The sequence below is a fragment of the Oxalobacteraceae bacterium OTU3CAMAD1 genome (assembly GCA_024123915.1).
GTDB lineage: Bacteria > Pseudomonadota > Gammaproteobacteria > Burkholderiales > Burkholderiaceae_D > Rugamonas.
Genome location: CP099650.1, coordinates 5,872,530 through 5,930,200 on the forward strand (window position 1 = coordinate 5,872,530; position 57,671 = coordinate 5,930,200).

The following is a 57,671-nucleotide window of genomic DNA, read 5'->3' on the forward strand; positions in this document are numbered from 1 at the left end:
CTTGGTGGAGGATGACGGGATCGAACCGACGACCCCCTGCTTGCAAAGCAGGTGCTCTCCCAGCTGAGCTAATCCCCCTGAGATTTACTACTAGGGCAGAAACTGGTAGGGCTGGTTGGACTCGAACCAACGACCCCCGCGTTATCAACACGGTGCTCTAACCAGCTGAGCTACAGCCCCAAATGCTGTTCTTTGATATTTACAGTCGATAAGTGTGAACGCTTGATGAGTGAGTTATTGCTAACTCGTGCGACTCTAGAAAGGAGGTGATCCAGCCGCACCTTCCGATACGGCTACCTTGTTACGACTTCACCCCAGTCACGAATCCTACCGTGGTAAGCGCCCTCCTTGCGGTTAAGCTACCTACTTCTGGTAAAACCCGCTCCCATGGTGTGACGGGCGGTGTGTACAAGACCCGGGAACGTATTCACCGCGACATGCTGATCCGCGATTACTAGCGATTCCAACTTCATGCAGTCGAGTTGCAGACTACAATCCGGACTACGATACACTTTCTGCGATTAGCTCCCCCTCGCGGGTTGGCGGCGCTCTGTATGTACCATTGTATGACGTGTGAAGCCCTACCCATAAGGGCCATGAGGACTTGACGTCATCCCCACCTTCCTCCGGTTTGTCACCGGCAGTCTCATTAGAGTGCCCTTTCGTAGCAACTAATGACAAGGGTTGCGCTCGTTGCGGGACTTAACCCAACATCTCACGACACGAGCTGACGACAGCCATGCAGCACCTGTGTGATGGTTCCCTTTCGGGCACTCCCAAATCTCTCCGGGATTCCATCCATGTCAAGGGTAGGTAAGGTTTTTCGCGTTGCATCGAATTAATCCACATCATCCACCGCTTGTGCGGGTCCCCGTCAATTCCTTTGAGTTTTAATCTTGCGACCGTACTCCCCAGGCGGTCTACTTCACGCGTTAGCTGCGTTACCAAGTCAATTAAGACCCGACAACTAGTAGACATCGTTTAGGGCGTGGACTACCAGGGTATCTAATCCTGTTTGCTCCCCACGCTTTCGTGCATGAGCGTCAGTTTTGACCCAGGGGGCTGCCTTCGCCATCGGTGTTCCTCCACATATCTACGCATTTCACTGCTACACGTGGAATTCTACCCCCCTCTGCCAAACTCTAGCCTTGCAGTCTCCATTGCCATTCCCAGGTTGAGCCCGGGGATTTCACAACAGACTTACAAAACCGCCTGCGCACGCTTTACGCCCAGTAATTCCGATTAACGCTTGCACCCTACGTATTACCGCGGCTGCTGGCACGTAGTTAGCCGGTGCTTATTCTTCAGGTACCGTCATTAGGCCTCTGTATTAGAAAGACCCGTTTCTTCCCTGACAAAAGAGCTTTACAACCCGAAGGCCTTCTTCACTCACGCGGCATTGCTGGATCAGGCTTGCGCCCATTGTCCAAAATTCCCCACTGCTGCCTCCCGTAGGAGTCTGGACCGTGTCTCAGTTCCAGTGTGGCTGGTCGTCCTCTCAGACCAGCTACTGATCGATGCCTTGGTAGGCTTTTACCCTACCAACTAGCTAATCAGATATCGGCCGCTCCAGGAGCATGAGGTCTTGCGATCCCCCACTTTCATCCTTAGATCGTATGCGGTATTAGCGTAACTTTCGCTACGTTATCCCCCACTCCAGGGTACGTTCCGATATATTACTCACCCGTTCGCCACTCGCCGCCAGGTTGCCCCGCGCTGCCGTTCGACTTGCATGTGTAAGGCATGCCGCCAGCGTTCAATCTGAGCCAGGATCAAACTCTTCAGTTTAATCTCTGTTACTTTTGCCGTTTTACCGGCTCTCTTATTGCTAAGAGGTCGCTCACTCAAAATACTGACAGGCCACTACTTTCGTAGCGCCTATTTCATTACTTCTTGTGAACATTTGATATTTTAAGTATCGCGGAACTCGGTTACCCTTGCTCCGCGTGCACTTTCATCAAACGTCCACACTTATCGACTGTTAATTTTTAAAGAACTTTGTTTGGTACTGCTTGGCACTGCGTCGCTAACAAATCGTTTTGTCTGTCAGCGAAGAAGGAAGAGTATGAATCGTTTAGACCGTTTCGTCAACCTTCTTTTTTGCCCCGCCTCACGCTGCAACACCTTGTTTTGTGTGCACCGTTTTGCGAGGAGGCGAACTATAGCAAAGCCCCTCCGGGCTTGGCAAGAACTTTCTTCACGCCATCAGCTAGTACTGCGATTAACAACGCTCCCGCCCCTATTCCCATCAACAAACGATGATCGCCGCCGCTCTGCGCGAACAGGTAGGAATAGGCATACCCGGACAGCGCCTGGAACAGGGCGAACACCGTAGTGGCCCGACTCCATACCGCGCTCTGGGCGTGCGCATCGCCCGGCAATATCTGATGCACGCGGCCCAGCACGATCGGCACAATACCCGGCGGGAAGGAACCGACCACCACGGTAGCGGCAATCAGCACCACGTGATTGGTCGAAAACATCATCAACGCGATGACGCCCGCCTGCATGACCAACGCCAACTGCGCGGTGCGTGTTGGACCGATGCGGTCAGTCATGGCCCCATACATCATCGGACCGGCGATCGCGCCGATGCCGTAGGCGATCCAGAACAAGGCCGCCGTGTGCGTCCCCCACCCCAAACCGCGCGCGACGTAATCGACCAGAAACACCATCAACGGAACGAGACCGATCGCCATCAGGGCATATTGCACATAGAGCACGTTCAGATCGAGACGCGCGCCTGCTTTGGGCGCCGCAGACTGCGCGCCGGCAGCGGCGACATGGCCTTGCGACGCGTGCGGCCAGCAGAACCAGCTCGCGATACTCAGCACCAGCGCCAGCGTGCCCAGGCCCAGCCAAGTCTCCCGCAGCCCGACGCCCAGCAACATCGGCACCACTGTGCCTGAGGCGGCGATGCCGACACCGACGCCCAGAAAGATCGCCCCGCTTGCCATTCCCCTGCGCTCGACCGGCACATGCGGTAACACGGTAGAAGCGACCAGCACCATGATGATACCGCCCGAGACACCCGACAACAGGCGCCAGACAAAGAACCAGCTCACCGACAAGGGGAACGCGCAGGCAAAGAATGCGAGGGACGCCAACATCATCATGATGCGCAGCGTTGCGCGCGCCGTCAGCCGCGCGGCCAGCGGACGCCCCACCAGCGCGCCCACCAAATAACCGACCAGGTTGGCCGCGCCCAGGTAGACCACGTCTTGCGCGGCGAACCAGTGCGCCTCGATCAATGGCGGGATCAACGGCGTGTAGCCGAAGCGCGCCAGACCGATACCGACCAGGCTGGCGCAAAGGCCGGCGAATATGGCGCGCGCAGCGGCGCCCTTGTCTGTTGCGATACTCATCAACGATCCCTTTAATGGCTCATCATGTTTGACAGCATAGTCAAACTTGACACCACTGTCAAGAATGCCGATAATCCGATCCATGGCAGGCATAAAACAATTTAATGAAGAAGAAACGCTGGAGTGCGCGATGCACGTTTTCTGGCGGCGCGGCTATGCATCGACGTCGATGCAGGATCTCGCGCAGGCCACCGGCGTGCTGCGCGGCTCGCTCTACAACGCCTATGGCGACAAGCAATCGATCTTCCTACTGGCGTTCGCGCGTTATAAGCAGCGCTATCTGGCGGCGGTGCGCCAACAGATGACCGCGGACGATCCTGTGATCGCGCTGCGCAATTTCTTTGCCTACGTCATCGCCTCGATGTCGGAGCCGATCCCGCCGCATGGAGACACGCCCTCCTCGTCCACGCGAGGCTGCCTGACGACCAAGATCGCCACCGACGAGACAGCAATGGATGACGCCGTACGCCAGGCGCTGCGCGACATGCTGGAAGGACTGGCCGAGGTGCTGGAAGAACGGCTGTCGGCACCGGACGCTGTGGCACGCCTGAATCTGTCGCCAACGGAAGCTTCCCGCCTGCTGGTCACGTTCACTCGCGGCAATGTGGTGATGGAACGCATCTACCATGCGCCCGAAGAACTGCAGGCGACGGCCGACACGCTGCTAAAAATATTGTTCAGGCCGTAGCGTCACGACCTCCTCAGCAATTGTTGATGACGACGTCGATCCGCTTGTGCACGTCCTCGCCGAAGGCCAGGAATTCACGCATTTCCTCCGGCCGTGAGACGTCCAGCGCGAACCACTCCGCCGAGCCGCCGGCGTTGCGGATCTCCGTCACCAGTGCGTGCAGCTTGGCGGAGCGGCGCGCGCCGAGCACCACGTGATGGCCTTCGCCGGCGAGCTGGCGCGCCGTGGCAGGACCGCTGCCCCGGCTGGCGCCGGCAATCAGAATCACCTTTCGCTTGGTGTGTGCAACAGCAGTCATGATGCGGTCCTTTCAATGGCAATAAAACCAGCATGCATCATACGAACATCCGGCTTTGCTGCGAATGCACATGTCTATGTGTTTCTTGCCTAATCCTATACATCGACGATAGCCCCGTAGCCATCGCGGCCGCTTTGATGGATCATTCCTATTCGCCACCGTATTTTTGGAAGGACTTGAATTGGAACGGATGATCGCGCTGCACACCAGCCTGGCCAAGCACGACGGCTACACCGAGACGGCGCTCGAAGACGTGCGCCTGACCCGCGCCACGCAAAGCGTGACGAAGGCGCCGGCCATGTCCGACCCCTGCATCGCCATCGTGCTACAAGGCCGCAAGCGCGCCCACTTCGGCGACGACGTGCTGCAGTTCGACGCCGAGCACTACCTGGTGGTCGCCATCCCCACGCCATTCATCAGCGCCACCGAGGCGTCGGTCGAGGAACCGTTCATGGGCCTGGTCATCCGCGTCGATCGCACCACGCTGGCCGACCTGATGTTCGCCATCGACCAGACCGCCAACGAGGTGCCGGCCATGCCCAAGGGGATGATGACCACGCGGATGGACGAGCGCCTGCGCGGAACCGTGCTGCGCCTGCTGGAGGCGCTGAGCTGCCCGCTGGAGGCGCGCGTGCTCGGGCCGGCCATCGTGCGCGAAATCTGCTTCCGCGTGCTGATGGGCGAGCAAGGGGCGGCGATGCGCGCCGCGCTGACCAGCCAGGGCCAGTTCGGCCGTATCGCCAAGGCGCTGCGCCGCATCCACGCCGATTGCGCGGCCGACATGGACGTCGGCATGCTGGCTGCCGAGGCCAGCATGAGCGTACCGGCCTTCCACGTGCACTTCAAATCGGTGACGCACTGTTCGCCGATCCAGTATCTGAAATCGGCGCGGCTGCACCAGGCGCGGCTGCTGATGGCGCGCAGCGACATGACGGCGCAGGCGGCATCGGCCCAGGTGGGCTACGAAAGCCCGTCACAGTTCAGCCGCGAGTTCAAGCGCTACTTTGGGCGCAGTCCCGGCGAGGAGGCCGAGGCGGTGCGCCGCATGCTGGCGCCCCAGCCGGCGGAAACGGCAAGGTTGCCGTAAAGATAATTTAAGCGTAGGATGCAGGGCGGATGCATTGCAAATAAATCAATGCCGCCACTTCCAGTCCCAACCTTAAGGAACTTTATGCGACTCTTGATTATCGCGGCGGCCGCGTTCGCCATTGCCGGCCCATCGTTTGCGGCCCCGTTCGAACCTGGCGTTTATCTCGGCGTCTCCGGCGGACGCGCGTCGGTCTCGTCCCAATACGCGGACAACAGCAGCGACTTTTCAGTCGGCGGCGCGATCGGCTACCAGTACACCCCCAACTTCGGCTTCGACGTCTACACACGCGGCCTGAGCCTCAATCCGTTCCGTGGCATGTACACCGAGGCAGGTTACTATCCGGATCGCACCTTTGGCATCGCCGTCCAGGGCACGGTACCGCTCAACGAGCGCTTAAGCCTGTTCGGCCGCGCCGGCGTCGGCCGTACCTCGATGCACGCCACCCGCAGCGATATGCCCGACCGCGACGAGACCGATCCGATGGTCGGCGTCGGCATCAGCTACGCCTTCAACCGCCACTGGTCGATCGGCGCGGACGTTAGCTATCTGACCAAAACGGAAGTCTCGCTGTATTCGTTCGGCGCGCGCTTCAATTTCTAGGCGCAACCGCGCACGATCCACTCGCTCAGGCTGTCGAGCGCTTCCCACGGCTCGCGGCCGTGGGGACGCAGCAGGAAATAACCGCGCCGCGTGCTCAGCGCCGGCGCCGGCAGCGTGACCAGCTGACCGTCCCGCACCAACTCATCGACCAACGGACGCCAGCCCAGCGCCACGCCGTGCCCGGCGATCGCCGCCTGGATCAACAACGGGTAATTGCCCAGGGTGAGGCTCGGAATATCGCCGCCGTCGGGCAGCCCCTGCAGCCGCGCCCAGTCCTGCCAGGTCATCCAGCGGTTTTGGCCGCCCCCACCCAAATGCAGCAACGGCAAGCGCAGCACGTCGGCGGACGCGCCGCCCGCTTGCGCATGCCGCTCCAGCCAGGCCGGCGCGCAGACCGGCACCACCAGCTCCGGCAAGATCTGCCGCGCATCGCAGCCGGGCCATTGGCCGTCGCCGAACGAGATCGCCAGATCCACCGCCTCGCCACGGATGTCGAACGCGTTTTGCGAAGTGACGATGCGCACGTCGAGCTCGGGTCGCAACTCCTGAAACGCCGCCAGACGCGGCATCAGCCAGAACTGCGCGAAGGCGAAATCGGTCGCCACCGTCACCACTTGCCGGGTGCGCCGCGCGCGCAGCTTGTCGACGGCCACATGGATCGCCGCCAGATGATCGCGCACCGCCTCGTGCAAGGTGACACCGTCGGCCGTCAACGTCACGCCGCGATGGGCGCGCTTGAACAGGGGCGTGCCCAAATCCTTTTCCAGCGCGGCGATGCGCTGGCTGACGGCCGGCTGGCTGGTGCCGAATTCCTCCGCCACCAGCGTGAAGTTCAGGTGCCGCACCGCCGATTCGAAGAACACCAAACTGTGCAGCGGGACGCCTTGATGTGGATTAGCCATAAATTTTTCTTATGTTCCGATAATTTATTCTGCCCTCAAGACGCTGAATTTGCAAAGGAATTCTCAAATTCATACATAAGCGCGGTTTATATTATCCGAATATGAATATGCAAATTGATACGTTCATAATTTTCGGCCGGCATCGCAGAATGCGTGCATCGAACCATTTACGCAGATGCCCCTTATGCAGCCTTCCCAGCCCGCTTTACAACCGAATATCCTGATCCTGATGGCCGACCAACTGACCGCGCGTGCCTTGGCTGCATACGGTAATTCGGTCACCTCGACGCCGCAGATCGACGCCCTCGCCGCCGCCGGCGTGGTCTTCGATTCGGCCTATTGCAATTCGCCGCTGTGCGCGCCGTCACGCTATGCGCTGATGACCGGCACCCTGCCGTCGGCCAACGGCGGCTACGACAACGCCGCCGCACTGTCCTCCGAGGCGGTGACGTTCGCCCATTACCTGCGCCACGCCGGCTACCGCACCATCCTCTCGGGCAAGATGCACTTTTGCGGCGCCGACCAGTTGCACGGCTTCGAGGAACGCCTGACGACCGACATCTATCCCGCCGACTTCGGCTGGACGCCGGACTGGACGCAACCGGACGCGCGCCCGGACTGGTATCACAACATGTCGTCGGTGATCGACGCCGGCCACTGCGCGCGCAGCAACCAGCTCGATTTCGACGACGAGGTCGTGTTCGCCGCGCGCCAGAAACTGTTCGACCTCGCCCGCGATCCCGACCGCAGACCGTTCTGCATGACGGTGGCGATGACGCACCCGCACGACCCCTACGCCATCTGCTCGCCGTACTGGGAGCAATACGGCGATGACGAGATCGACATGCCGCGCGTGCCCGAGGCGCCGGCCGGCGAGGACCCGCATTCGCGCCGCCTGCGCGCCGTGATCGGCCTGGACCAGACGCCGGTCACGCTGGAGCAGACGCGCCGCGCGCGCCGCGCCTACTACGGCGCCATCTCGTATGTCGACGAGCAAATCGGCGTGCTGCTGCGCGCGCTGCGCGAATCTGGCCAAGCCGACGACACCGTCATCATTGTCACCTCCGACCACGGCGACATGCTGGGCGAACGCGGCCTCTGGTACAAGATGAACTTCTTCGAACCGGCCAGCCGCGTGCCGCTGATTGTCCATGCGCCGCAACGGTTCCAGCCGCATCGCGTGGCCGAGTCGGTGTCGCTGGTCGATCTGCTGCCGACCTTGCTCGACCTGGCACGCGATGGCGCGACGCCGCCGGCGGGTGCGGCATTCCCGCTCGACATCGCCGGTCGCAGCCTGCTGCCGCACCTGAACCAACGCGGCGGCCACGACGGCGTAGTGGCCGAGTATCTGGCCGAGGGCGCGCTGGCGCCCATCGTCATGCTGCGCCGGGGCGCCTGGAAATTCATCCACTCGCCGGCCGATCCCGACCAGCTCTACCACCTCGGCGACGATCCCGACGAGTTGCACAACCTGGCATCGAACCCGGCCAGCGCCGACGTGCTGGCCGGGTTCCGCGCCGACACCGTGCGGCGCTGGGACTTGCCGGCGCTGCACGGCCAAGTGCTGGCCAGCCAGGCGCGCCGGCGCTTTATCGGCGCCGCCAACGCGCTCGGCGTCCATCACGCGTGGGATTACGAGCCGCCGCGCGACGCCAGCAAACGCTACATCCGCAACCATCTCGACCTCGACGCGCTGGAAGCCAGGGCGCGCCTGTCCGCCCGACCAGGAGCCGACGCATGAATTACGCATCCCCACAGAACCGTCTTCATACGGCGCACCGCTCCATTCGCCGCGCCGCCACCACGCTGGCCGCGCTGGCCGCCGCCGCCGTCATGATCGCCGCGATCGCCGACACCGCCCGCGCCGCCGAACCCGAATCCTGCCGCGCTGTACGCATGGCCGATCCCGGCTGGACCGACATCGGCGCCGCCAATGCGCTGGCCGGCATCGTCCTCGAAGCGCTCGGCTACGAACAAAAGGTGCTGCCGCTGTCGGTGCCGATCACCTACGCAGGCTTGCAAAAAGGCCAGATCGACGTCTTCCTCGGCAACTGGATGCCGGCCCAGCGTCAGCTGGTCGACCCGCTACTGAAGGCCGGCACCATCGACTTCCTGCACGCCAACCTGCCGGGCGCCAAGTTCACGCTGGCCGTGCCGGACTACGTGGCGCGCGCCGGCGTGCGCACCTTCAGCGACCTGGCCAAACACGCCGACAAGTTCGACCGCAAAATCTATGGCATCGAATCGGGCGCGCCGGCCAATCAATCCATCAAGAAAATGCTGGCTGCCCAAAGCTACGGCCTCGCCGGTTGGACCCTGGTCGAGTCGAGCGAACAAGGCATGCTGAGCCAAGTGGCCCGCAAAGGCCGCAACGCCGAATGGATCGTGTTCCTCGCCTGGGAACCGCACCAGATGAACAATACCTACAAGCTAGTCTACCTCGACGGCGACGACCTGTATTTCGGACCGAAATTCGGCAGCGCCAGCGTCAACACTGTGGCGCGCCGTGGCTACCGCGCGGCCTGCCCCAACGTCGGCCGGCTGTTCGCCCAGATCGAATTCAGCGCGCCGCTCGAACACGCCATCATGGCCGATATGCTCGACAAGAAGCAGCCTGCGCGGACCGCCGCCCTGCGCCAATTGCGCGCCCGGCCCGAGCTGGTGAACGCCTGGCTGGCGGGCGTCACCACCCGCGCCGGCGGCGACGCCGCGTCCGCCGTGCGCGCCCGCCTGGCCCAGCCTTGATTTCCCCATCTCTTCATCCACTACCGCCGGAGCCACCGATGCGACACGCACTGCGATTCAAACCCCTTCACCTTCTCGTGTTGCAGGCGCTGGCCTGCTCCGCCCAAGCCTACGCGGCGGCCGACCCGGCCCCGATCGCCGCCACCACCGATACGCCGATCGAAACCGTGTTCGTGCAGGGACAAGGCCGCCAGGTACAAAACATCACGCGCAAGGATCTGGCCGAGGCCATCCCCGGCACCAGTCCGCTCAAGACGTTGGAGAAGTTACCGGGCGTATCGTTCCAGTCTGCCGATCCATTCGGCGCCTACGAGTGGTCGGCGCACATCTCCATCCGTGGCTTCAGCCAGAACCAGCTGGGGTTCACCCTGGACGACATTCCGCTCGGCGACATGAGCTACCGCAACCACAACGGCCTGCACATCAGCCGCGCCATCTCGTCCGAAAATGTCGGCAACGTTACGGTGTCGCAAGGCACGGGCGCGCTCGGCACGGCGTCGACCAGCAATCTGGGCGGCACCGTCAGCTTCACCACGCGCGGGCCGACCGACGTTGCCGGCGCCACCTTGGCGCAAACGCTGGGCAGCGACAGCACGTCGCGCACTTTCGTCCGCTACGACACCGGCCTGCTGCCGACCGACACCAAAGCCTACTTGTCGCTGACGCGCCAGCGCGCCGAAAAATGGAAAGGCGACGGCGGCCAGGACCAGAACCAGTTCAATTCCAAGGTCGTGCAAAAACTGGGCGCCAGCCAGTTGAGCGCCTTCTTCAATTACTCCGAGCGCGACGAGACCGACTACCAGGACTTGTCGTTCGACAGCGTGCGCCGGCTCGGCTACAAATGGGACAACTACGCGCCCGACTGGCAGCGCGCGGTCGCGGCCGCACAGGGCGTCTATAGCGGCGGCGTCAACAATCTCGACGATGCCTATTACCTGGGGCGCGGCTTGCGCAACGACTGGCTCGGCGGCGTCGCGCTGGAGTGGAATCCAAGCGATACCTTGCGCTTGAAAACCACTGTCTACGATCACCGCAACCACGGCGAAAGCCATTGGTACACGCCATACACGCCGTCGTCGGCCATCGTGCCGATCTCGGTGCGGGCGCAAACCTACGCCATCGACCGCACCGGCGTGGTCAGCGATTTGACGTGGGAGGTGGGCAATCACACCCTTACGGCTGGCGTCTGGGGCGAGCGCAGCGTGCACCGCTGGTCGCGCGCCTTCTTCGCCGTCAATGGTCCCGAAAGCACCGACCACTTCCTCGACAATCCGTTCTCGACGGTGATCGCCCAGCGCTTCGTCAGCAAGACCACGCAGCTGTATTTGCAGGACAGTTTCGCGGTGCTGGACGACAAGCTCAAGCTCAGCTACGGCTTCAAGAGCACCAAGGCGCGCATCGACGGCGACAATCAGATCGGCGGGCGCGCCGGCGGCAAGCTGGAGGCGTCGAAAAAATTCCTGCCGCAGGCCGGCCTGACCTATGCGTTGACCGACCGCGAGGAATTGTTCTCGTCGTGGGCCAAAAACATGAACGCCTACCAGGCAGGCGCCGACGGTCCGTTCTCGCAGACGCAAGCGGCATTCGACCTGAGCGCCGGCAAAGTCAAGCCGCAGACCTCCACCACGGTCGACCTCGGCGTGCGCTCGCGACGCGGTCCGCTGCAGGCGTCGCTGGCGCTGTACGCGGCCGACTTCAAGAACCGGCAGTTGAATGTGGCGACCTGCACCGGCATCGTCGGTTGCCCGACCACCTTGGCCAACGTGGGCAAGGTAGAGACCAAGGGACTGGAAGCGGCGCTGGACTGGAAGATCGCGCGTGAATGGGCCTGGTTCAATTCCTTCACCTACAACGACTCCACCTACAAGCAGGCGCCGGTGTACTACGAGGGCGCCACACCAATCAACGTCAACGGCAAGCGCGTCGTCGACGCGCCGAAAGTGCTGTTCAACACCGAAGTGTCATATGAACACGCCGGCTGGTTCGCGCGCGCCGACGCCAAATATACGGGAAAACGCTACTACACCTATCTCAACGACAGCCCGGTGCCGTCGTTCTGGCTGGCAAACCTGAGCGGGGGCTACAAGCTCGGCAACATCGGGCCGTTCAAGAGCGCGTCGCTGCAGTTGAACGTGACCAATGTGTTCGACAAGCGCTACTTCGCCACCATCGGCACCAATGGCTTCGCCAGCAGCGACCCGTCGGGCGGTTTCGCCACCATGCTGGCCGGAGCTCCGCGCGCCGCCTTCCTGACCCTGAACGGCAAGCTGTAAACGCCACCTTCGAGAAAGCATGCCATGTCCAACGTTAAAGTCTCACTGCGCAATGTCTGCAAGGTGTTCGAGTCGAGTCCCGCGGCCGCGCTTGACGATGTCTCGCTCGACATTGCCGAAGGTGGCATCTGCGTGCTGATGGGATTGTCGGGTTCGGGTAAGTCGACCTTGCTGCGCACCATCAACGGCCTGGCGCCGCCGTCGAGCGGCCAGGTGCTGATCGACGGCGTCGACCTGAACCGCCTGGCGCCGCGCCAGTTGCAGCAACTGCGGCGCGAGACGATGGGCATGGTGTTCCAGTCGTCCGCGCTGTTTCCGCATCGAAGTGTGATCGACAACGCCGCCTTTGGCCTGGAGATCGCCGGTGTCGGACGGGCGGAGCGGCACCGGCGCGCGTCGGCCATGCTGGAACAGGTCGGGCTGCTGGCGCATGCGCAACAGTACCCTCATCAGCTGTCCGGCGGCATGCGCCAGCGGGTCGGCCTGGCGCGCGCGCTGGCGGTGGACCCGGCGCTGCTGCTGATGGACGAGGCGTTCTCCGCGCTCGATCCGCTCAAGCGCCGCGAAATGCAGGAGTTGCTGCTGGCCTTGCAGCGCGAGCGGCGTCGCACCATTGTGTTTGTGTCGCACGACATCGATGAAGCGTTGCATCTTGGCGACCAGATCGCCCTGCTGCGTGGTGGCCGCCTGGTTCAGCAAGGTACCTCGCGTGAACTGTTGAGCAATCCGGTCAACGACCACGTGCGCGAATTCTTCCACAGCGCCGATACGTCCAGCCATTTGCTCGCGACCGACCTGATCGATCACGAAGCGGTGGCCACGCCGGCGCCCGAGCAGCCCAGCGTCGCCGCCGATGCGAGGCTGAGCGAATTGATACCGCGACTGACTGCTTATCAGATGCCATTGACCGTGCGCGACGCCAGCGGTGTGGCGTTGGGGCTGATCACCGCCGCCAGCGCGCTGCGCATCATCTCGCGCGCCAGCGCACGGGGCTGACATGTTCGAACAACTCCATCAATATTTGCCGCTGGGAGACGCGGTCAACGGGGTCGTCCGAATGCTGATCGATCACAACGGCGGCCTGTTCGACAGCGCCGGGCGCGTCATCGAAGGTTTGGCCGGTGTTATTGAAAATGTGCTGCAACTGGCGCCAGCGTGGGTGGTGATTACCTTTGCCGTGTTCGTTGGCTGGCGTCGCCTCTCGTGGCGCTTCGCGGTGTTTGCAGGATTGTCCTTGTTGCTGATCGCGGTGCTGGGCTATTGGCCGCAGATGATCGTCACCTTGGGACTGACCTTGTCGGCCACGTTGATCAGCCTGGCGTTGGGCGTACCGCTTGGAATTTTAGCGGCCAGGAACCGGCATGTGCACGCGGTGCTACGCCCGGTGCTGGATTTCATGCAGACCATGCCGGCCTTTGTTTATCTGATCCCGGCGGTGATGCTGTTCGGCCTCGGCCGCGTTCCGGGCATCATCGCTACCGTGATTTTCGCGATGCCGCCGGCGGTGCGGCTGACGACCATCGGGATTTTGCAGGTGGATAAGGAGCAGCTGGAAGCCGGGCAGGCGTTTGGCGCCAGCGGGTGGCAGTTGCTGTTCAAGGTGCAGTTGCCGCTGGCTTTGCCGGCGCTGATGGGCGGCATCAATCAGACCATCATGATGGCCTTGTCGATGGTGATCGTCACGTCGATGGTCGGCGCCGGCGGATTGGGTGGAGAGGTATTAAGCAGCATCCAGCAACTGGACGTGGGATTGGGTTTTGAAAGCGGCTTATGCGTGGTGTTGTTGGCCATCATATTGGACCGCATCACACAGAGTTTTGGCGAACGGTCATGAAGAACCACGGCGCTTGATGTACTGCGGAAAGACGTAGGGCGGATTAGGCGGGACGCCGTAATCGGCCATCTATGAGCCGGTGGCAGCGCTGACATGGCCGATTACGCTTCGCTAATCCGCCCTACGTGTCTCCACAGTATCATTGAGGTTTCGTCCGAACGAAAAAAAGCCCCGACCAGATCACTGGAAGGGGCTTTTTAATATAACTAGCCTGACGATAACCTACTTTCACACTGGTTGCAGCACTATCATCGGCGCAGAGTTGTTTCACGGTCCTGTTCGGGATGGGAAGGGGTGGGACCAACTTGCTATGGTCATCAGGCATTGACTTGTACGAGCCGCGTTCTTGTGAACGTTGCTCAGAATCTGGAGAAGTAAGTAAATGGGGTAATGAAGTTGTGTATCAACGAACGTTTCAACGCACTTCTTATTCAACCATAACCTGCTAAGGTTATAGGGACAAGCCGTACGGGCAATTAGTATCAGTTAGCTTAATGCATTACTGCACTTCCACACCTGACCTATCAACGTCCTGGTCTCGAACGACCCTTCAAAGAGCTCAAGGCTCTGGGAAATCTCATCTTAAGGCAAGTTTCCCGCTTAGATGCTTTCAGCGGTTATCTCTTCCAGACTTAGCTACCCGGCAATGCCACTGGCGTGACAACCGGTACACCAGAGGTCTGTCCACTCCGGTCCTCTCGTACTAGGAGCAGCCCCCTTCAAATTTCCAACGCCCACGGCAGATAGGGACCAAACTGTCTCACGACGTTTTAAACCCAGCTCACGTACCACTTTAAATGGCGAACAGCCATACCCTTGGGACCGGCTACAGCCCCAGGATGTGATGAGCCGACATCGAGGTGCCAAACTCCCCCGTCGATATGAACTCTTGGGAGGAATCAGCCTGTTATCCCCAGAGTACCTTTTATCCGTTGAGCGATGGCCCTTCCATACAGAACCACCGGATCACTATGTCCTACTTTCGTACCTGCTCGACTTGTCAGTCTCGCAGTTAAGCACGCTTATGCCATTGCACTATTAGCACGATGTCCGACCGTACCTAGCGTACCTTCGAACTCCTCCGTTACACTTTAGGAGGAGACCGCCCCAGTCAAACTGCCTACCATGCACTGTCCCCGACCCGGATAACGGGCCAAGGTTAGAACCTCAAATGAACCAGGGTGGTATTTCAAGGTTGGCTCCACGAGAACTGGCGTCCCCGCTTCAAAGCCTCCCACCTATCCTACACAGATTGATTCAAAGTCCAATGCAAAGCTACAGTAAAGGTTCATGGGGTCTTTCCGTCTAGCCGCGGGTAGATTGCATCATCACAAACACTTCAACTTCGCTGAGTCTCGGGAGGAGACAGTGTGGCCATCGTTACGCCATTCGTGCAGGTCGGAACTTACCCGACAAGGAATTTCGCTACCTTAGGACCGTTATAGTTACGGCCGCCGTTTACTGGGACTTCAATCAAGAGCTTGCACCCCATCATTTAATCTTCCAGCACCGGGCAGGCGTCACACCCTATACGTCCACTTTCGTGTTTGCAGAGTGCTGTGTTTTTATTAAACAGTCGCAGCCACCAGTTTATTGCAACCCGTTCACCCTACTGAAGTAAATCAGCCAAGCTACAAGGGCGTACCTTTTCCCGAAGTTACGGTACCAATTTGCCGAGTTCCTTCTCCCGAGTTCTCTCAAGCGCCTTAGAATACTCATCTCGCCCACCTGTGTCGGTTTGCGGTACGGTCTCGTATGACTGAAGCTTAGAGGCTTTTCTTGGAACCACTTCCGATTGCTTCGAGACCTAAGTCTCTCGTCCCGCTCCCTTGAATTACGCGCCCGGATTTGCCTAAGCGCCTTCTATGAAGCAGCAACCAACTATTCCAACAGTTGGACAACCTTCCGCGATCCGTCCCCCCATCGCATCATACGACGGTGCAGGAATATTAACCTGCTTCCCATCAGCTACGCATCTCTGCCTCGCCTTAGGGGCCGACTCACCCTGCTCCGATGAACGTTGAACAGGAAACCTTGGGCTTACGGCGTGGGGGCTTTTCACCCCCATTATCGCTACTCATGTCAGCATTCGCACTTCTGATACCTCCAGCATCCTTTACAAGACACCTTCGCAGGCTTACAGAACGCTCTCCTACCATATGCTTACGCATATCCGCAGCTTCGGTGACTGGCTTAGCCCCGTTACATCTTCCGCGCAGGACGACTCGATCAGTGAGCTATTACGCTTTCTTTAAATGATGGCTGCTTCTAAGCCAACATCCTGACTGTTTTAGCCTTCCCACTTCGTTTTCCACTTAGCCAATCTTTGGGACCTTAGCTGGCGGTCTGGGTTGTTTCCCTCTTGACGCCGGACGTTAGCACCCGACGTCTGTCTCCCAAGCTCGCACTCATCGGTATTCGGAGTTTGCAATGGTTTGGTAAGTCGCGATGACCCCCTAGCCATAACAGTGCTCTACCCCCGATGGTGATACTTGAGGCACTACCTAAATAGTTTTCGGAGAGAACCAGCTATTTCCAAGTTTGTTTAGCCTTTCACCCCTACCCACAGCTCATCCCCTAATTTTTCAACATTAGTGGGTTCGGACCTCCAGTGCGTGTTACCGCACCTTCATCCTGGCCATGAGTAGATCACTTGGTTTCGGGTCTACACCCAGCGACTATCGCCCTGTTCGGACTCGATTTCTCTACGGCTTCCCTATATGGTTAACCTTGCCACTGAATGTAAGTCGCTGACCCATTATACAAAAGGTACGCAGTCACGGAACAAGTCCGCTCCTACTGTTTGTATGCACACGGTTTCAGGATCTATTTCACTCCCCTCCCGGGGTTCTTTTCGCCTTTCCCTCACGGTACTGGTTCACTATCGGTCGATTACGAGTATTTAGCCTTGGAGGATGGTCCCCCCATATTCAGACAGGATTTCTCGTGTCCCGCCCTACTTGTCGCACGCTTAGTTCCACACATCGCATTTCACATACGGGGCTATCACCCGCTATGGCTCCTATTTCCAGAGGATTCTGTTATGCGTCATGCTAAAACGTGCAGGCTCTTCCCATTTCGCTCGCCACTACTTTGGGAATCTCGGTTGATTTATTTTCCTGCAGCTACTTAGATGTTTCAGTTCGCCGCGTTCGCTTTGCATACCTATGTATTCAGTATGCAATGACCTAAAAGGCCGGGTTTCCCCATTCGGAAATCTGCGGATCAAAGCTTGTTTGCTAGCTCCCCGCAGCTTATCGCAAGCTACTACGTCCTTCATCGCCTGTAATCGCCAAGGCATCCACCATGTGCACTTATTCACTTGTCCCTATAACGTTAGCCCCTGCGCCGCTGACCGCGCGTCTACAAGGAGCGTTTATAGGAATAAGAAGTACTACGTTGTTGCGTTTGTTGATACATACAATCATTACCCATCGCACCCACCTGTCGGTGTTTGCGATCAATAAAAATTTACTTACTTCTTCCAGATTGTTAAAGAACGTACAGCACTTGATCTCTAAAAGATCAAATCTAAAGGCTTACCCTTACATTTGAACTCTTGGTGGAGGATGACGGGATCGAACCGACGACCCCCTGCTTGCAAAGCAGGTGCTCTCCCAGCTGAGCTAATCCCCCTGAGATTTACTACTAGGGTAAAACTGGTAGGGCTGGTTGGACTCGAACCAACGACCCCCGCGTTATCAACACGGTGCTCTAACCAGCTGAGCTACAGCCCCAAATGCTGTTCTTTGAATTTACAGTCGATAAGTGTGAACGCTTGATGAGTGAGTTATTGCTAACTCGTGCGACTCTAGAAAGGAGGTGATCCAGCCGCACCTTCCGATACGGCTACCTTGTTACGACTTCACCCCAGTCACGAATCCTACCGTGGTAAGCGCCCTCCTTGCGGTTAAGCTACCTACTTCTGGTAAAACCCGCTCCCATGGTGTGACGGGCGGTGTGTACAAGACCCGGGAACGTATTCACCGCGACATGCTGATCCGCGATTACTAGCGATTCCAACTTCATGCAGTCGAGTTGCAGACTACAATCCGGACTACGATACACTTTCTGCGATTAGCTCCCCCTCGCGGGTTGGCGGCGCTCTGTATGTACCATTGTATGACGTGTGAAGCCCTACCCATAAGGGCCATGAGGACTTGACGTCATCCCCACCTTCCTCCGGTTTGTCACCGGCAGTCTCATTAGAGTGCCCTTTCGTAGCAACTAATGACAAGGGTTGCGCTCGTTGCGGGACTTAACCCAACATCTCACGACACGAGCTGACGACAGCCATGCAGCACCTGTGTGATGGTTCCCTTTCGGGCACTCCCAAATCTCTCCGGGATTCCATCCATGTCAAGGGTAGGTAAGGTTTTTCGCGTTGCATCGAATTAATCCACATCATCCACCGCTTGTGCGGGTCCCCGTCAATTCCTTTGAGTTTTAATCTTGCGACCGTACTCCCCAGGCGGTCTACTTCACGCGTTAGCTGCGTTACCAAGTCAATTAAGACCCGACAACTAGTAGACATCGTTTAGGGCGTGGACTACCAGGGTATCTAATCCTGTTTGCTCCCCACGCTTTCGTGCATGAGCGTCAGTTTTGACCCAGGGGGCTGCCTTCGCCATCGGTGTTCCTCCACATATCTACGCATTTCACTGCTACACGTGGAATTCTACCCCCCTCTGCCAAACTCTAGCCTTGCAGTCTCCATTGCCATTCCCAGGTTGAGCCCGGGGATTTCACAACAGACTTACAAAACCGCCTGCGCACGCTTTACGCCCAGTAATTCCGATTAACGCTTGCACCCTACGTATTACCGCGGCTGCTGGCACGTAGTTAGCCGGTGCTTATTCTTCAGGTACCGTCATTAGGCCTCTGTATTAGAAAGACCCGTTTCTTCCCTGACAAAAGAGCTTTACAACCCGAAGGCCTTCTTCACTCACGCGGCATTGCTGGATCAGGCTTGCGCCCATTGTCCAAAATTCCCCACTGCTGCCTCCCGTAGGAGTCTGGACCGTGTCTCAGTTCCAGTGTGGCTGGTCGTCCTCTCAGACCAGCTACTGATCGATGCCTTGGTAGGCTTTTACCCTACCAACTAGCTAATCAGATATCGGCCGCTCCAGGAGCATGAGGTCTTGCGATCCCCCACTTTCATCCTTAGATCGTATGCGGTATTAGCGTAACTTTCGCTACGTTATCCCCCACTCCAGGGTACGTTCCGATATATTACTCACCCGTTCGCCACTCGCCGCCAGGTTGCCCCGCGCTGCCGTTCGACTTGCATGTGTAAGGCATGCCGCCAGCGTTCAATCTGAGCCAGGATCAAACTCTTCAGTTTAATCTCTGTTACTTTTGCCGTTTTACCGGCACTCTTATTACTAAGAGGTCGCTCACTCAAAATACTGACAGGCCACTACTTTCGTAGCGCCTATTTCATTACTTCTTGTGAACATTTGATATTTTAAGTATCGCGAAACTCGGTTGCCCTTGTTCCGCGTGCACTTTCATCAAACGTCCACACTTATCGACTGTTAATTTTTAAAGAACTTTGTTTGGTGCTGCTTGCACGCTTGACAAATCGTTTTGTTCGTCAGCGCAGAAGAAAGAGTATGAAGCGTTTCGCTTATTTCGTCAACCCCTCAAACCACTTCTTCTTTCGCTCGTTTCACTCTGCAACACCTTGTTTTGTGTGCGTCGTTTTGCGAGGAGGCGAACTATATCAAAGCGCCCACCGGCTTGGCAAGACCTATTTTCTGTTCCCCTCCCCGCGCCGTCCAATCCCTATTTCTTGCAGACTGTCGCATGGGCATGGCGTACAGCCGCCATCACCGTTACAGTTGCACCGTCACAAAACTCGTTACACTTGCCCAGTACTCAAGAGTGAAAGCCTTACATGTTTCCTATGCCTAAAACGCAAGACACCCTGAAGACCGCCGCCGCCGGGCTGCATCGCGGCTTCGACGCGACCGCCACATGGGTGACTCAGCTGTCGTGGTGGAAGTTCCTGGTGTTCGCAGTGTTGATGCTGATTGCCGGCTCCATTCTTCAGGACGAGCTATTTTCGTCGAGCCCGGTTCAGGAGGAAGTGGTACGCAGCGACAAAAAACGCAAAGGCGCCGACACCAATATCGTGATCGACGACAGCGGCATTCGGTTCAACATGCGCGGCAAGCGTAATAAGGATGCGGAAAAGGCCGAAAGCAGTGTCGACGAAAATGGCGTTCCGCGCGCCGAGCCAGCAGAACCAGCGCCGCCGGCCGAGCCGGCGGCGCCAGAAGCACCCGCCGAGCCGGCCGAGCCAGCCGCTGCCCACAACAAGGGCGGCAAGGCCGACAAAACCATCACCCCGGCCGTCCCCGCCCTGCCCACCCTGCCTGGCGAGGAGGTCCACATCGATTTGCCGCCGCAAATCGGCGAAGAATTGTCCAACGCTATTGAAGAGGCGGTCGACGACGCGGCCGAGCAGAAAGTCGCCCGCTACCACGGCCAGGCGTCGACCTGGTTCCGCAGCTTCATCACCTTGCTGGTGCTGGCCCTATTCGGCATCAAGGCACTCATGGGCAGCAAAAAACGCGCCGAAGCGGAAACCCAGACCGCCAACGCGGCGGTCGAGCGCGAATCCATGCAGCGCCAGCTGAGCGAGGCGAAGATGCAGATGATGCAGGCGCAGGTCGAACCGCACTTTTTGTTCAACACCTTGGCCTCGGTCGAGCACCTTATAGAGACCGACCCGCCGCGCGCCTCCGCCATGCAGCGCAGCCTGATCAAATACCTGCGCGCGGTGCTGCCGCAAATGCGCGACAACGCGCTGATCACCAACCTCGGCCGCGAAGCCGACATGGTCGTGGCCTATCTGAATTTGCTCAAAATGCGCATGGAAGAGCGCCTGACGGTCGACTTCGACATCCCCGACGGCCTGCGCACCGCCGCGTTCCCGCCGATGATGCTGCAATCGATGGTGGAAAACGCCATCAAGCACGGCCTCGAAGCCAAGCCGCAAGGCGGCACGCTCAAAGTGCGCGCCGACGTGGCCCACAATAAACTGCGCGTCATCGTCAGCGACGACGGCCTCGGCTTTGGCGCGGTGCCCAGCGACGGCACGGGGCTGGGCCTGATGACCATCCGCGAACGCCTGAAACTACTGCACGGCGATCAGGGCCAGCTGCTGATCGCGGCCAACAGCCCGAGCGGCGTCATCGCCACGATCGAGGTGCCGTATCAGCTGGCCAATAAAGAACCCAAACACGAGCCGAAGTAAAAGCCGAACGAAGAGCGATTGATTATTGCGCCGATTCGTTGAATAATTGACCAAATAATCACTCACACCTAATAACTGAAAACCACTCATGCCTACAGCAATCATTGCCGATGACGAACGTTTGATGCGCGATCAATTGCGCATGCGCCTGGGCCAAGTCTGGCCCGAACTGGACATTATCGGCGAAGCCAAGAACGGCGACGAGGCGATCGAGCTGGTCGACCAGCTCAAGCCGGACTTCACGTTTCTCGATATTCGCATGCCGGGCAAGACCGGCATGGAGGCGGCCACCGTCATCGGCAACAAAAGCCATATCGTCTTCGTAACGGCCTACGATGCCTACGCGGTGGAGGCGTTCGAGCGCGGCGCTGTCGATTACGTCCTCAAACCGCCCGAGCCGGAGCGCTTGCAGATCACCGTCGACCGCCTCAAGACACGCCTGAGCAAACCGGCGGCGGACGTCAACGCCAGCGTGACCGCGATGCTGTCGCAACTGGCGGAGAAAATCACCGCGCCGAAACCAGCGTATCTGCAATGGATTCAGGCCAGCATCGGCCAGGACCTGCGCATGATTCCGGTCGAGGAAATCCTGTTCTTCCGCTCCGACGAAAAGTACACCTGCGTGCAGACCGAGCGCTACGAGGCGCTGATCCGCAAGCCGGTACGCGACCTGGCGGAGGAACTCGATCCCGCGCTGTTCTGGCAAATCCACCGCGCCACCCTGGTCAATGTTAACGCCATCGAAGGCGTAACGCGCGACATCCGTGGCCGTCATCTCGTTATGATTAAAGGTAAGTCGGACAAGCTTGAAGTAAGCCGCAGTTTCCTGCATTTGTTCAAGCAAATGTGACGACGATCCGTGGATGCCGGGGCCCGGCGTCCACTTGAGACAAGTCAACAGGATTGAGTAGAGATTGCGATACTGTACCCGTTGCAGCCGCCCTCTTCGGCTGAGGGATGCCGCATGAAAATGCCCGGCCAAGCCAGATCGTTATTCAAGCTGCCCGTGATCAGTATCGGCGCAGCCTTGTTCGCCCGCCTGTCGTGGCGCATGGGCTGGTTGTGCTCCAGCGCCAACTCCGCCGCGCACAAGCGCAGCCGGGGCATCATCCAGCATGCCAGCGACGCCATCATCATCACCGACGAGCATCAGCACATCCTGCAAGCCAATCCGTCGGCCGCCGCCATGTTCGGCACCACCGTGCAATCGATGGAGGGCGTACCGCTACAGCAATTCATTCCGCGCGACCAGCGCCAGACCGGCGGCACCTCGTCCACCCACTACTTCGGCTCGACCGGCATCCGCCTGCGCATGAAAGGCCGGCGCGCCAGCGACTACGCGGTCACCGGCATGAAAGCCAACGGCCAGCACTTCCCGCTCGAGGGATCGATCTCCTCCCTGTCGGAAAACGGCCACCAGATCTACACCATCATCCTGCGCGACATCACCGAACGCAAGCAAGTGCAGGAGCAGCTCGAGCAATCGTATTCGCAATTGCGCGAACTGTCGGCGGCGCTGCAAACGATACGGGAGGAGGAACGCAAGCACATCGCCCGCGAGCTGCACGACGATCTCGGCCAACTACTGGCCACGTTGCGGGTCGACCTGGCGCTGCTGCAGCAGAAGTCGGGCGGCGATCCGGCCGCGCGCAAGCTGCAGGCGGGCATGGACGATCTGCTGATGTCGGCCATCACATCGCTGCGGCGCATCGCCAGCAATCTGCGGCCGCGCGCGCTCGACGAGGGAGGTTTGTATTTTGCGCTGGAAAGCCTGCGCCAGGAATTCGTGTCGCGCTACGGCATCTCCTGCCGGTTGCACGCGAATGAAGAGGATTTGATACTCGATGACGCCTACAGCACGGCCATCTTCCGCATTGCGCAGGAAGCGCTGACCAACATCACGCGCCACGCGGAGGCGCAAAACGTCGAGCTGACCTTGCGGCGTTCGGAATCGTCGCTGCAAATTTCTATCCACGACGACGGTCGCGGCATCGCCGAACAGGACATGGACAAGGCGTCGTCCTTTGGCCTGATCGGGATGCGCGAACGGGTCTGGGCACTGCACGGCGACATTTCCATCCTCAGCGACAGCGGCACCCGGATCATCATCCGGCTACCGCTGCGGTCCCAGGAAAGCGCCGTCGATCCTGCTTAGAACGAGTGACGCACGCCAACGTTGAAGGCTTTGTCGCCCGTACCGGCTTCGTTGTTGTTACCCACGGTGTAGCCGGCGCCGTTCTTGTTCTTGATCTTGGCGTAGGCGATGTAAGCACCGGTACGCTTCGACAACGCGTGCAGGTAACCCACGGCCCACTGATCGGCATCCTGGTTAAAGTTGGTCTTGTCGTTCTTGCGGATCGCCGAGGCCATGATGGTGCCGCTGCCGACCGGCACTTGCACGCCGACCAGGATGTCGTTGCTTTCCAGGCTGGCGCGTGGTGCGACGGCGTAGCCGTAGGCGTTGGCCACAGGCAGCGCGGCGCTGTTGACGCCTTTGTTGTCGCCGTAGGCGAAGTAAGCCTTGACCACCTTGAAGTCGTAGTTGATCGCGAACAGGGTGTTGCGGCCCGAGTCGCGGTTCACGGCAGGGGTGGTGCCGACGGCGACGGTGTCGTTGTTACGGTTGTTGTACACCAGGCGTGCGTTCAGCGCGGCCTGCGAGAAGTTCAGGCCCAGGCCGAACTGACGGCCGGCTTCGCTGCTGCCGGCCTGCTCGCCCAGCGCGTACAGCGCTTCGGCGCTGAAACCGGACATGACAGGCGTGGCGTAGACGACGGCGTTGCTGACGCGGGTGTTGGCGCCGGCGGTCGGGAACAAGTTCTTGATCGAACCGGCATAGCCGGCGCCGAACGGGTCGGCCACTTGGCTCATGGCGTTGTACAGCATCGTGTACTGGCGACCCAGGGTCAGCGTGCCGGCTTCCTTGCTGCGCAGACCGACGAATGCCTGGCGATTGAACAGCGCGCTGTTGGTGTTGTCCAGGGTGCCGTCATCGACTTTCAGGCCGGTCTCGATCTGGAAGATGGCCGACAGGCCGTTGCCCAGATCTTCGGTGCCGCGGAAACCCAGACGGGACTGGCTGCCGATACCGCTGGTGACTTTGGTCACGCTGCCGGCCGCGCCACCGCGCTCGCTGACGATACCGGCATCGACGATACCGTAGATCGTTACGTTCGATTGAGCTTGCGCCTGCGCTGCGAAACCGCCGATGATCATTGCTGCCAGAGTAAGTTTTTTCACTTGATGTTCTCTACTGAAGGTTGAAAGAAAGCTGCACGGGGCGAATCATGCCTATCAATTACTTCAACAATGTGACAACACCAATTTGTTGTAAATCAACATCAGTCGTGAAAAAAAAGGTAACGCGGCAACGCCGCGTTCAGACCAAACTTACTTCAGCTTGCAGCTCAACAGGTAGTAGTACTGCAGCCGCTCGATGCGGATCTGCTTGGCCGACGCCGCGAAACGCTTGCGCAAGGTGCTGTCGGTCAGGTAGTTGTGCATCACCTCGTAGCGCTGGCCGTCGTCGGCCGTCAGGATCTGGAAGGTGTTGCCTTCCAGGTCGGTGCGGGCGAACACCATGGTGTCGCCATCGACATACGACTCGTCGAGCAGCACCAGCATCACGTCCTTGCCCAGCTTGGCGCGCAAGGTCTTGAGGTATTTTTCCTGGTCCTCGCGCTTGACGTGGGTCCACAGCCCGGCGGCGAAAACCGCGGTGTACTTGCCTTCCAGGTCGTCCGGCAGGTTGAACGCGTCCATCACGCCGAAGGTCACGACGTCCTCGTCCAGGCCGCGCGTCTCGGCCAGCGCGATCATTTCCGGCAGCAGATCGGTGGCGTGCACGGACTCGGCCACCTCGGCGATCAAATCGGTCCAATAGGCGGTGCCGCAGGCGAGCTCCAGCACCTTGTGGCCCTGGAACAGCTCGGCGACCATTTCCTGCAGGTCGTCCAGGTCGTCGAAGCGCTCTTCGCGCGCGTAGACCTGGTCATAGTTGTCGGCATTGACGGCATAGAATTGTGCCAACTGATTGGTAATCATGGTAGTGCTTTCTAGTTACAGTTCGTAGTGCTCTTTTTCACCGCTCATGGCCTGTTCGATCAACTTGCGGTTGAGCGTCGGGGCCAGCAGTTCAATAAAGGTATATATATAGCTGCGCAAATAGGCGCCCTGCTTGACCGCCACCCGCGACACATTCATGCCGAACAGGTGGCCGACAGGGATGGCGCGCAGGTTCTTGTCGCGCTCGGCGTCATAGGCCATGCCCGCTATGATACCAATCCCCATGCCCAACTCCACATAGGTCTTGATCACATCGGCGTCTATGGCTTCCAGCAACACGTCCAGCTTCAGCCCGCGCAGGGAAAACGCGTGGTCTATCTTGCTGCGGCCGGCGAAGGCGCCATCGTACGTGATGATGGGGAATGCGGCAATTTCTTCCAGGGTCACCTGCTTCGATTTAAGCAAAGGATGGTCCGGCGCCACCACCACCACATGCTCCCATTGATAACACGGCAACGTTATCAGTCCGGTAATTCCGGCGATGGATTCGGTGGCGATGGCCAGGTCGGCCTGGTCGCGCTGGACCATTTCGGCGATCTGCTGCGGGTTGCCTTGCAATAAAGACAAGCGCACTTTCGGAAACTTCAGCATGAAGGCCTGCACCACCTTCGGCAGGGTGTAGCGCGCCTGGGTGTGCGTGGTGGCAATGGTGAAGCTGCCGCTGTCCTGGGCCGCGTATTCCTTGCCGATGCGCTTGAGGCTGTCGATTTCCTGCATAATCAACTCCACCGACTCCAACACCAGCCGTCCCGGCTCGGTCAAGCCCCGTATACGCTTGCCGTGGCGGGTGAAGATATCGACGCCGAGCTCCTCCTCCAGCTCGATAATCGCCTTCGACACGCCGGGCTGGGAGGTAAACAGGGCCTTGGCGGCGTCGGTCAGGTTGTAGTTCTGGCGTACGGCCTCGCGCACGAAGCGCAGTTGGTGAAGGTTCATCTAGTCTTGGCCCATCTTAAAATTATTAGCGTCCATGCTTATGCCCAATCCTTATATAAGCAAATAAAGACTAAGTCGTTTGGAATAAAGACGAAGTTTATTACTATTAGCGCTAGTGTGGGGATTCTAGCAAGCTACTATCTAGGAAGAATATGTATCAATACGACCAATACGACCATCTTATCGTGCGTGAACGCATCGCACAGTACCGCGACCAGGTACGGCGCCGCCTCTCCGATGAGCTGACCGAAGCCGAATTCGTGCCGCTGCGCCTGCAGAACGGCCTGTACATGCAACGTCACGCCTACATGCTGCGCATCGCCGTGCCATACGGCTTGTTGTCGTCCAAGCAAATGCGCATGTTCGCCCACATCGCCCGCAAGTACGACCGCGGCTATGGCCACTTCACCACCCGCCAGAACATCCAGTTTAACTGGATCGAGCTGGAACAGACCCCGGACATCCTGAGCGACCTGGCCTCGGTGGAGATGCACGCCATCCAGACCTCGGGCAACTGCATCCGCAACACCACGTCCGATCCGTACGCCGGCGTCGCCGCCGACGAGATCATCGATCCGCGTCCGTACGCCGAGGTGCTGCGCCAGTGGTCGACCTTCCACCCCGAATTCATCGCCCTGCCACGCAAGTTCAAGGTCGCCATCAACGGCGCCGTCGAAGACCGCGCCGCGATCGCCGTGCACGACATCGGCCTGACCGTGGTGCGCAACGACGCCGGCGAGATCGGCTTCAAGTTCATGGCCGGCGGCGGCATGGGCCGCACCCCGATCCTGGGCAGCGTGATCCGCGACTTCCTGCCGTGGCAGCACCTGCTGACCTACACCGAAGCCGTGATGCGCGTGTATAACCAGTACGGCCGCCGCGACAACAAGTACAAGGCCCGCATCAAGATCCTGCTCAAGGCCATCGGCGTCGAGGAGTTCACCCGCCAGGTCGAAGCCGAATGGGTCGACCTCAAGGATGGTCCGGAAACCCTGACCGCCGAAGAGATGCAGCGCGTAATCGACTACTTCCAGCCGCCTGCGTACAAGCAGCTGGACGACAGCGACGTCACCGCCGCACCCGAGGCGGCCGGCAACAAGGCCTTCGCCAACTGGGTCAACCGCAACGTCAAGCCGCACAAGCAGCCCGGCTACGCGGCCGTGGTGCTGTCGCTGAAAAAGACCGGCGTGCCGCCGGGCGACGCCACCGCCGAGCAGATCGACTTCATGGCCGACCTGTCGGACAAGTACAGCTTCGGCGAACTGCGCGTCACGCACGAGCAGAACATCGTGCTGGCCGACGTCGAGCAGTCGCAGTTGTTCACCCTGTGGCAGCAAGTGAAGGCCAAAGGCCTGGCGACGCCGAACATCGGCCTGCTGACCGACATGATCTGCTGCCCTGGCGGCGACTTCTGCTCGCTGGCCAACGCCAAGTCGATCCCGATCGCCGCCGCCATCGCCGAGCGCTTCGACGACATCGACTACCAGCACGACATCGGCGAGATCGAGCTCAATATCTCCGGCTGCATCAACGCCTGCGGCCACCACCACGTCGGCAGCATCGGCGTGCTCGGTGTCGACAAGGACGGCAGCGAATGGTATCAGGTGTCGATCGGCGGCTCGCAGGGCAACCATTCGGCCATCGGCAAGATCATCGGACCATCGTTCTCCGCGCTGCAAATGCCGGAAGTGATCGCCCGCCTGCTGCAGGTCTATGTGCGCGAGCGCTTCGAGGACGAATCGTTTGCCGCCTGCGCGCAGCGCCTCGGCGTCGCGCCGTTCAAGGAATTTGTATACGCCACGCCGATCGCCGAAAAGTCGGGTCGCCTGGTAGGAGAGGATGAATATGTCTGACGCTGTTGCTGAAAATCTGAAAAATCTGATCATCAAGGGCCGTGAAGTCGTCGAGGACGACTGGCAGGTGCTGCGCCTGGCCGAACCGGTCGAAGGCGCGCCGGCGGTCGATCCGGCCACCATCGCCGTCCCCGAGGGCAAAGTGATCGTGCCGCAAAGCCTGTGGCTGGTGCAGCGCGAGCTGCTGGCCGCGCGCGCCGCCGCCGGCGAGATCGGCGTCTGGATCGCCAGCGACGAACGTCCGGAAGCGATCAAGGACGACCTGTCGAAGCTCGCCGTCATCGCCGTCGATTTCCCGAAATTCACCGACGGCCGCGGCTACTCGATCGCCTACAACCTGCGCATCCGCCTGGGCTGGAGCGGTGAACTGCGCGCCATCGGCGACGTGCTGCGCGACCAGCTGTTCCAGATGCAGCGCGTCGGCTTCAACGCCTACGCCACGCGCCCGGACCGCAGCATCCACGACGCGCTCAAAGGCTTGTCCGATTTCTCGGAGACCTACCAGGCGTCGGTGGACCAGAAGCTGCCGCTGTATCGCCGCCACGCGCGTACTTCCGGCGCGACCGCCAACAACGACGGCGCTGGCATCTGATTGGAGTTTGAATGAGTGACCTGAGCAAGCTGATTGCCGACAGCAGCGCCACGCTGTCGCGCATCGCCAGCGAATTTTCCCCGGCGGTCTTCGCCTCCAGCCTGGCGGCCGAAGACATGGTGCTGACCGATTTGATCCTGAAATCCAAACTGGATATCGGCATCTTCTCGCTCGAAACCGGCCGTCTGCATCCGGAAACGCTGGCGATGCTCGACAAGGTGAAAGCGCATTACGACGGCTACGAGATCGCCCTGTACAAGCCGCAGACCGAAGCGGTCGACGCCTACGTCGCGCAAAATGGCCTCAACGCCTTCTACGACAGCGTCGAGATGCGCCGCGAGTGCTGCCGCATCCGCAAGGTCGAGCCGCTGGGCCGCGCCCTGGCCGGCAAGAAGGCCTGGGTGACCGGCCAGCGCCGCGCGCAATCGGCCACCCGCGCCGAGCTGCATGTGCAGGAGGACGACCCGGCGCACGGCATGACCAAGTTTAATCCGCTGGCCGATTGGTCGGAGGAAGACGTCTGGAACTACATCCGCGACAACGGCGTGCCGTACAACGCGCTGCACGACCAGGGCTATCCGTCGATCGGCTGCGCTCCGTGCACCCGCGCGGTGGAACCGGGCGAGGATGTGCGCGCCGGCCGCTGGTGGTGGGAAAACCCGGACTCCAAGGAATGCGGCCTGCATATGGTCGATGGTAAGCTCATACGTATTAAATCCGTGGCAGCTGAAGAAGACTTCATGCGCACCACAAAAACAATAGGCTAGTCCAATGAACGCTTTAGTTGAAAACAACGTACACGACGTGCTCCTGAATGCGCGCCACCTCGACGCCCTCGAATCGGAAGCGATCCACATCCTGCGCGAAGTGGCGGCCGAATGCAGCAACCCTGCCCTGCTGTTCTCGGGCGGTAAGGACTCGGTGGTCTTGCTGCGTTTGGCGGAGAAGGCTTTCCGCCCCGGTAAATTCCCGTTCCCGCTGGTGCACGTCGACACCGGCCACAATTTCGCCGAGGTGATCACCTTCCGCGACAAGCGCGTGGCCGAACTGGGCGAGCGCCTGATCGTCGGCTCGGTCGAGGACTCGATCAAAAAAGGCACGGTACGCCTGCGTAATCCGCAAACCGATTCGCGCAACGCCGCGCAAGCGGTCACCCTGCTCGAGACGATCGCCGAACATGGCTTCGACGCCTGCATCGGCGGCGCCCGCCGCGACGAGGAAAAGGCCCGCGCCAAGGAGCGCATCTTCTCCTTCCGCGACGAATTCGGCCAGTGGGACCCGAAATCGCAGCGTCCGGAATTGTGGGACCTGTATAACACCCGCGTGCACCCGGGCGAAAACATGCGCGTGTTCCCGATCTCGAATTGGACCGAACTCGATGTGTGGCAGTACATCGCCCGCGAAAAACTGGAACTGCCGCCGATCTACTTCGCCCACGAGCGCCAGGTCATTCCGCGCAACGGCCTGCTGGTGCCGCTGACCGACCTGACCCCGCCGCGCGAAGGCGAGACCGTCGAAACCCAGGTGGTGCGCTTCCGCACCGTGGGCGACATCTCCTGCACCTGCCCGGTGTCGTCGGACGCTGCGACGGTCGAGGCGATCATCGCCGAAACGGCCATCACCCAGATCACCGAACGCGGCGCCACCCGGATGGACGACCAGACCTCCGAGGCTTCGATGGAAAAACGTAAAAAAGCAGGATACTTCTGATGAACGCTAGCACCAACCAAGTAGAAACCCAGACCGAGCGCGGACTTTTACGCTTCATCACCGCCGGTTCCGTCGACGACGGCAAATCCACGCTGATCGGCCGCCTGCTGTTCGACAGCAAAGGGATCTTCGCCGACCAGCTGGACGCGATGTCGCGCTCCAAGCACAAGCGCACCGTCGGCGACGCCGTCGACCTGTCGCTGCTGACCGACGGCCTGGAAGCCGAACGCGAACAAGGCATCACCATCGACGTGGCCTACCGCTACTTCGCCACGCCGAAGCGCAAGTTCATCATCGCCGACACGCCGGGCCACGAACAGTACACCCGCAACATGGTGACGGGCGCCTCGACCGCCGATGCCGTCATCATCCTGATCGACGTCTCGAAAGTGAAGCTGCGCGAGGACGGCGGCGTCGATCTGCTGATCCAGACCAAGCGCCACTCGACCATCGCCCACCTGCTGCAGATCGAGCACGTGGTCGTCGCCGTCAACAAGATGGACCTGGTGAACTACGACCAGGCGATCTACGACCGCATCGTCAAGGCTTACGGCGAATTCGCCGCCACCCTGGGCCTGAAGGACATCACACCGATTCCGCTGTCGGCCCTGAGCGGCGACAACGTCGTCGACGCCAGCGAAAAACTGAGCTGGTACAAAGGCCCTACCCTGATCGAGCTGCTCGAATCGCTGTCGGTCTACGATGAATCGCACAACGCGCCGTTCCGCTTCCCGGTGCAGCTGGTGGCGCGCCACAACGGCCACGAAGCCAACGACTTCCGCGGCTACATGGGCCGCATCGAGGCGGGCAAGGTCAGCGTCGGCGACAAGCTGGTGGTGCAGCCGTCCGGCCAGAGCGCCACCGTCAAGGACATCGTCACCCTGGAAGGCTCGCACCAGTCGGCGGTGGTCGGCCAGTCGATCACCTTGCTGCTGAACGAGTACCTGGACATCTCGCGCGGCGACCTGCTGGCCAATGTCGAACAGCCTGCGACCCTGCTCAAGACCTTGAAGGCGGACGTCTGCTGGATGTCCGACGAGCCGCTCGACCAGCGCCGCAAGTACTGGATCAAGCACGGCACCAAGCAGACCTCGGCCAAGATCACCGGCATCGACTCGCTGTTGGACATCAACACCCAGCAGCGCCACGCCGCCGATGGCCTGAAGCTGAACGACATCGCCCGCATCGGCCTGACCGTCCAGCAGCCGCTGGCGGCCGACGCCTATGCCGACATCCGTGCCACCGGCGCCTTTATTCTGATCGACGAAGTGACCCACCAGACCGTCGCGGCGGGTATGATTCGCCTTTCGGAATAAAACGGTAATCAACGGTATGGCAATGGCATCTTTCGGAAAAGTCTATTTGATCGGCGCCGGCCCCGGCGCCCAGGACCTGATCACCATGCGCGGCGCGCGCCTGCTGGCGCAAGCCGACGTCGTACTGCACGACGCGCTGGTGACCCCGGAGATGCTGGAGCTGTGCCCGCAGGCCGAAAAAATCTCGGTCGGCAAACGCAGCGGCCAGCGCTCGACCGCGCAGCAGGTCATCAACCAACAGTTGGTCGAGAACGCCCAGCGCCATGCGCTGGTGGTGCGCCTCAAGGGCGGCGACCCGATGCTGTTCGGCCGCGCCGACGAGGAGCTGCGCGCGTTGGAGGAAGCCGGCATCGAAGTTGAAATCGTCCCTGGCATCACCACCGCCGTCGCCGCCGCCGCCGCCAGCAAGCAACCGCTGACCAAACGCGGCGTGGCCCGCAGCGTGGCCTTTTTCACCTCGTCGACGGCGCCGGACGAAGCACACCACGACGCCATCCCCGACACCGACACCCTGGTGCAGTACATGGGCGGGCGCGAAGCCATCGCCACCGCCGAACGCCTGCTGGCGCACGGCCACCGTCCGGACACCCCGGTCGTCGTCATCGAAAACTGCAGCCGTCCGGACCAGCGCATCCGCCGCCTGACCATCGCCGCGCTGGCCCTGGGGCTGGGCGAAGCCCACGGTCCGGTGCTGGTGATGCTGGGCGACGCCATGCAAAGCCGCTCGCATCAACGCCTCGAAGCGGAGATCAGCGGCGCAATAGACCGCCAGCTCGGCGCCTGATTCCCCGAAATCCGTAATAGAATGTCCATTCATCTCATAAGAGGTAGCAATGGATAATGTTCACGAAGTTCTGGAGCGCGCCTGGGGCGCCCATTCCGCCGGCGAGTTCGACGCCGCCCTGAAGGACTATATCTGGCTGTTCGACGCCACCTCCGTGCGCGATACGGAAGTGGCGCCGCTGCGGCTGTCCTATGTGCTGAGCGCCTGGGCCAAGCTGGCCGAGGAACACCTGCCGGCGCGGCAAGCGCTGGTCGAACTGCGCCAACGCCTCACGGACCGCCTGCTGGCCGACGGCGGCGACGCCATCCTCTTCAACGACATCCGCGCCATCAACGACAAACTGGGTGACTTGCAAAACACCTGGCTGCTGTTCAAGCAACTGCCGGCGGCGCTGGCGGCGGAATGCGCCAACTCGGCGCTGACGTCGATGATGGCCTGCGGCGATTACGCGCTGGCGCGCAGCTACCTGCCGGAGCCGGAAAAACACCTGGCGGCCTACGCGGGGGAAGTCAACGCCCACGTCGCCCAGCTACAGCTGCTCACCGACGAAGGCATGTCCGACCTGCTGGCCACCGTCTACAACTACATGGCCGAAGTGCGCCTGCTGCTCGAACTGCTGGCTGGCTGCGGCGAAGTCGACGCGGCGGACGCCATGCGTCGCCAGGCGATCGGCCTGATCGTCTCGCCGGAAGCGCGCGCCTGCATCGAGGCCGAATTCGCAGCCCCCGGCACCACCCTCGACGCCATGGTCGAACTACAGAATTCAACGGTAGCCTGATAGTGAAACGAATTGTGCAAATAAACAGCATCACAACCCCGCTCCTGCTTTCCCTGCTGTTTTCCCTGCTGCCGGCCGCCGGCGCGCTGGCCGCCCCCTCGATACCGACCTACGACTTCAAGGTCGTGCGCAGCTACCCGCACGACCCTCAGGCGTTCACCCAGGGCCTGCTGTACCGCGACGGTTTTCTCTACGAGAGCACGGGCCTGAACGGCAAATCGTCGATCCGCAAGGTGAATCTGGAGACCGGCAAGGTCCTGCAAAGCAAGGACATCCCGCCGCAGTACTTCGGCGAAGGCCTGACCGCCTGGAAGGACACGCTGGTCAGCATCACCTGGCAAACGCAGACCGGCTTCGTATTCGACCTCGCCACCTTCGACCTGCGCAACCAGTTCGCCTATCCGGGCGAGGGCTGGGGCCTGGCGCAAAACGGCAAGGAACTGGTGCTCAGCGACGGCAGCGCAACCCTGCGCTTCCTCGACCCCAAGACCTTCCTCGAAGTGCGCCGCGTGAAAGTGACGGCCGACGGCATCGCGGTCGACCAGATCAACGAGCTGGAAGTGGTGGGCGACGAGATCTTCGCCAACATCTGGCACACCAACACGATCGCCCGCATCGATCAGAACACCGGCAAGATCGTCGGCTGGATCGATTTGGGCAAGCTGTACCCGGAGGCCGGCAAAGGTCTCAACACCGAAAACGTCTTGAACGGCATCGCCTGGGACGCCGACAAAAAACGCCTGTTCGTTACCGGCAAACTGTGGCCCAAGCTTTACGAGATCAAGCTGGTGCCGAGGAAGTAGGCAGACCCGCACGGCCACCCGGGGTCGTACCCCGTACGGGGTACGACCCCTAAGCGGTGACGCATGCGTATCGCTAAAAGGTGGTTGGGTTTGACGTCAAGGCGCCAGCGAAGCGACGCAGTAGTCGGAAAGCGCGTTGAGCACCGCCGCGTTCTCGCCGGCCGCTTCGACCACGTTGATGGTGGTTTGCGGATAATCGATGCGCAATTGATCGACCATCAGCGGCAGGTCGCGCAGCACATGACCGCCCTGCCCCAGGAACACCGGCACCACCGTGATATGCGTGATGCCGCCGGCCGTCAGCGCCGCCACCTGCTCCGGCAGACGCGGCTCCATCAACTCCAGGAACGCCAACGATACCGGGACATCCGGCGTGCGCGCCTGCGTCAGGTCGCGCAGGCGCGCGAACGGCGCCGCCCACGACGCGGCGCGGGCGCCGTGCGCGAAAAGAACCAGGGCTTGTTTGTTCACTTTACTGCTCATCTAATGTCGCTCCACCCACCACAACGCGCCTAGCGCCAGCAGCAGGAAAATTAAACTCGGGGCGATCGCCGTCAGTGCCGCCGGCCAGGTGCTCAACAAACCAAGGTGCGAGAACAAGGTGTTGACCAGCAGGTAGCTGACGCCGATCATGATGCCGACGAAAATCTTGAGACTGACGCCGCCGCTGCGGGTATGCAGGTAGCCGAACGGCAGCGCCAACGCCATCAGCACGAAGATCGCCAGCGGATCGAACAGTTTTTTCCAGAACGCGATCTTGAAGCGCTCCGTCTCCTGCTTGTTCTCCTGCAGGTGGCGGGTGTACAGCGCCAGCTCGCTGGCCGACATGCGTTCCGGGTCGGAGCGCGACACCGACAGGATGCGCGGCGTGATCTCGGACAGCAGCTCCTTGGTCGCGCTGGTGCGCGTCTCGATCATGCTGCTGCCCTGCTCATAGTTGTTCGCCAGATTAGCCTGGCTGCCCGGCTTGAGCAGCGCCGGATTGGTGAAGATGTTTTCCTTCACGTCCGACAGCAGCCACTTGTTCGTGCCCTGGTAGGTGCCGCTCTTGGCCACCGTGATGGAGCGCAGGCGGAAGTTGTTATCGAACTCGTACAGCTTGACGTCGACCAGTTTGCCGTCCGGGCGCACCTCGCGCACGTTGAAGAAACGCGAACCGATCACCTCCCCGGTCATGCCTTCGGACTTGACGATGTCCTTGGTCCACAGGCCGGAACGGAACTCGGTCGAAATCGTCGTGCCGCGTCCACTGAGTTTGATTTTTTCGGCCAGCGGCGCGGTGCGCGGCGTGATCAACTCACCGAAGATGAAGGTGATAATCACCAGCACGACACCGATCTTGGCCAGCATCCACGCCACCATGCCGGTGGTCATGCTGGAGGCGCGCATGATGGTGAACTCGGACGTCGACGCGAACTGCGCCATCGTATAGATGGTGCCGATCAGCGCCGCCAGCGGCATCACCTCGTACACATGGCCCGGCAGCTTGACGGCCACGAACAGCAGCACATACTGGATCGCGTAGCCGTTCTTGCCGACGCGCGGCAGTTCGCCGGTCAGGTCCATGAACGCTTGCAGCGCCAGGAAGGCGACCAGCACGAAGGCCACCGCCTGGAAGATGGTGACCGCGAAGTAGCGTTGCAGGATCTTCATGGCGCCACCGCCTTCTTGTTAGCCCCATTGGCGCTACGCGAACGCTTCATCGCGGCCAGCAGCGCCAGCGGGTGGTAACGGTGATTCAGATTGAGCCTCCATGCGAACAGGCCGAGTACCGTCAACGCCGCCATCAGGTGCAGCGGCCACCAGGACAGCGCGAACGAGAACTTGCCCAGCCTGACGCTACCCTCGACCAGCTTGACCGCGTTGGTGTACGAGAAGAAGATCAGCAGCGCGATAATCAGGTTGGCCGAACTGCCGGCGCGCGGATTGACGAATCCCAGCGGGATCGCCAGCAGCACCAGCACCAGGCAGGTCAGCGGCGAGGCGATCCGCCATAGCAGCTCGGCGCGGCCGGAGTTGGTGGTATCGGTGAGCAGCTCCATTGTCGGCACGGCGTCGGTGTCGCGCTCGGAGTCGAGGTCCTGGGATTGGCTGGTCACGCGCATGCTGTAGGTGTCGAACTCCATGGTCTGGAAGTCGGACTGTCCCGGCATGCCCTGGTAGCGGCGGCCGTTCTTGAGCACCAGATAGCGCTCGCCTTTCGGTCCATTGCTGATCACGCCCTCGCGCGCGACGATGACCGCCGTGCCGTTTTTATCGACCGTGTTGACGAACACGTTCTGCACCACCGAGGTGTCGCCGGCGACACCTTCGACAAAGAAGATGCGGTTGGCCGACGACGATTCGCGGAATTGGCCGGGCGAGACCTTTTGCAGGTCTTCGCGCTTGGCGAAGCGCTCGATGTACTCCGCGCTCTTTTCCTTGGCCCACGGCGCGGCGACGAAGCTCAGGCCCGCCGTCAGCAGCACCATCGGCAGGCCGAAGGTCAGCACCGGCGCGATCCAGCGGGTCAGGCTCAAGCCGGAGGCGAACCACACGACCATCTCGGAATCGCGGTAGCTGCGCGTGACCACCATCAGCACCGAAATAAAGCTGGTGAGGATGAGGATAGTTGGCAGATAATTCACCGTTGCGAAAAGGATCAGCGCGACGACGTCGCTGGAGGCGACCTTGCCGCCGGCGGCCTTGCCGAGGATGCCGATCAAGGTCCAGGTAACGCAAACGCTGAACAGAATCGTGAAGCTGGCGAAGGCGGTGCTGGCCATTTCACGTCGTAGGGTGCGTTGAAAGATCATTCGAAAGTTATAATTCGGTAGTTAAGGGCTCGTCACAGGGCCACAAGTTAATAACAGCCCGGCCAATCAGGCCAAGGGGCTGGCAATTCGTACACGACACGGAGAATCAAATGGACTTTAGCATAAAAGCATTCGACACAAAAAACACCATCAACTCGGCCAAAACGGGCGTCGTCGCCGTGGCGGTGTTCGAGAATAAAAAGCTGTCGCAAGCTGCCAAAGCACTGGACGGTTCCGGTGACATCACGGCCGCGCTCAAGTCCGGCGACATCAGCGGCAAAGCCGGCACCACGTTGCTGCTGCGCGGCGTCAAGGGCGCCAGCGCCGAGCGCGTGCTGCTGGTCGGCCTGGGCAGCGACGACGCCGTTAGCGAGAAAAGCTTCGCCAGCGGCGTTTCCGCGGCCTTGAAGGCTTTCTCGGCCCTGGGCACGAGCGACGCTATTATCGCACTGCCGATGACCGAAGTGAAAGAGCGCGACGTCAATTGGGCGATCCGCTGCGTGGTGCAGAGCGCCCACGAGGCGGCGTTCCGCACCGACGGCCAGAAAAGCAAGAAGGACCCGGCACCGGCCGGCGTCAAGAAGATCGCCCTGGCGGTGCCGAACACCCCTGCCACCAAGCTGGCGCTGGCCCAAGCCGTGTCCATTGCCAACGGCATGGACCTGACCAAGGAACTGGGCAACCTGTCGGCCAACGTCTGCACCCCAACGTATCTCGCCAACACCGCCAAGAAGCTGGCCAAGGACTACAAGTTCGACGTCGAGATCCTGGACCGCAAACAGCTCGAAGCGCTGAAGATGAACAGCTTCCTGTCGGTCACCAACGGCAGCGAGCAGCCGCCGAAGTTCATCATCCTCAAGCACATGGGCGGCAAGTCCAAGGACGCGCCGGTGGTATTGGTCGGCAAGGGGATCACCTTCGACACCGGCGGCATCTCGCTCAAGCCGGGTCCCGGCATGGACGAAATGAAGTACGACATGGGCGGCGCCGCCTCGGTGCTGGGCACCTTCCGCGCCATCGGCGAGATGGACCTGAAACTGAACGTGATCGGCGTGATCGCCAGCTGCGAGAACATGCCGTCGGGCCGCGCCACCAAGCCGGGCGACATCGTCACCTCGATGAACGGCTTGACCATCGAGATCCTCAACACCGACGCCGAAGGCCGCCTGGTGCTGTGCGACGCGCTGACCTACGCGGAGCGCTTCAACCCGGCCGCGGTGATCGACATCGCCACCCTGACGGGCGCCTGCATCGTGGCGCTGGGTCACCACAAGAGCGGTTTGTTCACGCGCGACGACGACGTCCATAACAAGCTGGCCGACGAGATCATGGCCGCCGGCAAAGCCTCGAGCGACACCGCGTGGCGCCTGCCGATCGGCGAGGAGTACAACGAGCAGCTGAAGTCCAACTTCGCGGACCTGGCCAACATCGGCACGCCGGGCGGCGCGTCGTGCACGGCGGCGGCGTTCCTGGAGAACTTCACGCGCAAGTACACGTGGGCGCACCTGGACATCGCCGGCACCGCATGGAAATCGGGCGGCGCGAAAGGCGCGACCGGCCGTCCGGTGCCGCTGCTGTCGAACTTCCTGATCAACCGCGCCGGTTCGTAAGCGCAAAAACACAAAGGGCGGATAGTCGGGGCTTGCCCCGGCTATCCGCCCTTCGTCGTTCAGCATTCATCTTCGGCGCCGGCCAACCTCAATACAAGGTCACCCCTGCCGCCGGCGGCGGTCCCTCATCCCTGCCCTCGGCCGGACGCATCACCACCGTCAGGACCGACGGATAATCGTAGCCGGCGCCGGTATTGCGGTCGATGACATAGCCGACACCCGCCGTCAATATCACATTGCCCCACAAATTGCCGTTGACCTTGGGGGCGACCTTCTCGTAGGCCCAGGCCGCGCCCTCCTTCTGGCAATCGATGCGCAGCGGGGCCGCGCTCTTGCGCAGGGTTACGCGGGCCGGCGTGGTGACGAACCATTTGCCGACATCGTTATACAACACGCAGCCAACGCCGCCGATCTCGCGGTGATCGAGCACGGTCTGCACCAGCACATTCTGTTGGGTCGATTCAGTCAGGGACGCGCAGCCGGCGCTAGCCAGCATAGCCAGCAGCGCGGTGCACGCGGCGACGGGGCGGAGAAACATAGTCTGCCTCTAAAGTAGATACAGACACAGTGTAGCAAGCCGGGCGCGGATTGATTCGCTCAATCAAGAGGCGTAAAGCGTTGCACTTTTACGCCATCGACCTCGATGAGTTGAAAAAAAACGTCTTTCGGCCGCGCCCAAATGGACCCGTCGGGCGCGCGGTAAACAATCATGGTGCTCAGGTCGGACTCCAGGGTGGCCTCGCACACCAACTCGTAGAGGCCGCCCTTGTAATGCCGGAAGCGTGTCATCAGGTCAGGCGTTTTGACGAACCTGCGCCGACTTGGCCACACGTTCCTCGACTTTGCCCTGCTCCTGCTCCTGCTGCTTCTTCTTCAAGCCCTGCACCACTTTCAGGATGTCATCCATGCCGCGCTCGCCACCGAGGGTGGAGAAAGCGTCGAGCACTTCGTTCAACACCTGATTGCGGACGGCGGCTTCGTCGGAATTGATAACCGGTGGACGTTGCAGCGCCTCCGCTGCGCGCTTTTCGGCGGCGGCTGCCTCCTTTTGCGCGGCGGTCTTGCGACCGCCCGGCGTTTTGCCATGTTCCAGTGCCGCTTGCCAGATCACCCAGCGGCGCTGCGTTTCAAAGACCAGATACTCTTCTGGCTTATCTTCACGGCGGCGAACGATATGTCCGTCGCGCTGTGCCCATGCCTCAAATGCAGTTCGCATTTCAATTCCTTTGTAAATGCGCTACGCGCAATTCACTGTTAAAACTACAAGTTATTTCCGTATGGTATCACTTATTGCGGCATCACAATGAATAATATACACGGCTCTTGCTATTTTGTGGTTGCTGATAGGAAACACTAGTTTTCCACTAATTTTGTATCAGTATATTTCTCTTTTACCATTCTGTCTCCTACTGAAGTACAATTTTGACAACTATGAGACAAAAGTAGCAATTCTTTTTTTATTTCACACTTTTTGCAACATTTTATGCCTTACCACCACACTTGCGAAGTTCTATTTCATGTTTTTTTATAAAACACGACAAATAGACAAGCTCATCTGTTAAATCAAGTTACGGTAAGATGCGTTTCATAGGCGTATCGCCTTCACCAAACCCGCAAGGACACTGATCTCCCGATGAAACTAGCCACATGGAATGTTAACTCACTGAACGTAAGACTGCCGCACGTTATGAATTGGCTTGCGGAAAATCCAACAGACGTGCTCTGTTTGCAAGAAACAAAATTAACCGATGACAAGTTTCCGGCTAGTATTATTGAAGCCGCAGGCTATCATGTTGTGTACAGCGGGCAAAAAACTTACAACGGCGTCGCCATTATTTCCAGGCTGCCGATCGCCGACGTCGTCAAAAACAACCCGCTCCTCGATGATCCCCAGCAACGTATCCTCGCTGCAACCATCGACGGTGTGCGCGTCGTCTGCGCCTACGTGCCGAACGGCCAGAGCGTTGGCTCCGAGAAATACGAATACAAAATGGGCTGGCTCTCGGCCTTCCACGACTGGATCAAGCAAGAGGCCGCCCTGCACCCGCAACTGGCCGTCGTCGGCGACTACAACATCGCCCCCGAAGACCGCGACGTCCACGATCCGGCCGCCTGGGAAGGCATGGTGCACGTTTCCGAAAAGGAACGCGCCGCCCTCACCCGCCTGCTCGACATCGGCCTCACCGATTCCTACCGCCTGTTCGAACAGCCCGAAAAATCGTTCAGCTGGTGGGACTACCGGGGCCTCGGCTTCCGGCTCAACAAAGGCCTGCGCATCGACCACATCCTGCTGTCGCCGGCGCTGGTCGCACGCTGCAGCGCCTGCGTCATCGACCGCGCGCCGCGCAAGCTGGAGCAGCCGTCCGACCACGCGCCGGTGATCGCCACGCTCGACTAACCCACCTACCCGGCCGCGATCGGGGGCCGCGGCAGCAGCAGCTGCGCGGTCGCATGCGGCACCGGCGGCGAGAACAGATAGCCTTGCGCGAACTGGCAGCCGTTGCGCTGCAGGAGCGCGTACTGCCCCTCCGTCTCCACCCCCTCCGCCACCACCGACAACTGCAGGCTGTCCGACAGCGCGATGATCGCCGCCACGATGGCGCGGTCCTCGGCGCTGTCCTCCAGGTCCTTGATGAAGGCGCGGTCGATCTTGATCTTCTTGACCGGGAAGCGCTTCAGGTAGGCCAGGCTGGAATAGCCGGTGCCGAAATCGTCGATCGACAGGCGGATGCCCATCGCGTTGATCTGCCCCAGGATATCCAGCGTGTGCTCTCCATGCTGCATCAGCGCCGTCTCGGTGATCTCGAACTCCAGCAGCAACGGATCGATGCCCGTCTCGTCGAGGATGCGCCGTATCGATTCGACCAGCCCCCGATGCATGAACTGACGCGGCGACAGGTTTACCGCCAGCGGCACCGGGACCAGGCCTTCGCGCTGCCACGTCATGCACTGCACGCATGCCTGGCGTATCACCCATTCCCCCACCGGCACGATCAAACCGTTTTCCTCGATCAGCGGAATGAAGCTGTCCGGCATCACCAGCTCCGCGTCGTCTCGGCGCCAGCGCAGCAGCACCTCCATCGCATGCAGCCTGCGCGTGCCGATATCCATGATCGGCTGGAAGTGCAAGATGAATTCGTCCAGCGCCAGCGCGCTGCGCAGGCTCGATTCAAGCTCGAAGTGGCGCGCCGCCGACTGGTTCATCGCCTCTTTAAAATACTGGTAGTTGTTTCTGCCGCTCGCCTTGGCGTGATACATGGCGGCATCGGCGTGGCGCATCAAGGTCGCCACGTCGGCGCCGTCGTTCGGATACACGCAGATGCCGATAGACGGCGTGATGTGCAGGTTGCGGCCCTCCAGCGGGAAGCCCTCGGATAGCGCCAGGATGATCTTCTCGGCCACCTGGCTGGCCTCGTCCACGCTGGCGATGCCCGGCACCAGCACCACGAACTCGTCGCCGCCCAAACGGGCCACGGTGTCGCTGGCGCGCACCGCGCGGCACAAGCGGCTCGCCACCTCCTTCAGCAACTGGTCGCCGGTCATGTGGCCCAGCGAGTCGTTGATGGTCTTGAAGCGGTCAAGGTCGATGAACATCACCGCCAACTGACGCTGCGAACGCTGCGCCGCCAGCATGGCGCGGTCCAGCCGGTCCGACAGCAACGCGCGGTTGGGCAAGCCGGTCAGGCTGTCGTGGTAGGCCATGTGATGCACGCGCGCCTCGGCCTGGCGGCGCTCGACGATCTCGCCTTGCAGCAGCGCGTTGGCGCCCGCCAGTTCGGCCGTGCGTTCGAGCACGCGCACCTCCAGCTCGTCGCGTGCGCGGCTGACCGCTTCGGCCGCCTCGCGCCGCGCGGTGATGTCGTCCACCAGCCACACCGAGCGTCCGCCGGGCTGCGCCAGGTCGAACGGCCGGCCCGATAGCCGCGCCCAGAACCGGCTGCCGTCCTTGCGCACCAGTTGATACTCGGCGACGTTGACGCGGCCGGTGCGGAAGTCCTGCGCCGTCGCCGCGCGCGCCTCCCGCCACGCCGACTGGTCGGCATAAAAAGCCTGCACGCTGAGGTGGTTCATTTCGCCCGGCGCGTAGCCGAACAATTCCTCCATCTTGGTATTGCAGCGCAGATTGAGCCCCTGTTCCACCACCGAGATGCCCAACACCGCGCTGTCGAGGATGGCCTGGTTCTCCAGCAGCGCGTTGCGCAGCGCCTCCTCGGCGCGTTTTTGCTCGGTGCGGTCCTCGATCACCCAGATCGTGCCCTGGCCCGGATCGGCCGGATTGACCACGTAGCCGATCAGCTGCGCCCACAGGCGCGTGTCGTCGGCGCGGCGCATTTCTATCTCGGTCTGGAAAGGCTTCGCCGCCGACAAATAGGGATAGGCCTCGGCGCCCAGCCGCTCGTAGGCTTCCTGCGACGGATACAGCGCCCGACCGGGAACCCCCAGGCCGGTGTCGCCGGGATAGCCGAACATGTCGCCGAAGCCCCGGTTGTAGCGCGTGATGATGCGGTTCTTGGTGAACAGGATGCTCATCGAGGCGTTGGTCATGATCGCCTCCACTTCCATCTGCGTCTGGCGCGTGGTGGTCACGTCCTCGATGATCCAGATGGCGCCGCCCTCGGTGTTTACTTCATTCATCGCGTTGGCGCGCACGCGGCACCAGATCAAGACGCCGTCCTTGCGCTTGAATTCGAACGCGGGGCTTTCGTACGGCTTGCCGTTGTCGAGCTGCGCCCGCGCCTCCACAGCGAAGGCCTGATACCTTTCGTGCGACGGGAACATGTCCGACGCCGGCATGCCGACCATGTCCTCGACGGTGTAGCCGAACATCTCCGCCATGCGCCGGTTGCAGTTGCGGACGATCTGGCCTTTACTAAACAGGATGCCGATGGACGCGTTGTCCAGGATGGCCTTTTGCTCGATCAGCGCGCGGCGCAGCTTTTCCTCGTCGATGCGATGCTCGTTGATGTCTTCGACGATCCACACCGTGCCTTCGCTGGTGTGGATCGTATCGATGGCGCGGCCGAACAGGCGGGCCCAGAATGTGCTGCCGTCCTTGCGCCGCAACACCAGTTCCGTCTTGAACGGCAAGCCCTGCGCCAGCGGCGGCCCGGCCTCGCGTCCCAGTTTGAGAAAGTCCTCCTCGCTCGGATAGACGGTCACGCTGGGCGCGCCCTCCAACTCCTCGCGGCTGTAGCCCAGCATCTCGGCGCAGCGGATATTACATTCGGCGATGCGGCCATCCTTGCCGAACAGGATGCCGACGGCGGCGTTCTCCAGGATGGCCTGCTGTTCGAGCAGCGTTTTACGCAACGCGCGCTGCGAGCGCTGAACGTCGCTGATATCGTGGAACACGATGGTGCCGCCATCTGTATCGGCGCCGGCCGGCAGTGGTTTGGTCCAGACCTGTACGGCGATGTATTTGCCGCTGGCGGTGGCGAGGCAACTGTCCCAGCGCTGCGCCGTCTCCGCGCTGGTCTCCCCTTTGTTCAGGCGCGCCACGCTGGCCGCGCGCAGATGGCGCGCGAACAGGCTTTCCACGGTTTGGCCGGAGGGATCTGATTCGAGCAAGGAGATCAACTCCGCGTTCGCCGCCAACACCAGTCCCTCGGCGCTGTAAGCGCACGCGGGAACGCCGATCAGCGCCAAGGCGCCAGCGACGAAATCAAGATGGGATGAAACGCGATTCATGAACACCAGGGGCACCCGAAAGAAATGCCGCCTTGATCGTTACATATCGGCAGCATTGTTGGCAGATGATAAACCACATTGGTATCATTAGCCATCCGCGTGCTGATTTCGCGTTCTTAAATACGACACTGCGACGACACTGCGACGACACTGCGCGGGGGTGGTGCGACGACACGCGGCCAAGCCGCGCACCGACTCGCATCATGCCAGCTTCACGCAGCGGGCACCCTCACCCAGCCCTCCATCAGCACGCGCGCGCTGCGGCTCATGACCGCCTTCGTCACGCGCCACTCGCCGTTTTGGTGTGTCGCCTGCGCGCCGACGCGCAAGGTGCCCGATGGATGACCGAAGCGCACCGCCTCCAGCGCTCCGCCGCCAGCCGCCAGGTTGACCAGCGTACCGGGAATGGCGGCGGCGGTGCCGATCGCCACGGCGGCGGTGCCCATCATCGCGTGATGCAGCTTGCCCATCGAGAGCGCGCGCACCAACAGATCGATATCGCCGGCGCCGATCCGTTTGCCGCTGGAGGCAATGTACGTCGCCGGCTTCGCTACGAACGCCACCTTCGGCGTGTGCTGGCGCTGCGCCGCCTCGTCGAGATGCTTGATGAGGCCCATGCGCAGCGCGCCGTGCGCGCGTATGGTCTCGAACATCGCCAGCGCCGCCACGTCGCCATTGATCGCGTCCTGGAGTTCAATACCGGTATAGCCGATGGCGTCCGCGTCGACGAAAATGGTCGGGATGCCGGCGTTGATCATGGTCGCCTTCAGTGTGCCGATGCCCGGCACCTCCAGATCGTCGATCAGCCGGCCGGTCGGGAACATCGAGCCTCCCGCGCCCTCTTCGTCCGCCGCCGGGTCCATGAATTCAAGCTGCACTTCGGCCGCCGGGAAGGTGACGCCGTCAAGTTCGAAGTCGCCGGTTTCCTGCACTTCGCCGTTGATCATCGGTACATGGGCGATGATGGTCTTGCCGATATTGGCCTGCCACACGCGCACCACGGCCATGCCGTCTTGCGGAACGCGCGCCGGGTCCAGCAGGCCGGCGCTGATGGCGAACGCGCCGACGGCGGCCGACAGGTTGCCGCAATTGCCGCTCCAGTCGACAAACGCCTTGTCGATGGAGACCTGGCCGAACAAATAATCAATATCGTGATCGGGTCTGTCGCTTTTCGACACGATCACCGTCTTGCTGGTGCTGGAGGTGCCGGCGCCCATGCCGTCGATCTGCTTGCCGTAGGGGTCGGGACTGCCGATCACGCGCAGCAGCAGCGCGTCGCGCGCGGCGCCCGGCGTTCGCGCCGCTTCGGGCAAATCGCCGAGCCGGAAGAAAACGCCCTTGCTGGTACCGCCGCGCATATACACGGCGGGGATCTTGATTTGCGGCGGGTGGATGGTGTGGTTTGTCATGGTCACGCAGCCTTCACGGATTCAAGGAAATCCTGGGCGAAGCGCTGCAGCACGCCGCCCGCCTCGTAGATCGACACTTCCTCCGCCGTATCCAGACGGCAGATCACCGGCACCTCCACCTGCGCGCCGCTGAGGCGATTGATCACGAGGGTCAAGGTCGAACGCGGCGTGCGCGCGCCGATCACGTCATAGGTTTCGGTGCCGTCCAGCGCCAACGTCAAGCGGTTCACGCCGGGCATGAACTCCAGCGGCAGCACGCCCATGCCGACCAGATTGGTGCGGTGGATGCGCTCGAAGCCCTCGGCCACGATCGCCTCCACGCCGGCCAGCCGCACGCCCTTCGCCGCCCAGTCGCGCGACGAGCCCTGGCCGTAGTCGGCGCCGGCGATGACGATCAGCGGCTGCTTGCGCTCCATATAGGTCTCGATGGCTTCCCACATGCGCGTGACGCGGCCTTCCGGCTCGATGCGGGCCAGCGAACCGGCCATCACCTTCCCGTCATGCCCGCGCACCATCTCGTTCTTCAGTGTCGGATTGGCGAAGGTCGCGCGCTGCGCGGTCAAGTGGTCGCCACGGTGCGTGGCGTAGGAGTTGAAGTCCTCCTCCGGCAGGCCCATTTTCGCCAGGTACTCGCCGGCGGCGCTATCGAGCATGATGGCGTTCGACGGCGACAGATGGTCGGTGGTGATGTTATCGCCCAGCAGCGCCAGCGGACGCATGCCCTTCAGCGGACGGGCGCCGGCCAGCGCGCCTTCCCAGTATGGCGGGCGACGGATATACGTGGTCTGCGGACGCCAATCGTACAGCGGGCTCACTTTCAGGCCATCGTCCTCCTGCTTGGCGAACATCGGGATGTAGACCTTGCGGAACTGCTCCGGCTTGACGCTGGCGGCGACGATGCGGTCGATCTCCTCGTCCGAGGGCCAGATGTCCTTCAAAGTGACCGGCTGGCCATTGGCGTCGTGGCCCAGCACATCCTTCTCGATATCGAAGCGGATGGTGCCGGCGATCGCGTACGCCACCACCAGCGGCGGCGACGCCAGGAAGGCCTGCTTCGCATACGGGTGGATGCGGCCGTCGAAATTGCGGTTGCCCGACAAAACGGCGGTGGCGTACAGGTCGCGCTCCACCACTTCCTTTTGTATGACCGGATCGAGCGCGCCGGACATGCCGTTGCACGACGTGCAGGCGTAGGCGACCACGCCGAAGCCCAGCTTCTCCAGCTCCGGCATCAGCCCCGCCTCCTCCAGATACAAGGTGACGGTCTTGGAGCCGGGAGCGAGCGAACTTTTCACCCATGGCTTGCGGGTCAGGCCGCGCGCGTTCGCGTTGCGCGCCAGCAGACCGGCGGCGATCATATTGCGCGGGTTGTTGGTGTTGGTGCAGCTGGTGATGGCGGCGATGATGCAGGCGCCGTCCGGCATCATGCCCGGTTCGTTCTCCACCACGCCGCTGATGCCGCGCGCGGCCAGTTCCGACGTCGGCACGCGGCTGTGCGGATTCGACGGACCGGCGATATTACGCACCACCGACGACAGGTCGAACGTCAATACGCGCTCGTATTCGGCGGTTTTCAGCGCATCGGCCCACAGGCCGGTTTCCTTCGCGTACAGCTCGACCAGTTTGACCAGTTCATCATCGCGGCCGGTCAGCTTCAGGTACTTGATGGTTTGCTCGTCGATGTAGAACATCGCGGCGGTGGAGCCGTACTCCGGCGCCATATTGGAGATGGTCGCGCGGTCGCCCAATGTCAGGTGGGCGGCGCCCTCGCCGAAGAACTCCAGGTACGACGACACGACCTTTTCCTTGCGCAGGAATTCGGTCAATGCCAGCACCGTATCGGTGGCGGTGATGCCTTCTTGCGGCTTGCCGGTCAGCTCGACGCCGATGATGTCGGGCAACCGCATCCAAGACGCCCGGCCCAGCATCACGCTCTCCGCTTCCAGTCCGCCGACGCCGATGGCGATGACGCCCAGCGCATCGACCATCGGCGTGTGCGAATCGGTGCCGACCAGCGTGTCGGGGAAGGCCACGCCGTCCACGGTTTGGATCACCGGCGACATGCGCTCCAGATTGATCTGGTGCAGGATGCCGTTCCCCGGCGGGATAACGTCGACGTTCTTGAACGCTTTTTTGGTCCAGTTGATGAAATCGAAGCGGTCCTCGTTGCGGCGGTCCTCGATCACGCGGTTCTTGTCGAAGGCATCGGGATCGAAGCCGCCGCATTCGACGGCCAGCGAATGGTCGACCACCAATTGGGTCGGCACCACCGGATTGACCAGCGCGGGATCGCCGCCTTGCAAAGAGATGGCGTCGCGCAGGCCGGCCAGGTCGACCAGCGCGGTCTGGCCGAGAATGTCGTGGCACACCACGCGCGCAGGGAACCACGGGAAATCCAGGTCGCGGCGGCGTTCGATGAACTGGCCGAGCGAGGCGTTCAAGGTCGCCGGATCGCAGCGGCGCACCAGATTCTCGGCCAGCACGCGGGATGTGTAAGGCAGTTTGGCCCAAGCGCCTGGCTGGATCGCGTCGACGGCGGCTCGCGCGTCGAAGTAGTCCAGCTGGGTGCCCGGCAAAGGTTTGCGGAATAAGGTATTCATTTATTTCCTGTCCTTGATCGGCACGAATTGCAGATCTTCCGGGCCGACGTAGTTCGCGCTCGGGCGAATGATCTTGTTGTCGATGCGCTGCTCGATGATATGCGCGGCCCAACCGGAAGTACGCGAGATGACGAACAACGGTGTAAACATCGCCGTCGGCACTCCCATCATGTGGTATGACACGGCCGAGAACCAGTCCAGGTTCGGGAACATCTTCTTGACTTCCCACATCACGGTCTCCAGGCGTTCGGCGATATCGAACATCTTCATCGAACCGCCCTCGCGCGACAGCTTGCGCGCCACCTCCTTGATGACGACATTGCGCGGATCGGAGATCGTGTACACCGGATGGCCGAAGCCGATCACCACTTCCTTGTTGGCGACCCGGTTGCGGATGTCCGCTTCCGCTTCATCCGGATTCTCGTAGCGCTTCTGGATCTCGAACGCGAACTCATTGGCGCCGCCGTGTTTCGGGCCGCGCAGCGCGCCGATCGCGCCGGTGACGGCCGAGTGGATGTCCGACCCCGTGCCGGCGATGACGCGCCCGGCGAAGGTCGACGCGTTGAATTCGTGTTCCGCATACAGGATCAGCGACGTGTGCATCGCCTGCACCCAGCTGTCGGACGGCTTGAAGCCGTGCAGCAGATGCAGGAAGTGGCCGCCGATGGAATCGTCGTCGGTTTCCACGTCGATGCGCTTGCCATTGTGGCTGAAGTGATACCAGTACAGCAGCATCGAACCGAAGGACGCCATCAGGCGGTCGGCGATATCGCGCGCGCCCGGCACGTTGTGGTCGTCCTTCTCCGGCAGCACGCAACCCAGCACCGAGACGCCGGTGCGCATCACGTCCATCGGGTGCGCCGACGCCGGCAGCGCCTCCAGCGCCGACTTCAGCGCCTGCGGCAAGCCGCGCAGGGAGCGCAGCTTGGCCTTGTAGCCGCGCAGCTCGGCCTCGTTGGGCAGTTTTCCGTGCACCAGCAGATAGGCGATTTCCTCGAACTCGCAGGAGTTGGCCACATCCAGGATGTCGTAGCCACGGTAATGCAGGTCGTTGCCGGTTTTGCCGACGGAGCACAGCCCCGTGTTACCGGCGGTGACGCCCGACAGCGCAACGGATTTTTTTGGTTTGAAAGTGGTTTCGGTCATGTCTGGTCTCCTGTTATTTTTTCTGTGTCCCGTTTTGAGCGGAATTTTGGGCCGCAAACAGGGCGTCGAGCTTTTGCTCGAAGCTGTGATAGTTGATGCGCTCATACAGCTCGGCGCGGGTCTGCATGGTATCGACGACATTCTGCTGGGTGCCGTCGCGGCGGATCGCGCCGTAGACGTTTTCGGCGGCCTTGTTCATGGCGCGGAAAGCCGACAGCGGATACAACACCAGGCCGACATCGGCGCCGCGCAATTCGTCCACGGTGAACAGCGGCGTCGAACCGAATTCGGTGATGTTGGCCAGCACCGGCACCTTGACGGCGGCGGCGAACTGTTTGTACATATCGAGGCTGATCATCGCCTCCGGGAAGATCATGTCGGCGCCCGCTTCCACGCAGGCGACGGCGCGTTCGATGGCCGCGTCCAGTCCCTCGACCGCCAGCGCGTCGGTGCGCGCCATGATGACGAAATTATCGTCGGTGCGCGCGTCGACGGCGGCGCTGATGCGGTCGACCATCTCCTGCTTCGAGACGATCTCCTTGCCCGGACGATGGCCGCAACGTTTGGCGCCGACCTGGTCTTCGATATGCATCGCGGCGGCGCCGAACTTGATCATCGACTTGACGGTGCGCGCCACATTGAACGCGGACGCGCCGAAACCGGTATCCACGTCGACCAGCAGCGGCAGATCGCAAACATCGGTGATGCGGCGCACGTCGGTCAGCACGTCGTCCAGGTTCGAGATGCCCAGGTCCGGCAGGCCGAGCGAACCCGCCGCCACGCCGCCGCCCGACAAATAAATCGCCTTGAAGCCGGCGCGTTTGGCCAGCAAGGCGTGATTGGCGTTGATCGCGCCGACCACCTGTAACGGGGATTCTTCCTGAACAGCTTTGCGGAAGGCGGCGCCTGCGGAATATTGACTCATGTTTGTGACCTTTCAGGATTGCATTGAACTTGCAATGTTATTGCAAGGGGCATGCCACCCGACTCTTTGATATAAATCAAATACTTAGCTTTCTCCGACGTTTCATATTTGTTTCACGGTGAAACGTCGAAACATATCATGCAACGATTGCGCTACAATTGGAACATGCGCCATTCCATGCCCCTTCCCTTCGATCCGGACGATAAACCGGTCATCTGGACCGTATCGGTGTCGCGCCTCTACGATCTCTTCCGCGACATCACGCTCGAATACGACAACCTGGCCACGATCGAACCGATCAACCTCGGTTTCGACGAGGCGGCGCGCCACATCCGCGAGCGCATGGCCACCGAGCGCTGCGACGCCGTCATCGCCGCCGGCTCCAACGCCGCGTATCTGAAAGGCCGCCTGTCGGTGCCGGTGGTGATCGCGAAATTCAGCGGCTTCGACGTGATGCAGGCGCTGGCCCGGGCGCGACGCGTATCGGACAGAATCGGGGTCATCACGTATCAGGAGCGTTTGCCGGAACTGGCCGAATTCGCCGGCACCTTCGGCTTCGATGTAGCGCAGCGCACCTACGCCACGGAGGAAGACGCGCGGGCGCAGATCAACGATCTGAAAGCGGCCGGCATCAAGGCCATCGTCGGCGCGGGCCTGATCACCGACCTGGCCGAGGAAGCGGGACTGACGGGGGTATTCGTCTACTCCGCCGCCTCGATCCGCCACGCCTTCGACGACGCGCTGGAAATGGCGCGCCTGACGCAGCTGGAATCGAACCGCGCGCGCACGCGCGGCGCGGTGGTGACCGACACCCTGCGCGCCAGGCATGGCCTCAACGATCTGCGCGGCGAATCGCAGGCGATGGAGACGCTGCGGCAGTCCGTCGTGCTGTATGCGAAGTCGCCGGCCACTGTGCTGATCCAAGGTGAAACCGGCACCGGCAAGGAACTGGTGGCGCAAGCGATCCACCGCGAAAGCCCGCGCAGCCTGGGGCAGAACCGGCCCTTCGTCGCCGTCAACTGCGGCGCGATCGCCGAATCGCTGCTGGAATCCGAATTGTTCGGCCACGAGGAAGGCGCATTCACTGGCGCCCGGCGCGGCGGCCATGCCGGCCTGTTTGAAGCGGCCAATCGCGGCACGCTTTTCCTCGATGAAATCGGCGAGATGCCGCTGGCGCTGCAAACCCGCCTGCTGCGCGTGCTGGAGGAACGGGAAGTGGTGCGCGTTGGCGGCACGCGGCCGATTCCGGTCAATGTGCGCATTATCAGCGCCACCCACTGCGACCTGGAACAGCGCGTGCGCGAAGGCCGCTTCCGCGCCGACCTGTTTTACCGGTTGGCGGTGCTGCGGCTGTCGCTGCCGCCGCTACGCGCACGTACGGAAGACGTGATGACGCTGGCCGAGTGGTCCCTGAAGAACGCGATGGCATCGCTGGGCGCGCGCCCGCATCCGAATTTGCATGCGGAGATGAACGCCTGCGCACCGCTGCTGCGGCGCTACGACTGGCCGGGGAATGTGCGCGAGCTGCGCAATCTGACGGAGCGCTTGGCCCTGTTTCTCGCCGCCGAGCCGCTGCAGGCGTTGACGCCGGCGTTTGTTCTCAGCGTGGCGCCGGAATTGGAAATGCCGACGACTCAAATCGAACAGGCCGCGCCGATAAAACCGACACGCGTCGAAAGCGCGACCGAAGTGCTGGCCCGCTTCGGCGGCCGGCGCGACGCCGCCGCCGATTATCTTGGCATCAGCCGCACCACGCTGTGGCGCCGGTTGCGCGACGAAACCGGTCACGTCGAATCGAATTGAACGCGAAACAGCGGAGCGCCGCTCATCCCGGCTGGGGACCGGTCATCACTTCGTCGGTTCCGATATCGCGAGACGCCATTAGGATAGCGGTACAGGAGGAATCAAACCATGAAACGAAGCACGTTCACCCGTCTGTCCACCGCCATCACCCTCACTGCGGGCCTGCTGCTGTCGGCAACCGCCAGCGCCGCGCCCTCCGCCTTCCAGGTAAAAGTCACCGGCACCGGCGCGCCGCTTATCCTGATCCCCGGCCTGGCCTCGTCCGGCGAGGTATGGGACGGCACCGTGGCGCACTACTGCGGCGGCGGAAAATACCAATGCCACGTACTGACATTGGCCGGCTTCGCAGGCGTGCCCGCCATCGACGGCCCGCTGCTGCCGGCAGTCGAACAGCAACTGAGCGACTACATCTCCACCCAAAAATTCAAGAAACCAGTCATCATCGGCCATAGCCTCGGCGGCTTTCTCGGCCTGAAGCTTGCTGCCGACCATCCGGACCAGGTGGGCCGCCTGATAATCGTCGACTCCCTGCCCGCCCTGGGCGCCGCCCAAATGCCGAGCGCCACCAGCGCCCAGCTGAAGGAAATGGGCGAAGGCATGCGCAGCAAGATGATGACGCAGGACGCCGCGACGGCCGCCGCCGGCCAACAACAAATGCTGCGCACGATGGTCACCAAACAGGAAGACATCGACCGCGTCGCGGCCTGGGGAAAACGTTCCGACCGCGTCACCGTCATCAATGCGATGGCCGACCTGATGTCGGATGACCTGCGCCAGGACGTCAGCCGCATCAAGGCGCCGACACTGGTGCTGGGCAGCTGGATCGCCTACAAGGACTACGGCATCAAACCGATGTTCGAACAGACGTACAAAACCCAGTACCAGCGGCTCGACGGCGTCAAGGTGGAACTGTCGGACAACGCCCGTCACTTCATCATGTACGACGATCCGGCCTGGATGTATGATCGGATCGACCAATTCCTGAACTAAGCCGCATATGAAGAACGACCGCCCGCTGCTCGCCCGTTTCAACTGGTACTGGCTGCTGCAGCTGGTCGGCTGGAACGCCCTGCCGATCATGATGGTGTCCATGACGCCATCCAGTCCGCGCCCATTGGCCATGCTGGCGGTAGGCTACTGGGGAGCGGTGGCGGGCCTGGCGATCTCCGACATCTGGCACCGGATGCTGAAGCGGCGCATCCGCAGCGGCATCCGCATCAGCTGGAAAACCATCGCCGTGGCCATCCTGGTACTCGGCACCATCCATACTGGCGTTCAATACGTCGGCTTCCTGGTCATCAAACCATTTGGCCCGGTGCGTGGTATCGGTTGGCTACCCGGCGCGCTGATTTCGTGGTGGACCATCCATCTGGTGTGGAACACCTGCTACATGTCGGTGCTGGCGGTGCGCCGCGCCAACCGGTTCGAAGCCGAAGCGTTGCGGCTGGAGATCAGCGCCAAGGACGCCGAACTGCGCGCCTTGCAGGCGCAGGTCAATCCGCATTTTTTCTTCAACAGCATGAACAGCGTGCGCGCGCTGATCTACGAAGACCAGAACGCGGCAGCGCAAATGGTCGATCAGCTGGCAAGCGTGATGCGCTATGCCCTGCAGTCGGGCCAGAACGACACGGTGCCGCTGTCGGCGGAAGTAGAAGCCGTGCAAGCCTACCTGGCGATCGAGAAAATCCGCTTCGAGGAACGCATGCAGGTCAGTGTCGACATCGGCGTGGGACTGGAGCAGGTGCGCATCCCGCCGATGGCGCTGCAAACGCTGGTGGAGAACGCGGTCAAATACGGCGTCGAGGCCAGCCCCACCGGCAGCGAGATCAAGATACGTGCCTACCGCACCGGCGACGGCATGATTCACATCGAGATCGCCAACCTGGGCGCGATACTCCCCTTCGCCAACTCGACCAAGGTCGGCCTGGTCAACACCCGCAAACGACTGGCACTAGTACTGGGTTCCGGCGCCAATCTCGATTTGACGGAACACAGCGGCTGGGTGCGGGCGACAATGACCTTACCGGAGGCCGCGTGATGCGGGTGGTATTGATCGACGACGAGCGGCTGGCGCGCGCCGAATTGAGGCGCCTTCTGGCGGCGCATCCCGAAGTGGAGATCGTGGGAGAAGCCGTCAACGCGGCGGACGGCGTGCAACAGATCGCCGCGCTCAAACCCGACCTGGTTTTCCTGGATGTGCAAATGCCCGGCGGCAGCGGCTTCGATATGCTGGCGGCGCTGGACGAGCCCCCGGAGGTCATCTTCACGACCGCGTTCGACCAGTATGCGCTGCAAGCGTTCGAGGTCAACGCGCTGGACTATCTGCAAAAGCCGATCCAGGCGGCGCGCATGGCGGCCGCTTTGCAGCGTTGTGCGTTGAGGCTCCGGCGCACGCTGGAATACTCGGCGGCGGCGAGCGCGCTCATGCCCACGGTGGCGAAAAAACTGTTCATCAAGGACGGCGAGCGATGCTGGTTCGTCAGCCTGCAGGACGTGCGGCTGTTCGAGTCGGAGGGCAATTACACGCGCGTGTACTTCGGCCAGCACAAGCCGCTGCTGCTGCGGTCCCTGAACCAGCTCGAAGAGCGGCTCGATCCGCAGCGCTTCTTCCGCGCCAGCCGCCGCCACATCGTCAACCTCGATGACATCGAGCAGGTGACGCCCAACGACGCCGGCGGGCTGGATCTGACATTGCGCGAAGGGTTGCGGATCGAGGTCTCGCGCCGGCGCGCGGCGCAGTTCAAGCTCCTCGCCAGCCTGTAGCCACCACAGGCCCCGCGCAGGTTCAATGACAGAGGTCATAAATAACCTGAATATCGAATATCGAAATTTAAAATTATATTTATATCTTGGGAACGGCTAGACTGCAGTTATCGCAAAAAGCCGTACAAAGGAGTTTATATGATTACCTACCCCGCCCCCCAGCAAGCCATCACAGCGCCGATGTCCAAAGCCATCGACTGGAAAGCCCTGATCCGCCGCGCGTTCGAGCTGGCAGGCGCGCCGTACGCCAACAGCCCGCACATGCCACTGTAAGCGGTCGACCGGCATCCAGCTGCGCACTCACATGCGCAGTGCACGCACCGGCACCATGCGCATCGCGAGCCAGGTATGGCGCGCGATCGCGATCAGCGCGATTGCCCACGTCAGCGAAAGCGCCAGCAGTAACGTCCAGTAGCCGATCGGCGCTTGCACCACGTACGTCGACAGATAACGCCTGATTCCCAGCGCCGCCAGCGGCAGGCCGATCATCGAGGCGATCAGGATGAGCATCCCTATCTCCCGCACCACCAGCATGGCGATGGCGGACCTCCCGGCCCCGTGCAGTTTGCGCAACACGATTTCCCTGGCGCGGCGCTGTACCGTGTTGGCCGACAGGACATAGGTCCCAAAAGCCGCGATCAACAATGTGATGCATGTGGCGATCGCCAGCAGCTTGGCCAGGCGGGCATCGTCGGCGTAGTTGACCGCGAGGATGTCCCGGGCGCGATATGTCTTCATGATCGCGTCCGGGAAGTACCTGGGCCATAGCTCCCGCACCATGCTCTCCACCTGCGCCGGCGAGCCGCTTGTCCGCACGCTGAGCGTGGTGCTGGCTGTCCAGAGCTCATAGGCAGTGGCGCGGGGAGCTTCGCGCAGCGAGTGAAAATGCAGATCCGGGGCGATGCCGACCACGCGCTTGCGGACAATCTTGTTCTCGTAATCGGTGAACAAAACGATGTTTCCGACCGCGGCCTCCGGCGACGCGAAGCCCAGATCCCGCGTGGCGACAGCATTGAGCACCACCGGCACCGGATCGTCTTCCTGGTCCAACGCGGCCTGGAACAAACGACCGGCGAGCGGCCGTATGCCGTAAAGCTCGAAGAAATTTGCGCTGACGCCCTTCATCTCCATACCCGCACCGGAGCCCCCCTCGCGTCGTAGTTCGCGCGTCCACGCGTTGTCGAGCCGTCCAACAGGATCTTCCGATAACGCCACGCCCTCCACGCCACGTTGTGTCTTCAGCGCCGTGATGAAGGCGCGTGCAGGGTCGCTGTAGCGCACCGGCGCCGGCAAATCGACAATCAGAAACGGAGCGGGATCAAACCCCGGCGACGACCGCATGGCAAACTCGGTCTGCCACGCGATCGCGGCGGTGATGCCCGCGAAGCCCATCGCGGTGGCTATTTGCACCACCGTCAATATCCGCCGGAAACGCATGCCGCCGACGGACTCGTTACCGGGCCGGCCGGCCAGTACTTGCGTCGGCAACACGCGCACCGCGATCCAGGCCGGATACATCGCCGTCAACACGCCAAGCGCGACGCCCAGTGCCGTCGCCGCCACGATGTTGGCCAGGGAGAGCATGTTGGACAAGTCACGGTTGACCAGTTCCGAGAAAATCGGCAGTGCCAACCAGGCCAGCAGCAAGCCGACCGTCGTCGCCACCAGCGATACCGCAAGCGACTCCATGAGAAAGTGCAGCACGATCCTGCCGACGCCGGCACCGAGCACCTTACGCATGGCGACCTCGCGCTGGCGGCGCAAAACGCGCACCGTCGCCAGGTTGACATAATTTATGGCCGCCAGCACCAGGATCAATACCGCAATCGCCGTCAGACCGGCGATAACGGCCGGGTCGCCGCGTTTTCCCGCCACGAAGACACGACTGCCTTCGACATCCTTGTCGAAATAGGCGCGCCGCAGCGGCGACAGGCCGAGATCCATCACCTTGCGCTTGCCCAGCCGTTCCAGCGTTTCCGGCGGATGGTTCTGGATACTGGGCGTACGGTCGACCACTTGCTGAAACGCGTCCGTGATTGCCGCCAGCGAAACGCCGGGCTTCACGCGGATCAGCAACTTGCCCATCCAGCCCAATTCCCCGGTCAGTATTTCGTTGCGAACGGTTTTGTCCACCAGCGCGGAATTAACGCCCAATAGCGAGTCGAACGGAATCGTGGTATTGGCCGGTGGCGTGGCGACCACTGCGCCGACGCGGACCACTTGGCGTTCGGCCTGCATGGTGCGGCCTATCGCATTCGCCGTGCCGAACAGCCGCACCGCCGAGGCTTCGGTGAGAACGATGCTGTCCGGCTGATCCAGCGCAACGCGCAGGTTCCCCTGCAGCGCCGTCAATCCCAGCATGTCGGCGAAGCCGGGCAGCACATAGAGCCCCTGCAGTTGCAGCTTGCGATTGTCGATGCTGATCACAAGGGGAGCCGTTTGCGGGCGCGATGGGAAGAAGCTGGTGGCGTCGACCACGCCGGGCGTGGCCATGGCCACCGACCGCAAGAACATCGGTGCAACGTCGTACAGCGGGGATTTGGGATCGACGTGGTAGCGCTGCGTGACGACGTAGACGTTGTCGACGTCCGGCACATGCGAGTCGTAGTCCAGCGAGTACTTCACAAAGCCGAACAGCAGCAGGGAGGCTGCCAAACCTATGCTCAGGCCCAGTATCACCGACAGCGAATATGCCGGTTCCTGAATCAGGGTGCGCCAACCGATGCGCAAGTCGCGTAGCTTCATTGGGTAAGTCCGTGGATGGAAGATAAAGGGTCATTGCAACTACCATGCCACGGCTTTTTACACCCTGTTTTACCCTGCCGCGCGCGGAATCGGCGGCATTTGTCCGGAAGTGAACGTCGGCGCTGTTCACTTCCGAACACTTCACTTCGACTTCACCGGAAAGGCCGGACGCGCGGGCCGTACCGGCGGATTCTTCGCCAGTTCGGCCTTGATGACCTCAATCGCCTTTTCCAGCTGCGGATCGCGGCCGGCGATGACGTCCGCCGGCGTTTGATCGACCTCGATGTCCGG

Annotated in this window: 44 protein-coding genes, 4 tRNA genes and 4 rRNA genes (1 of these 52 only partly in view); 25 read left to right on the forward strand and 27 right to left on the reverse strand. The window is 61.4% G+C overall.

Annotated elements, in window-relative coordinates:
- Positions 1 to 2: 2 nt before the first annotated feature.
- The 4 genes from NHH88_25050 to NHH88_25065 form a co-directional block, all read right to left on the reverse strand.
- A tRNA-Ala gene (locus NHH88_25050) sits at positions 3 to 78 on the reverse strand.
- Positions 79 to 103: 25 nt separating this feature from the next.
- A tRNA-Ile gene (locus NHH88_25055) sits at positions 104 to 180 on the reverse strand.
- 79 nt (positions 181 to 259) lie between these two features.
- Positions 260 to 1,788, reverse strand: a 16S ribosomal RNA gene (locus NHH88_25060).
- Between the two features lie 371 nt (positions 1,789 to 2,159).
- Complete coding sequence (locus NHH88_25065) at positions 2,160 to 3,365, reverse strand: MFS transporter (GenBank protein ID USX17427.1); 1,206 nt, start codon at positions 3,363 to 3,365, stop codon at positions 2,160 to 2,162.
- A gap of 82 nt (positions 3,366 to 3,447) precedes the next feature.
- On the opposite strand from NHH88_25065, the gene NHH88_25070 reads away from it, so the two are divergent.
- On the forward strand, positions 3,448 to 4,053 hold the full coding sequence (locus NHH88_25070) for a TetR/AcrR family transcriptional regulator (protein ID USX12913.1): 606 nt from the start codon (positions 3,448 to 3,450) through the stop codon (positions 4,051 to 4,053).
- 13 nt (positions 4,054 to 4,066) lie between these two features.
- Here NHH88_25070 and NHH88_25075 read toward each other — a convergent pair whose 3' ends face one another.
- Positions 4,067 to 4,351 (reverse strand): SDR family oxidoreductase, encoded by a 285-nt coding sequence (locus NHH88_25075; protein USX12914.1) that lies wholly within the window; start codon positions 4,349 to 4,351, stop codon positions 4,067 to 4,069.
- Positions 4,352 to 4,541: 190 nt separating this feature from the next.
- On the opposite strand from NHH88_25075, the gene NHH88_25080 reads away from it, so the two are divergent.
- Together NHH88_25080 and NHH88_25085 are read left to right on the forward strand one after the other, a co-directional pair.
- Complete coding sequence (locus tag NHH88_25080; protein USX17428.1) at positions 4,542 to 5,438, forward strand: AraC family transcriptional regulator; 897 nt, start codon at positions 4,542 to 4,544, stop codon at positions 5,436 to 5,438.
- 84 nt (positions 5,439 to 5,522) lie between these two features.
- Complete coding sequence (locus tag NHH88_25085; protein USX12915.1) at positions 5,523 to 6,041, forward strand: porin family protein; 519 nt, start codon at positions 5,523 to 5,525, stop codon at positions 6,039 to 6,041.
- Here the strand turns inward: NHH88_25085 and NHH88_25090 are convergent.
- The gene (locus NHH88_25090; protein USX12916.1) at positions 6,038 to 6,943 is read right to left on the reverse strand and encodes a LysR substrate-binding domain-containing protein; all 906 of its coding nucleotides are present in this window, start codon (positions 6,941 to 6,943) and stop codon (positions 6,038 to 6,040) included. The genes NHH88_25085 and NHH88_25090 overlap by 4 nt on opposite strands.
- 184 nt (positions 6,944 to 7,127) lie before the next feature.
- Between NHH88_25090 and betC the strand changes: the two genes are divergently transcribed.
- From betC to NHH88_25115, 5 genes are all read left to right on the forward strand, one after another.
- Entirely contained in the window at positions 7,128 to 8,684 is a 1,557-nt protein-coding gene (gene betC, locus NHH88_25095) for a choline-sulfatase (GenBank protein ID USX12917.1), read from the forward strand.
- Positions 8,685 to 8,776: 92 nt separating this feature from the next.
- Positions 8,777 to 9,688, forward strand: a complete 912-nt coding sequence (choX, locus tag NHH88_25100; protein ID USX17429.1) for a choline ABC transporter substrate-binding protein — start codon at positions 8,777 to 8,779, stop codon at positions 9,686 to 9,688.
- Between the two features lie 38 nt (positions 9,689 to 9,726).
- The gene (locus NHH88_25105; GenBank protein USX12918.1) at positions 9,727 to 11,961 is read left to right on the forward strand and encodes a TonB-dependent receptor; all 2,235 of its coding nucleotides are present in this window, start codon (positions 9,727 to 9,729) and stop codon (positions 11,959 to 11,961) included.
- Between the two features lie 24 nt (positions 11,962 to 11,985).
- Positions 11,986 to 12,957, forward strand: coding sequence for an ATP-binding cassette domain-containing protein (locus NHH88_25110; GenBank protein USX12919.1), 972 nt, complete (start codon positions 11,986 to 11,988; stop codon positions 12,955 to 12,957).
- A gap of 1 nt (position 12,958) precedes the next feature.
- Positions 12,959 to 13,795, forward strand: coding sequence for a proline/glycine betaine ABC transporter permease (locus NHH88_25115; GenBank protein USX12920.1), 837 nt, complete (start codon positions 12,959 to 12,961; stop codon positions 13,793 to 13,795).
- A 209-nt stretch (positions 13,796 to 14,004) separates the two neighbouring features.
- Here NHH88_25115 and rrf read toward each other — a convergent pair.
- The 5 genes from rrf to NHH88_25140 form a co-directional block, all read right to left on the reverse strand.
- Positions 14,005 to 14,117 (reverse strand): 5S ribosomal RNA (gene rrf / locus NHH88_25120).
- A gap of 133 nt (positions 14,118 to 14,250) precedes the next feature.
- Positions 14,251 to 17,123: ribosomal RNA gene (locus tag NHH88_25125) — 23S ribosomal RNA — on the reverse strand.
- A 232-nt stretch (positions 17,124 to 17,355) separates the two neighbouring features.
- Positions 17,356 to 17,431: transfer RNA gene (locus NHH88_25130), tRNA-Ala, on the reverse strand.
- A 24-nt stretch (positions 17,432 to 17,455) separates the two neighbouring features.
- A tRNA-Ile gene (locus tag NHH88_25135) sits at positions 17,456 to 17,532 on the reverse strand.
- A 78-nt stretch (positions 17,533 to 17,610) separates the two neighbouring features.
- Positions 17,611 to 19,139: ribosomal RNA gene (locus NHH88_25140) — 16S ribosomal RNA — on the reverse strand.
- The 16S, 23S and 5S rRNA genes sit together here with 2 tRNA genes alongside, the layout of an rRNA operon.
- 555 nt (positions 19,140 to 19,694) lie before the next feature.
- On the opposite strand from NHH88_25140, the gene NHH88_25145 reads away from it, so the two are divergent.
- From NHH88_25145 to NHH88_25155, 3 genes are all read left to right on the forward strand, one after another.
- Positions 19,695 to 21,059 carry a histidine kinase gene (locus NHH88_25145; GenBank protein USX12921.1) on the forward strand — a complete coding sequence of 455 codons (1,365 nt, stop codon included), beginning with the start codon at positions 19,695 to 19,697 and terminating at the stop codon, positions 21,057 to 21,059.
- 88 nt (positions 21,060 to 21,147) lie between these two features.
- Positions 21,148 to 21,909 (forward strand): LytTR family DNA-binding domain-containing protein, encoded by a 762-nt coding sequence (locus NHH88_25150; GenBank protein ID USX12922.1) that lies wholly within the window; start codon positions 21,148 to 21,150, stop codon positions 21,907 to 21,909.
- A 201-nt stretch (positions 21,910 to 22,110) separates the two neighbouring features.
- A complete protein-coding gene (locus NHH88_25155; GenBank protein ID USX17430.1) occupies positions 22,111 to 23,214 on the forward strand; it encodes a PAS domain-containing sensor histidine kinase in 1,104 nt (367 codons plus the stop codon).
- Here the strand turns inward: NHH88_25155 and NHH88_25160 are convergent.
- From NHH88_25160 to NHH88_25170, 3 genes are all read right to left on the reverse strand, one after another.
- Positions 23,211 to 24,275 carry a porin gene (locus NHH88_25160; GenBank protein USX17431.1) on the reverse strand — a complete coding sequence of 355 codons (1,065 nt, stop codon included), beginning with the start codon at positions 24,273 to 24,275 and terminating at the stop codon, positions 23,211 to 23,213. The two genes, NHH88_25155 and NHH88_25160, sit on opposite strands and share 4 nt — an antisense overlap.
- A gap of 174 nt (positions 24,276 to 24,449) precedes the next feature.
- Positions 24,450 to 25,103, reverse strand: a complete 654-nt coding sequence (locus NHH88_25165) for a class I SAM-dependent methyltransferase (protein ID USX12923.1) — start codon at positions 25,101 to 25,103, stop codon at positions 24,450 to 24,452.
- A gap of 15 nt (positions 25,104 to 25,118) precedes the next feature.
- Positions 25,119 to 26,060: a CysB family HTH-type transcriptional regulator gene (locus NHH88_25170; protein USX12924.1), complete on the reverse strand. Its 942-nt coding sequence runs from the start codon at positions 26,058 to 26,060 to the stop codon at positions 25,119 to 25,121.
- Between the two features lie 152 nt (positions 26,061 to 26,212).
- Here NHH88_25170 and NHH88_25175 point away from each other — a divergent pair, with 152 nt between their 5' ends.
- From NHH88_25175 to NHH88_25210, 8 genes are read left to right on the forward strand one after another with little or no spacing between them, the layout of a single operon-like run.
- Positions 26,213 to 27,913, forward strand: a complete 1,701-nt coding sequence (locus tag NHH88_25175; GenBank protein ID USX12925.1) for a nitrite/sulfite reductase — start codon at positions 26,213 to 26,215, stop codon at positions 27,911 to 27,913.
- Positions 27,906 to 28,505, forward strand: a complete 600-nt coding sequence (locus NHH88_25180) for a DUF934 domain-containing protein (protein ID USX12926.1) — start codon at positions 27,906 to 27,908, stop codon at positions 28,503 to 28,505. Before NHH88_25175 ends, NHH88_25180 begins: the two co-directional genes overlap by 8 nt.
- A gap of 11 nt (positions 28,506 to 28,516) precedes the next feature.
- On the forward strand, positions 28,517 to 29,272 hold the full coding sequence (locus NHH88_25185) for a phosphoadenylyl-sulfate reductase (protein ID USX12927.1): 756 nt from the start codon (positions 28,517 to 28,519) through the stop codon (positions 29,270 to 29,272).
- Positions 29,273 to 29,276: 4 nt separating this feature from the next.
- Entirely contained in the window at positions 29,277 to 30,215 is a 939-nt protein-coding gene (cysD, locus tag NHH88_25190; protein ID USX12928.1) for a sulfate adenylyltransferase subunit CysD, read from the forward strand.
- Positions 30,215 to 31,531, forward strand: coding sequence for a GTP-binding protein (locus tag NHH88_25195; GenBank protein ID USX12929.1), 1,317 nt, complete (start codon positions 30,215 to 30,217; stop codon positions 31,529 to 31,531). Before cysD ends, NHH88_25195 begins: the two co-directional genes overlap by 1 nt.
- 22 nt (positions 31,532 to 31,553) lie before the next feature.
- Positions 31,554 to 32,315 carry a uroporphyrinogen-III C-methyltransferase gene (gene cobA / locus NHH88_25200; GenBank protein USX12930.1) on the forward strand — a complete coding sequence of 254 codons (762 nt, stop codon included), beginning with the start codon at positions 31,554 to 31,556 and terminating at the stop codon, positions 32,313 to 32,315.
- A 49-nt stretch (positions 32,316 to 32,364) separates the two neighbouring features.
- Positions 32,365 to 33,093, forward strand: coding sequence for a hypothetical protein (locus NHH88_25205; GenBank protein USX12931.1), 729 nt, complete (start codon positions 32,365 to 32,367; stop codon positions 33,091 to 33,093).
- A gap of 14 nt (positions 33,094 to 33,107) precedes the next feature.
- Complete coding sequence (locus NHH88_25210) at positions 33,108 to 33,896, forward strand: glutaminyl-peptide cyclotransferase (GenBank protein USX12932.1); 789 nt, start codon at positions 33,108 to 33,110, stop codon at positions 33,894 to 33,896.
- A 96-nt stretch (positions 33,897 to 33,992) separates the two neighbouring features.
- On the opposite strand, the gene NHH88_25215 is transcribed toward NHH88_25210, so the two are convergent.
- From NHH88_25215 to lptF, 3 genes are read right to left on the reverse strand one after another with little or no spacing between them, the layout of a single operon-like run.
- Positions 33,993 to 34,379, reverse strand: coding sequence for a CbiX/SirB N-terminal domain-containing protein (locus NHH88_25215; GenBank protein ID USX12933.1), 387 nt, complete (start codon positions 34,377 to 34,379; stop codon positions 33,993 to 33,995).
- Positions 34,380 to 35,549, reverse strand: a complete 1,170-nt coding sequence (gene lptG / locus NHH88_25220) for an LPS export ABC transporter permease LptG (protein ID USX12934.1) — start codon at positions 35,547 to 35,549, stop codon at positions 34,380 to 34,382.
- Positions 35,546 to 36,661: an LPS export ABC transporter permease LptF gene (gene lptF, locus NHH88_25225; protein USX12935.1), complete on the reverse strand. Its 1,116-nt coding sequence runs from the start codon at positions 36,659 to 36,661 to the stop codon at positions 35,546 to 35,548. Before lptF ends, lptG begins: the two co-directional genes overlap by 4 nt.
- A gap of 140 nt (positions 36,662 to 36,801) precedes the next feature.
- Here lptF and NHH88_25230 point away from each other — a divergent pair, with 140 nt between their 5' ends.
- On the forward strand, positions 36,802 to 38,301 hold the full coding sequence (locus NHH88_25230; GenBank protein ID USX12936.1) for a leucyl aminopeptidase: 1,500 nt from the start codon (positions 36,802 to 36,804) through the stop codon (positions 38,299 to 38,301).
- A gap of 88 nt (positions 38,302 to 38,389) precedes the next feature.
- On the opposite strand, the gene NHH88_25235 is transcribed toward NHH88_25230, so the two are convergent.
- Genes NHH88_25235 through NHH88_25245 form a run of 3 tightly spaced genes read right to left on the reverse strand, consistent with a single transcriptional unit; the run spans position 38,390 to position 39,517 of the window.
- Positions 38,390 to 38,839: a hypothetical protein gene (locus NHH88_25235; protein ID USX12937.1), complete on the reverse strand. Its 450-nt coding sequence runs from the start codon at positions 38,837 to 38,839 to the stop codon at positions 38,390 to 38,392.
- Between the two features lie 59 nt (positions 38,840 to 38,898).
- Entirely contained in the window at positions 38,899 to 39,090 is a 192-nt protein-coding gene (locus tag NHH88_25240; GenBank protein ID USX12938.1) for a DUF1653 domain-containing protein, read from the reverse strand.
- Between the two features lie 4 nt (positions 39,091 to 39,094).
- On the reverse strand, positions 39,095 to 39,517 hold the full coding sequence (locus tag NHH88_25245) for a hypothetical protein (GenBank protein USX12939.1): 423 nt from the start codon (positions 39,515 to 39,517) through the stop codon (positions 39,095 to 39,097).
- Between the two features lie 417 nt (positions 39,518 to 39,934).
- Here NHH88_25245 and xth point away from each other — a divergent pair, with 417 nt between their 5' ends.
- Positions 39,935 to 40,699 (forward strand): exodeoxyribonuclease III, encoded by a 765-nt coding sequence (gene xth / locus NHH88_25250; protein USX12940.1) that lies wholly within the window; start codon positions 39,935 to 39,937, stop codon positions 40,697 to 40,699.
- A 5-nt stretch (positions 40,700 to 40,704) separates the two neighbouring features.
- Here the strand turns inward: xth and NHH88_25255 are convergent, their stop codons facing one another.
- From NHH88_25255 to prpB, 5 genes are all read right to left on the reverse strand, one after another.
- Entirely contained in the window at positions 40,705 to 43,989 is a 3,285-nt protein-coding gene (locus NHH88_25255) for an EAL domain-containing protein (protein USX12941.1), read from the reverse strand.
- Positions 43,990 to 44,201: 212 nt separating this feature from the next.
- On the reverse strand, positions 44,202 to 45,398 hold the full coding sequence (gene prpF, locus NHH88_25260) for a 2-methylaconitate cis-trans isomerase PrpF (GenBank protein USX12942.1): 1,197 nt from the start codon (positions 45,396 to 45,398) through the stop codon (positions 44,202 to 44,204).
- Positions 45,399 to 45,400: 2 nt separating this feature from the next.
- The gene (gene acnD / locus NHH88_25265) at positions 45,401 to 47,998 is read right to left on the reverse strand and encodes a Fe/S-dependent 2-methylisocitrate dehydratase AcnD (protein ID USX12943.1); all 2,598 of its coding nucleotides are present in this window, start codon (positions 47,996 to 47,998) and stop codon (positions 45,401 to 45,403) included.
- A complete protein-coding gene (gene prpC, locus NHH88_25270; protein USX12944.1) occupies positions 47,999 to 49,144 on the reverse strand; it encodes a 2-methylcitrate synthase in 1,146 nt (381 codons plus the stop codon).
- Between the two features lie 13 nt (positions 49,145 to 49,157).
- Positions 49,158 to 50,069, reverse strand: a complete 912-nt coding sequence (gene prpB / locus NHH88_25275) for a methylisocitrate lyase (protein ID USX12945.1) — start codon at positions 50,067 to 50,069, stop codon at positions 49,158 to 49,160.
- Between the two features lie 177 nt (positions 50,070 to 50,246).
- Between prpB and prpR the strand changes: the two genes are divergently transcribed.
- From prpR to NHH88_25295, 4 genes are all read left to right on the forward strand, one after another.
- Entirely contained in the window at positions 50,247 to 51,872 is a 1,626-nt protein-coding gene (gene prpR / locus NHH88_25280) for a propionate catabolism operon regulatory protein PrpR (GenBank protein ID USX12946.1), read from the forward strand.
- 108 nt (positions 51,873 to 51,980) lie between these two features.
- Positions 51,981 to 52,862 carry an alpha/beta hydrolase gene (locus tag NHH88_25285; GenBank protein ID USX12947.1) on the forward strand — a complete coding sequence of 294 codons (882 nt, stop codon included), beginning with the start codon at positions 51,981 to 51,983 and terminating at the stop codon, positions 52,860 to 52,862.
- 7 nt (positions 52,863 to 52,869) lie between these two features.
- The gene (locus NHH88_25290) at positions 52,870 to 53,910 is read left to right on the forward strand and encodes a histidine kinase (protein USX12948.1); all 1,041 of its coding nucleotides are present in this window, start codon (positions 52,870 to 52,872) and stop codon (positions 53,908 to 53,910) included.
- Positions 53,910 to 54,635: a LytTR family transcriptional regulator DNA-binding domain-containing protein gene (locus NHH88_25295; protein USX12949.1), complete on the forward strand. Its 726-nt coding sequence runs from the start codon at positions 53,910 to 53,912 to the stop codon at positions 54,633 to 54,635. Before NHH88_25290 ends, NHH88_25295 begins: the two co-directional genes overlap by 1 nt.
- 300 nt (positions 54,636 to 54,935) lie before the next feature.
- On the opposite strand, the gene NHH88_25300 is transcribed toward NHH88_25295, so the two are convergent.
- Both NHH88_25300 and NHH88_25305 read right to left on the reverse strand, forming a co-directional pair.
- On the reverse strand, positions 54,936 to 57,380 hold the full coding sequence (locus tag NHH88_25300; GenBank protein USX12950.1) for an ABC transporter permease: 2,445 nt from the start codon (positions 57,378 to 57,380) through the stop codon (positions 54,936 to 54,938).
- Between the two features lie 141 nt (positions 57,381 to 57,521).
- On the reverse strand, positions 57,522 to 57,671 hold the 3' portion of the coding sequence (locus tag NHH88_25305) for a PDZ domain-containing protein (protein USX12951.1). 3,162 nt of this gene lie beyond the right edge of the window; 150 of the gene's 3,312 nt are visible here — the last part of the coding sequence; the start codon falls outside the window, past its right edge; the stop codon is at positions 57,522 to 57,524.

Excerpts from the sequence above, each read along its gene's own strand:
- NHH88_25065 (USX17427.1), bottom strand. The coding sequence starts at position 3,365 with ATGAGTATCGCAACAGACAAGGGCGCCGCTGCGCGCGCCATATTCGCC.
- NHH88_25070 (USX12913.1), top strand. The coding sequence starts at position 3,448 with ATGGCAGGCATAAAACAATTTAATGAAGAAGAAACGCTGGAGTGCGCG.
- NHH88_25075 (USX12914.1), bottom strand. The coding sequence starts at position 4,351 with ATGACTGCTGTTGCACACACCAAGCGAAAGGTGATTCTGATTGCCGGC.
- NHH88_25080 (USX17428.1), top strand. The coding sequence starts at position 4,542 with ATGATCGCGCTGCACACCAGCCTGGCCAAGCACGACGGCTACACCGAG.
- NHH88_25085 (USX12915.1), top strand. The coding sequence starts at position 5,523 with ATGCGACTCTTGATTATCGCGGCGGCCGCGTTCGCCATTGCCGGCCCA.
- NHH88_25090 (USX12916.1), bottom strand. The coding sequence starts at position 6,943 with ATGGCTAATCCACATCAAGGCGTCCCGCTGCACAGTTTGGTGTTCTTC.
- betC (USX12917.1), top strand. The coding sequence starts at position 7,128 with ATGCAGCCTTCCCAGCCCGCTTTACAACCGAATATCCTGATCCTGATG.
- choX (USX17429.1), top strand. The coding sequence starts at position 8,777 with ATGATCGCCGCGATCGCCGACACCGCCCGCGCCGCCGAACCCGAATCC.
- NHH88_25105 (USX12918.1), top strand. The coding sequence starts at position 9,727 with ATGCGACACGCACTGCGATTCAAACCCCTTCACCTTCTCGTGTTGCAG.
- NHH88_25110 (USX12919.1), top strand. The coding sequence starts at position 11,986 with ATGTCCAACGTTAAAGTCTCACTGCGCAATGTCTGCAAGGTGTTCGAG.
- NHH88_25115 (USX12920.1), top strand. The coding sequence starts at position 12,959 with ATGTTCGAACAACTCCATCAATATTTGCCGCTGGGAGACGCGGTCAAC.
- NHH88_25145 (USX12921.1), top strand. The coding sequence starts at position 19,695 with ATGTTTCCTATGCCTAAAACGCAAGACACCCTGAAGACCGCCGCCGCC.
- NHH88_25150 (USX12922.1), top strand. The coding sequence starts at position 21,148 with ATGCCTACAGCAATCATTGCCGATGACGAACGTTTGATGCGCGATCAA.
- NHH88_25155 (USX17430.1), top strand. The coding sequence starts at position 22,111 with ATGGGCTGGTTGTGCTCCAGCGCCAACTCCGCCGCGCACAAGCGCAGC.
- NHH88_25160 (USX17431.1), bottom strand. The coding sequence starts at position 24,275 with ATGATCATCGGCGGTTTCGCAGCGCAGGCGCAAGCTCAATCGAACGTA.
- NHH88_25165 (USX12923.1), bottom strand. The coding sequence starts at position 25,103 with ATGATTACCAATCAGTTGGCACAATTCTATGCCGTCAATGCCGACAAC.
- NHH88_25170 (USX12924.1), bottom strand. The coding sequence starts at position 26,060 with ATGAACCTTCACCAACTGCGCTTCGTGCGCGAGGCCGTACGCCAGAAC.
- NHH88_25175 (USX12925.1), top strand. The coding sequence starts at position 26,213 with ATGTATCAATACGACCAATACGACCATCTTATCGTGCGTGAACGCATC.
- NHH88_25180 (USX12926.1), top strand. The coding sequence starts at position 27,906 with ATGTCTGACGCTGTTGCTGAAAATCTGAAAAATCTGATCATCAAGGGC.
- NHH88_25185 (USX12927.1), top strand. The coding sequence starts at position 28,517 with ATGAGTGACCTGAGCAAGCTGATTGCCGACAGCAGCGCCACGCTGTCG.
- cysD (USX12928.1), top strand. The coding sequence starts at position 29,277 with ATGAACGCTTTAGTTGAAAACAACGTACACGACGTGCTCCTGAATGCG.
- NHH88_25195 (USX12929.1), top strand. The coding sequence starts at position 30,215 with ATGAACGCTAGCACCAACCAAGTAGAAACCCAGACCGAGCGCGGACTT.
- cobA (USX12930.1), top strand. The coding sequence starts at position 31,554 with ATGGCATCTTTCGGAAAAGTCTATTTGATCGGCGCCGGCCCCGGCGCC.
- NHH88_25205 (USX12931.1), top strand. The coding sequence starts at position 32,365 with ATGGATAATGTTCACGAAGTTCTGGAGCGCGCCTGGGGCGCCCATTCC.
- NHH88_25215 (USX12933.1), bottom strand. The coding sequence starts at position 34,379 with ATGAGCAGTAAAGTGAACAAACAAGCCCTGGTTCTTTTCGCGCACGGC.
- lptG (USX12934.1), bottom strand. The coding sequence starts at position 35,549 with ATGAAGATCCTGCAACGCTACTTCGCGGTCACCATCTTCCAGGCGGTG.
- lptF (USX12935.1), bottom strand. The coding sequence starts at position 36,661 with ATGGCCAGCACCGCCTTCGCCAGCTTCACGATTCTGTTCAGCGTTTGC.
- NHH88_25230 (USX12936.1), top strand. The coding sequence starts at position 36,802 with ATGGACTTTAGCATAAAAGCATTCGACACAAAAAACACCATCAACTCG.
- NHH88_25235 (USX12937.1), bottom strand. The coding sequence starts at position 38,839 with ATGTTTCTCCGCCCCGTCGCCGCGTGCACCGCGCTGCTGGCTATGCTG.
- NHH88_25240 (USX12938.1), bottom strand. The coding sequence starts at position 39,090 with ATGACACGCTTCCGGCATTACAAGGGCGGCCTCTACGAGTTGGTGTGC.
- NHH88_25245 (USX12939.1), bottom strand. The coding sequence starts at position 39,517 with ATGCGAACTGCATTTGAGGCATGGGCACAGCGCGACGGACATATCGTT.
- xth (USX12940.1), top strand. The coding sequence starts at position 39,935 with ATGAAACTAGCCACATGGAATGTTAACTCACTGAACGTAAGACTGCCG.
- NHH88_25255 (USX12941.1), bottom strand. The coding sequence starts at position 43,989 with ATGAATCGCGTTTCATCCCATCTTGATTTCGTCGCTGGCGCCTTGGCG.
- prpF (USX12942.1), bottom strand. The coding sequence starts at position 45,398 with ATGACAAACCACACCATCCACCCGCCGCAAATCAAGATCCCCGCCGTG.
- acnD (USX12943.1), bottom strand. The coding sequence starts at position 47,998 with ATGAATACCTTATTCCGCAAACCTTTGCCGGGCACCCAGCTGGACTAC.
- prpC (USX12944.1), bottom strand. The coding sequence starts at position 49,144 with ATGACCGAAACCACTTTCAAACCAAAAAAATCCGTTGCGCTGTCGGGC.
- prpB (USX12945.1), bottom strand. The coding sequence starts at position 50,069 with ATGAGTCAATATTCCGCAGGCGCCGCCTTCCGCAAAGCTGTTCAGGAA.
- prpR (USX12946.1), top strand. The coding sequence starts at position 50,247 with ATGCCCCTTCCCTTCGATCCGGACGATAAACCGGTCATCTGGACCGTA.
- NHH88_25285 (USX12947.1), top strand. The coding sequence starts at position 51,981 with ATGAAACGAAGCACGTTCACCCGTCTGTCCACCGCCATCACCCTCACT.
- NHH88_25290 (USX12948.1), top strand. The coding sequence starts at position 52,870 with ATGAAGAACGACCGCCCGCTGCTCGCCCGTTTCAACTGGTACTGGCTG.
- NHH88_25295 (USX12949.1), top strand. The coding sequence starts at position 53,910 with ATGCGGGTGGTATTGATCGACGACGAGCGGCTGGCGCGCGCCGAATTG.
- NHH88_25300 (USX12950.1), bottom strand. The coding sequence starts at position 57,380 with ATGAAGCTACGCGACTTGCGCATCGGTTGGCGCACCCTGATTCAGGAA.